This window comes from Enterobacter sp. PGRG2 (assembly GCF_030291195.1).
Lineage (GTDB): Bacteria > Pseudomonadota > Gammaproteobacteria > Enterobacterales > Enterobacteriaceae > Enterobacter_D.
Map to the genome: position 1 here is coordinate 762,480 of NZ_CP127837.1, position 57,671 is coordinate 820,150.

At 57.0% G+C, this 57,671-nt stretch carries 50 protein-coding genes (1 of these 50 only partly in view); 22 read left to right on the plus strand and 28 right to left on the minus strand.

Going from position 1 to position 57,671, the window contains the following annotated elements:
- Positions 1-16: 16 nt before the first annotated feature.
- The 3 genes from QRD42_RS03375 to ppiA all read right to left on the minus strand — a co-directional run bounded on the left by QRD42_RS03375 (position 17) and on the right by ppiA (position 1,457).
- On the minus strand, positions 17-619 hold the full coding sequence (locus tag QRD42_RS03375; RefSeq protein ID WP_321988179.1) for a putative adenosine monophosphate-protein transferase Fic: 603 nt from the start codon (positions 617-619) through the stop codon (positions 17-19).
- The gene (locus tag QRD42_RS03380; RefSeq protein WP_088220945.1) at positions 609-779 is read right to left on the minus strand and encodes a YhfG family protein; all 171 of its coding nucleotides are present in this window, start codon (positions 777-779) and stop codon (positions 609-611) included. The genes QRD42_RS03375 and QRD42_RS03380 overlap by 11 nt, the downstream gene beginning before the upstream one ends.
- Positions 780-884: 105 nt before the next feature.
- The gene (gene ppiA, locus QRD42_RS03385; RefSeq protein ID WP_072571257.1) at positions 885-1,457 is read right to left on the minus strand and encodes a peptidylprolyl isomerase A; all 573 of its coding nucleotides are present in this window, start codon (positions 1,455-1,457) and stop codon (positions 885-887) included.
- 279 nt (positions 1,458-1,736) lie between these two features.
- Between ppiA and tsgA the strand changes: the two genes are divergently transcribed.
- The 6 genes from tsgA to QRD42_RS03415 all read left to right on the plus strand — a co-directional run bounded on the left by tsgA (position 1,737) and on the right by QRD42_RS03415 (position 8,776).
- Positions 1,737-2,921, plus strand: coding sequence for an MFS transporter TsgA (tsgA, locus tag QRD42_RS03390; RefSeq protein ID WP_318376868.1), 1,185 nt, complete (start codon positions 1,737-1,739; stop codon positions 2,919-2,921).
- A 304-nt stretch (positions 2,922-3,225) separates the two neighbouring features.
- Positions 3,226-5,769 carry a nitrite reductase large subunit NirB gene (nirB, locus tag QRD42_RS03395; protein ID WP_318362685.1) on the plus strand — a complete coding sequence of 848 codons (2,544 nt, stop codon included), beginning with the start codon at positions 3,226-3,228 and terminating at the stop codon, positions 5,767-5,769.
- Entirely contained in the window at positions 5,766-6,092 is a 327-nt protein-coding gene (gene nirD, locus QRD42_RS03400; protein WP_072571254.1) for a nitrite reductase small subunit NirD, read from the plus strand. The genes nirB and nirD overlap by 4 nt, the downstream gene beginning before the upstream one ends.
- Before the next feature lie 115 nt (positions 6,093-6,207).
- Positions 6,208-7,014 (plus strand): nitrite transporter NirC, encoded by an 807-nt coding sequence (gene nirC, locus QRD42_RS03405; protein ID WP_072571253.1) that lies wholly within the window; start codon positions 6,208-6,210, stop codon positions 7,012-7,014.
- 18 nt (positions 7,015-7,032) lie between these two features.
- Positions 7,033-8,406 (plus strand): siroheme synthase CysG, encoded by a 1,374-nt coding sequence (gene cysG, locus QRD42_RS03410; protein ID WP_072571252.1) that lies wholly within the window; start codon positions 7,033-7,035, stop codon positions 8,404-8,406.
- A 199-nt stretch (positions 8,407-8,605) separates the two neighbouring features.
- The gene (locus QRD42_RS03415) at positions 8,606-8,776 is read left to right on the plus strand and encodes a YhfL family protein (protein ID WP_321988180.1); all 171 of its coding nucleotides are present in this window, start codon (positions 8,606-8,608) and stop codon (positions 8,774-8,776) included.
- A gap of 69 nt (positions 8,777-8,845) precedes the next feature.
- Here the strand turns inward: QRD42_RS03415 and trpS are convergent, their stop codons facing one another.
- The 12 genes from trpS to QRD42_RS03475 all read right to left on the minus strand — a co-directional run bounded on the left by trpS (position 8,846) and on the right by QRD42_RS03475 (position 18,955).
- Positions 8,846-9,850, minus strand: coding sequence for a tryptophan--tRNA ligase (trpS, locus tag QRD42_RS03420; RefSeq protein WP_072571251.1), 1,005 nt, complete (start codon positions 9,848-9,850; stop codon positions 8,846-8,848).
- A complete protein-coding gene (gph, locus tag QRD42_RS03425) occupies positions 9,843-10,604 on the minus strand; it encodes a phosphoglycolate phosphatase (protein WP_072571250.1) in 762 nt (253 codons plus the stop codon). The genes trpS and gph overlap by 8 nt, the downstream gene beginning before the upstream one ends.
- A complete protein-coding gene (gene rpe / locus QRD42_RS03430; RefSeq protein ID WP_318362681.1) occupies positions 10,597-11,274 on the minus strand; it encodes a ribulose-phosphate 3-epimerase in 678 nt (225 codons plus the stop codon). Before rpe ends, gph begins: the two co-directional genes overlap by 8 nt.
- Before the next feature lie 39 nt (positions 11,275-11,313).
- The gene (dam, locus tag QRD42_RS03435; protein ID WP_321988181.1) at positions 11,314-12,126 is read right to left on the minus strand and encodes an adenine-specific DNA-methyltransferase; all 813 of its coding nucleotides are present in this window, start codon (positions 12,124-12,126) and stop codon (positions 11,314-11,316) included.
- 67 nt (positions 12,127-12,193) lie between these two features.
- Entirely contained in the window at positions 12,194-13,531 is a 1,338-nt protein-coding gene (damX, locus tag QRD42_RS03440) for a cell division protein DamX (RefSeq protein ID WP_321988182.1), read from the minus strand.
- A gap of 90 nt (positions 13,532-13,621) precedes the next feature.
- Entirely contained in the window at positions 13,622-14,710 is a 1,089-nt protein-coding gene (gene aroB / locus QRD42_RS03445) for a 3-dehydroquinate synthase (protein ID WP_072571246.1), read from the minus strand.
- A gap of 54 nt (positions 14,711-14,764) precedes the next feature.
- Complete coding sequence (gene aroK / locus QRD42_RS03450; RefSeq protein ID WP_072571245.1) at positions 14,765-15,286, minus strand: shikimate kinase AroK; 522 nt, start codon at positions 15,284-15,286, stop codon at positions 14,765-14,767.
- Positions 15,287-15,638: 352 nt separating this feature from the next.
- Positions 15,639-16,859 carry a DNA uptake porin HofQ gene (gene hofQ, locus QRD42_RS03455; protein WP_321988183.1) on the minus strand — a complete coding sequence of 407 codons (1,221 nt, stop codon included), beginning with the start codon at positions 16,857-16,859 and terminating at the stop codon, positions 15,639-15,641.
- Positions 16,744-17,199, minus strand: a complete 456-nt coding sequence (locus tag QRD42_RS03460) for a HofP DNA utilization family protein (RefSeq protein ID WP_321988184.1) — start codon at positions 17,197-17,199, stop codon at positions 16,744-16,746. Before QRD42_RS03460 ends, hofQ begins: the two co-directional genes overlap by 116 nt.
- Entirely contained in the window at positions 17,189-17,650 is a 462-nt protein-coding gene (locus QRD42_RS03465) for a hypothetical protein (protein ID WP_321988185.1), read from the minus strand. The genes QRD42_RS03460 and QRD42_RS03465 overlap by 11 nt, the downstream gene beginning before the upstream one ends.
- Positions 17,634-18,170, minus strand: a complete 537-nt coding sequence (locus QRD42_RS03470) for a PilN domain-containing protein (protein WP_321988186.1) — start codon at positions 18,168-18,170, stop codon at positions 17,634-17,636. Before QRD42_RS03470 ends, QRD42_RS03465 begins: the two co-directional genes overlap by 17 nt.
- Before the next feature lie 2 nt (positions 18,171-18,172).
- On the minus strand, positions 18,173-18,955 hold the full coding sequence (locus QRD42_RS03475) for a DNA utilization protein HofM (RefSeq protein ID WP_321988730.1): 783 nt from the start codon (positions 18,953-18,955) through the stop codon (positions 18,173-18,175).
- A 120-nt stretch (positions 18,956-19,075) separates the two neighbouring features.
- On the opposite strand from QRD42_RS03475, the gene mrcA reads away from it, so the two are divergent.
- On the plus strand, positions 19,076-21,628 hold the full coding sequence (gene mrcA / locus QRD42_RS03480; protein WP_321988187.1) for a peptidoglycan glycosyltransferase/peptidoglycan DD-transpeptidase MrcA: 2,553 nt from the start codon (positions 19,076-19,078) through the stop codon (positions 21,626-21,628).
- Positions 21,629-21,665: 37 nt separating this feature from the next.
- On the opposite strand, the gene nudE is transcribed toward mrcA, so the two are convergent.
- Positions 21,666-22,226 (minus strand): ADP compounds hydrolase NudE, encoded by a 561-nt coding sequence (gene nudE, locus QRD42_RS03485; protein WP_072571239.1) that lies wholly within the window; start codon positions 22,224-22,226, stop codon positions 21,666-21,668.
- 321 nt (positions 22,227-22,547) lie between these two features.
- Between nudE and QRD42_RS03490 the strand changes: the two genes are divergently transcribed.
- The 5 genes from QRD42_RS03490 to pckA all read left to right on the plus strand — a co-directional run bounded on the left by QRD42_RS03490 (position 22,548) and on the right by pckA (position 28,654).
- Entirely contained in the window at positions 22,548-24,683 is a 2,136-nt protein-coding gene (locus QRD42_RS03490; protein WP_321988188.1) for an intracellular growth attenuator family protein, read from the plus strand.
- Positions 24,684-24,746: 63 nt separating this feature from the next.
- Positions 24,747-25,430: a GMP/IMP nucleotidase gene (gene yrfG, locus QRD42_RS03495; RefSeq protein ID WP_321988189.1), complete on the plus strand. Its 684-nt coding sequence runs from the start codon at positions 24,747-24,749 to the stop codon at positions 25,428-25,430.
- Positions 25,427-25,828, plus strand: a complete 402-nt coding sequence (hslR, locus tag QRD42_RS03500) for a ribosome-associated heat shock protein Hsp15 (RefSeq protein WP_072571236.1) — start codon at positions 25,427-25,429, stop codon at positions 25,826-25,828. The genes yrfG and hslR overlap by 4 nt, the downstream gene beginning before the upstream one ends.
- A gap of 24 nt (positions 25,829-25,852) precedes the next feature.
- Positions 25,853-26,731: an Hsp33 family molecular chaperone HslO gene (hslO, locus tag QRD42_RS03505; RefSeq protein WP_072571235.1), complete on the plus strand. Its 879-nt coding sequence runs from the start codon at positions 25,853-25,855 to the stop codon at positions 26,729-26,731.
- A 303-nt stretch (positions 26,732-27,034) separates the two neighbouring features.
- Positions 27,035-28,654 carry a phosphoenolpyruvate carboxykinase (ATP) gene (pckA, locus tag QRD42_RS03510; RefSeq protein ID WP_072571234.1) on the plus strand — a complete coding sequence of 540 codons (1,620 nt, stop codon included), beginning with the start codon at positions 27,035-27,037 and terminating at the stop codon, positions 28,652-28,654.
- A 58-nt stretch (positions 28,655-28,712) separates the two neighbouring features.
- Here the strand turns inward: pckA and envZ are convergent, their stop codons facing one another.
- Both envZ and ompR read right to left on the minus strand, forming a co-directional pair.
- Entirely contained in the window at positions 28,713-30,065 is a 1,353-nt protein-coding gene (envZ, locus tag QRD42_RS03515) for a two-component system sensor histidine kinase EnvZ (RefSeq protein WP_321988190.1), read from the minus strand.
- Positions 30,062-30,781 carry a two-component system response regulator OmpR gene (gene ompR / locus QRD42_RS03520; RefSeq protein ID WP_006177890.1) on the minus strand — a complete coding sequence of 240 codons (720 nt, stop codon included), beginning with the start codon at positions 30,779-30,781 and terminating at the stop codon, positions 30,062-30,064. The genes envZ and ompR overlap by 4 nt, the downstream gene beginning before the upstream one ends.
- 160 nt (positions 30,782-30,941) lie before the next feature.
- Here ompR and greB point away from each other — a divergent pair, with 160 nt between their 5' ends.
- The 5 genes from greB (at position 30,942) to feoC (ending at position 37,019) form a co-directional block, all read left to right on the plus strand.
- A complete protein-coding gene (gene greB / locus QRD42_RS03525; protein WP_072571232.1) occupies positions 30,942-31,415 on the plus strand; it encodes a transcription elongation factor GreB in 474 nt (157 codons plus the stop codon).
- Between the two features lie 98 nt (positions 31,416-31,513).
- Positions 31,514-33,847: a Tex family protein gene (locus QRD42_RS03530; RefSeq protein ID WP_321988192.1), complete on the plus strand. Its 2,334-nt coding sequence runs from the start codon at positions 31,514-31,516 to the stop codon at positions 33,845-33,847.
- Between the two features lie 342 nt (positions 33,848-34,189).
- On the plus strand, positions 34,190-34,417 hold the full coding sequence (gene feoA, locus QRD42_RS03535) for a ferrous iron transporter A (RefSeq protein ID WP_088220980.1): 228 nt from the start codon (positions 34,190-34,192) through the stop codon (positions 34,415-34,417).
- A 32-nt stretch (positions 34,418-34,449) separates the two neighbouring features.
- Complete coding sequence (feoB, locus tag QRD42_RS03540; RefSeq protein ID WP_321988193.1) at positions 34,450-36,771, plus strand: Fe(2+) transporter permease subunit FeoB; 2,322 nt, start codon at positions 34,450-34,452, stop codon at positions 36,769-36,771.
- 11 nt (positions 36,772-36,782) lie between these two features.
- Complete coding sequence (gene feoC, locus QRD42_RS03545; protein ID WP_321988194.1) at positions 36,783-37,019, plus strand: [Fe-S]-dependent transcriptional repressor FeoC; 237 nt, start codon at positions 36,783-36,785, stop codon at positions 37,017-37,019.
- A gap of 33 nt (positions 37,020-37,052) precedes the next feature.
- Here the strand turns inward: feoC and QRD42_RS03550 are convergent, their stop codons facing one another.
- On the minus strand, positions 37,053-37,322 hold the full coding sequence (locus tag QRD42_RS03550) for a YdgH/BhsA/McbA-like domain containing protein (RefSeq protein WP_321988195.1): 270 nt from the start codon (positions 37,320-37,322) through the stop codon (positions 37,053-37,055).
- A gap of 118 nt (positions 37,323-37,440) precedes the next feature.
- Positions 37,441-38,214: a pimeloyl-ACP methyl ester esterase BioH gene (gene bioH, locus QRD42_RS03555; protein WP_321988196.1), complete on the minus strand. Its 774-nt coding sequence runs from the start codon at positions 38,212-38,214 to the stop codon at positions 37,441-37,443.
- 37 nt (positions 38,215-38,251) lie between these two features.
- Here bioH and gntX point away from each other — a divergent pair, with 37 nt between their 5' ends.
- The 3 genes from gntX to gntT all read left to right on the plus strand — a co-directional run bounded on the left by gntX (position 38,252) and on the right by gntT (position 41,277).
- The gene (gene gntX / locus QRD42_RS03560) at positions 38,252-38,935 is read left to right on the plus strand and encodes a DNA utilization protein GntX (protein ID WP_072571225.1); all 684 of its coding nucleotides are present in this window, start codon (positions 38,252-38,254) and stop codon (positions 38,933-38,935) included.
- A 58-nt stretch (positions 38,936-38,993) separates the two neighbouring features.
- Positions 38,994-39,569: a Fe-S biogenesis protein NfuA gene (nfuA, locus tag QRD42_RS03565; protein ID WP_072571224.1), complete on the plus strand. Its 576-nt coding sequence runs from the start codon at positions 38,994-38,996 to the stop codon at positions 39,567-39,569.
- Positions 39,570-39,960: 391 nt separating this feature from the next.
- Positions 39,961-41,277, plus strand: a complete 1,317-nt coding sequence (gene gntT, locus QRD42_RS03570) for a gluconate transporter (protein WP_072571223.1) — start codon at positions 39,961-39,963, stop codon at positions 41,275-41,277.
- A gap of 46 nt (positions 41,278-41,323) precedes the next feature.
- Here the strand turns inward: gntT and malQ are convergent, their stop codons facing one another.
- The gene (gene malQ / locus QRD42_RS03575) at positions 41,324-43,411 is read right to left on the minus strand and encodes a 4-alpha-glucanotransferase (protein ID WP_321988197.1); all 2,088 of its coding nucleotides are present in this window, start codon (positions 43,409-43,411) and stop codon (positions 41,324-41,326) included.
- Between the two features lie 8 nt (positions 43,412-43,419).
- Positions 43,420-45,810: a maltodextrin phosphorylase gene (gene malP, locus QRD42_RS03580; protein ID WP_321988198.1), complete on the minus strand. Its 2,391-nt coding sequence runs from the start codon at positions 45,808-45,810 to the stop codon at positions 43,420-43,422.
- 588 nt (positions 45,811-46,398) lie between these two features.
- Between malP and malT the strand changes: the two genes are divergently transcribed.
- On the plus strand, positions 46,399-49,104 hold the full coding sequence (gene malT, locus QRD42_RS03585; RefSeq protein WP_072571300.1) for an HTH-type transcriptional regulator MalT: 2,706 nt from the start codon (positions 46,399-46,401) through the stop codon (positions 49,102-49,104).
- An 11-nt stretch (positions 49,105-49,115) separates the two neighbouring features.
- On the opposite strand, the gene QRD42_RS03590 is transcribed toward malT, so the two are convergent.
- From QRD42_RS03590 to glpE, 3 genes are read right to left on the minus strand one after another with little or no spacing between them, the layout of a single operon-like run.
- Complete coding sequence (locus QRD42_RS03590; RefSeq protein WP_072571220.1) at positions 49,116-49,874, minus strand: DeoR/GlpR family transcriptional regulator; 759 nt, start codon at positions 49,872-49,874, stop codon at positions 49,116-49,118.
- A 17-nt stretch (positions 49,875-49,891) separates the two neighbouring features.
- Positions 49,892-50,722, minus strand: a complete 831-nt coding sequence (gene glpG / locus QRD42_RS03595) for a rhomboid family intramembrane serine protease GlpG (protein WP_072571219.1) — start codon at positions 50,720-50,722, stop codon at positions 49,892-49,894.
- Between the two features lie 44 nt (positions 50,723-50,766).
- Entirely contained in the window at positions 50,767-51,096 is a 330-nt protein-coding gene (glpE, locus tag QRD42_RS03600; RefSeq protein ID WP_072571218.1) for a thiosulfate sulfurtransferase GlpE, read from the minus strand.
- A gap of 205 nt (positions 51,097-51,301) precedes the next feature.
- Here glpE and glpD point away from each other — a divergent pair, with 205 nt between their 5' ends.
- Positions 51,302-52,807 (plus strand): glycerol-3-phosphate dehydrogenase, encoded by a 1,506-nt coding sequence (glpD, locus tag QRD42_RS03605; protein WP_321988199.1) that lies wholly within the window; start codon positions 51,302-51,304, stop codon positions 52,805-52,807.
- Positions 52,808-52,846: 39 nt separating this feature from the next.
- Here the strand turns inward: glpD and glgP are convergent, their stop codons facing one another.
- From glgP to glgC, 3 genes are all read right to left on the minus strand, one after another.
- A complete protein-coding gene (glgP, locus tag QRD42_RS03610; RefSeq protein ID WP_072571216.1) occupies positions 52,847-55,294 on the minus strand; it encodes a glycogen phosphorylase in 2,448 nt (815 codons plus the stop codon).
- An 18-nt stretch (positions 55,295-55,312) separates the two neighbouring features.
- Complete coding sequence (gene glgA, locus QRD42_RS03615; RefSeq protein ID WP_072571215.1) at positions 55,313-56,746, minus strand: glycogen synthase GlgA; 1,434 nt, start codon at positions 56,744-56,746, stop codon at positions 55,313-55,315.
- Between the two features lie 88 nt (positions 56,747-56,834).
- A protein-coding gene (gene glgC / locus QRD42_RS03620; protein ID WP_072571214.1) for a glucose-1-phosphate adenylyltransferase crosses the window boundary here: on the minus strand, positions 56,835-57,671 show its 3' portion. Its footprint extends 447 nt past the window's final position; 837 of the gene's 1,284 nt are visible here — the last part of the coding sequence; its start codon lies beyond the right edge, outside the window — the gene reads right to left on this strand; it ends in the stop codon at positions 56,835-56,837.

Below are 57,671 nucleotides of genomic sequence, written 5' to 3' on the forward strand. Positions count from 1 at the left end.
TCCGCCGGGCGTTGGCTTACTCTGCCTCTTTCGCTTCACTGACCACCTTGCTGAAGATTTTGGTCAGCGCAGAGAGATCGCCCATCGCGCCGCTCTGATTCGCCTGGCTCCAGGCATCCGGCTTGATGCCGCGCCAGTCCAGCATGTAACCCGCGTGGATCGCCAGCTGCTCGAAGAAAATACGCTGGGCAATACCGTTGCCGATGCGGAACGGGTGCAGCACGTTGATTTCGCAATAATAGTGCGCCAGGCGTTCGGTGAAAGTGTCTTTCTCAAGACCCTGCAACCAGTTTTCCACCTCCAGCTCCTGCATCAGGGCATTACCCTCTTTTTCGATGTAATCGAAATGGCAGAAACGCGTGTCGCCCTGATAGATGTCCACTTCGCGAATGTCGCCCGCCCAGTCAAAAATATCCTGATACAGATGGCGGTGAATGGCGCACAGGTGCGGCAGGCCGGGGGTATCGGTGCCTAACGGCAGGGTGGCGGCGCGCAGCGCGGTAAATTCATATGCAGCGTCTCCCAGACGCTGTGCCTGACGGATTCCGAGCTTATTACGCATCACATTGAGGCCGGGGTAAAGATAGGGATCGCGCCCGTCGCCAAACTTATCGCTCATGGTTCCCCCTTAACGCTTCAATGCGCGCGTTTGCTTCGTCGGCGCTTAGTTTGATCTCTTCACACTCGACGCCTTCAAGCCGTCTGCTGGCCTGGAAATTGACGTTACGCTGCTGTTCCCAGAGACGGGATTTTTGCCGGTCGGTGAGTTTTTTAGCCATGACGCCTCCCTGTTGTTGTCGCCCATGAGCCACAAGTATAAGCGGCAATCCGGCGTTGCGCAGGGAAGCGAAGAGGAGCACGGGCCGCAAAACCCGTGCAAAATGTTACGGCAGGACTTTCGCGGAAAGGATCACAACAGGTTTGGTTGGCACATTCTGGTAAGGGCCGACATCGTGCGTCTGCACCTGAGAAATCTTGTCCGCCACATCCATACCTTTCACAACTTTACCGAATACCGCATAGCCGAAATCGCGCTGACCGTGATCGAGGAAGGCGTTATCCGCTACGTTTAAGAAAAACTGGCTGGTCGCGCTGTCTTTATCCGCGGTGCGCGCCATTGAGATAGTGCCGCGGGTATTACGCAGGCCGTTATCCGCTTCGTTTTTGATCGGCGGATTGGGCTGTTTCTGCTGCATCTGCTCGTTGAAACCGCCGCCCTGCACCATAAAGCCCGGGATCACGCGGTGGAAGGTGGTGTTGTTATAAAAACCACTGTTCACATAGTCGAGGAAGTTTTGCACGGACACCGGGGCTTTCTGGCTGTTCAGCTCCAGTTCGATGTTACCGGCAGACGTGGTCAACAGAACATGGGGATCACCTTTTGCTGCCAGCGCAGCGGGGGAAATTGCAGAAAGAGCAAATACAGCTGCGACAGCCGCCAGAGTCATTTTAACCATGAGAATTCCTAAACATAGAGCGGTAAAAGAGCGAGTGGATAGATTCTAAAGAGGCGATAGCTCACAGGCCAGCCTTTTACCTAATTTTACGAAATTGAAACAGTTGTAACCTCACAAATTTATGATAAATAGCGGCCTAAAGTGTGAGCGATCTCATAATAAATACTGCAATAAGTTTCATATTCATTATTAAAGATTTAAATGTATCACTTTATTGCATAAAATCTGCCCGTTCACAGCGCTGTCAACGCGCTTTACACTTATATGCACAGGCCAGACATGACTAACAGCAACCGTATTAAGCTCACATGGATCAGCTTCTTCTCCTACGCCCTTACCGGCGCGTTGGTGATCGTCACCGGGATGGTGATGGGAAATATCGCAGAATATTTTAATCTGCCGGTATCCAGTATGAGTAACACCTTCACCTTCCTGAACGCCGGGATATTAATCTCTATCTTCCTTAACGCCTGGCTGATGGAAATCGTGCCGCTGAAAACCCAGCTGCGCTTCGGTTTTGTGCTGATGATCCTGGCCGTTGCCGGACTGATGCTGACCCACAGCCTGGCGCTGTTCTCCGCCGCCATGTTCGTGCTCGGTCTGGTCAGCGGCATCACCATGTCGATTGGTACTTTCCTGGTCACGCAGATGTATGAAGGCCGCCAGCGTGGTTCGCGCCTGCTGTTCACCGACTCCTTCTTCAGCATGGCCGGGATGATATTCCCGATGGTCGCCGCTTACCTGCTGGCGCGCAGCATCGAATGGTACTGGGTTTACGCCTGTATCGGTCTGGTGTACGTCGCTATCTTTATTCTGACCATTGGTTGTGAATTCCCGGCGCTGGGCAAACATGCAGCACCGGGCGACAAGCCGGTAGTGAAAGAAAAATGGGGCATCGGCGTGCTGTTCCTGTCCATCGCGGCCATGTGCTACATCCTGGGTCAGCTGGGCTTTATCGCCTGGGTTCCGGAATACGTGAAAGGCATGGGCATGGACGTCAGCGCTCAGGGCAAACTGGTCAGTGATTTCTGGATGTCGTACATGGTCGGCATGTGGGCGTTCAGCTTCATCCTGCGCTTCTTCGATCTGCAGCGCATTCTGACCATTCTGGCAGGCCTGGCGGCGGTACTGATGTACCTGTTCATCACCAGCGCGGCCGACCATATGGCGTGGTTTATCATGGCACTGGGCTTCTTCTCCAGCGCGATCTACACCACTATCATCACGCTCGGCTCGCAACAGACGAAAGTGGCGTCGCCGAAGCTGGTTAACTTTATTCTCACCTGCGGCACCATCGGCACCATGCTGACCTTTATCGTCACCGGCCCGATTGTTGCCAGTAGCGGCCCGCAGGCGGCGCTGTTCACTGCCAACGGGCTGTACGCGGTAGTCTTCGTGATGTGCTTTGCGCTGGGCTTCGTTACCCGTCATCGCCAGCATGGCGCAACGGCAACTGCACACTAATCTCTGCGCCCCTTTCCTGCCGGGAAGGGGCATTTTTTGCTGTACTCCCCCGCATAAAAACACTACTCCATCCCTGTCAATGACCTCCTGATCTTAAGGAGTAGGTCGTTTTCTTAAAAACCCTGTTTTTTGCTCAGATTTTCCTCAACTCTGAAAAGCCTGACATTTCCTCAACTTAGAAAAATCCCCTGAAATCAGTCATCTACTCATTAAGGAGTAGTTAAAGGTGTAATTGATTTGCATCAATAAACGCCATTGCTGAATCGTTAAGGTAGGCAGTAATAGAAAAGAAATCGAGGCAAAAATGAGCAAAGTCAAACTCGCTATAATCGGTAACGGCATGGTCGGCCACCGCTTTGTTGAGGATCTTCTCGATAAAGCGGACGCCAGCCAGTTCGACATTACCATTTTTTGTGAAGAACCCCGTAAAGCCTACGATCGCGTTCACCTGTCTTCCTACTTCTCTCACCATACCGCTGAAGAGCTGTCGCTGGTGCGGGAAGGATTTTACGAGAAGCACGGCGTTAACGTGCTGGTCGGCGAGCGCGCTATCACCATTAACCGCCAGGAAAAGGTGATCCACTCCAGCGCAGGCCGCACGGTCTATTACGATAAACTGATCATGGCGACCGGTTCCTACCCGTGGATCCCGCCCATCAAAGGTTCTGACACGCAGGACTGTTTTGTCTACCGCACCATCGAAGATCTGAACGCCATCGAAGCCTGCGCCCGCCGCAGCCGTCGCGGCGCGGTAGTCGGTGGCGGTCTGCTCGGTCTGGAAGCCGCAGGCGCGCTGAAAAACCTCGGCGTTGAAACGCATGTTATCGAGTTCGCGCCAATGCTGATGGCGGAACAGCTTGATCAGATGGGCGGCGAACAGCTGCGCCGTAAAATTGAAAGCATGGGCGTGCGCGTGCACACCAGCAAAAACACCCAGGAGATCGTGCAGGAAGGCGTTGAAGGCCGCAAAACCATGCGCTTCGCCGACGGCAGCGATCTGGAAATCGACTTTATCGTCTTCTCCACCGGTATTCGCCCGCGCGACAAACTGGCTACCCAGTGCGGCCTGGCAGTCGCGGCACGCGGCGGTATCGTGATTAACGACACCTGCCAGACTTCCGACCCGGATATCTACGCCATCGGCGAATGCGCCAGTTGGAATAACCGCGTATACGGTCTGGTCGCGCCGGGCTACAAAATGGCGCAGGTTGCCGTTGACCATATCCTCGGCAACACCAACGCCTTTGAAGGCGCCGACCTCAGCGCCAAGCTGAAACTGCTCGGCGTGGACGTAGGCGGTATCGGCGATGCGCATGGCCGTACGCCGGGCGCGCGCAGCTACGTGTACCTCGACGAAAGCAAAGAAGTCTATAAACGCCTGATCGTCAGCCCGGACAATAAAACCCTGCTCGGCGCGGTGCTGGTGGGCGACACCAGCGACTTCGGCAACCTGCAACAACTGGTGCTGAACGCCATTGAACTGCCGGAAAACCCGGACGCGCTGATCCTGCCCGCCCACGCAGGCAGCGGCAAACCGTCAATCGGCGTGGATAAACTGCCGGACAGCGCGCAAATCTGCTCCTGCTTCGACGTCACCAAAGGCATGCTGATCTCCGCCATCAATAAAGGCTGCCACACGGTGGCGGCGCTGAAAGCGGAAACCAAAGCCGGTACCGGCTGCGGCGGTTGTATCCCGCTGGTCACCCAGGTGCTGAACGCTGAGCTGGCGAAACAGGGTATTGAAGTTAACCATAACCTGTGCGAACACTTTGCGTTTTCCCGTCAGGAGCTGTACCACTTGATCCGCGTGGAAGGCATCAAAACCTTCGACGAACTGCTGCACAAATACGGTAAAGGCTACGGCTGCGAAGTCTGTAAACCGACCGTCGGCTCGCTGCTGGCCTCCTGCTGGAATGAGTACGTACTGAAACCGCAGCACACGCCTTTGCAGGATACCAACGACAACTTCCTGGCGAATATCCAGAAAGACGGCACCTACTCGGTGATCCCGCGCTCTGCTGGCGGCGAAATCACCCCGGAAGGGCTGATGGAAGTCGGCCGTATCGCCCGCGAATTTAACCTGTACACCAAAATCACCGGCTCTCAGCGTATCGGCCTGTTCGGGGCGCAGAAAGATGACCTGCCGGAAATCTGGCGTCAGCTTATCGAGGCGGGCTTCGAAACCGGTCATGCCTATGCCAAAGCGCTGCGTATGGCGAAAACCTGCGTCGGCTCCACCTGGTGCCGTTACGGCGTGGGCGACAGCGTGGGCTTCGGCGTCGAGCTGGAAAACCGCTACAAAGGCATCCGCACCCCGCACAAAATGAAGTTTGGCGTGTCCGGTTGTACCCGTGAATGTGCGGAAGCGCAGGGTAAAGACGTGGGCATTATCGCCACCGATAAAGGCTGGAACCTGTACGTCTGCGGTAACGGCGGTATGAAACCACGCCACGCCGACCTGCTGGCGGCGGATCTTGATCGCGATACGCTGGTGAAATACCTCGACCGCTTCATGATGTTCTACATCCGCACCGCCGACAAGCTGACCCGTACCGCGCCATGGCTGGAAAATATGGAAGGCGGCATTGATTACCTGAAGAGCGTGATCATTGACGACAAGCTGGGCCTGAACGCGCAGCTGGAAGCAGAAATGACCCGTCTGCGTGAGGCGGTGGTCTGCGAGTGGACCGAAACCGTGAAGGATCCGCAGGCGCAGGTGCGCTTCAGACACTTCATTAACAGCCCGCAGCGCGATCCGAATGTGCAGATCGTCCCGGAACGTCAACAGCATCGCCCGGCCACGCCTTATGAGCGTATCCCGGTGACCATGGTGGAGGAAACCGTATGAGCCAGTGGAACACTATCTGCAATATCGCTGACATCATTCCGCAGACCGGCGTTTGCGCGCTGGTGAACGATCAGCAGGTGGCGATTTTTCGCCCGCGTCAGGACGAGGAAGTTTTTGCCATCAGCAATATCGACCCGTTTTTTGAAGCGAGCGTGCTGTCGCGCGGCCTGATTGCCGAGCACAACGGCGAGCTGTGGGTCGCCAGCCCGCTGAAAAAACAGCGTTTCCGTCTGCGGGACGGGCTGTGCATGGAGGATGAAAGCCACTCGGTCGCGCATTTTGACGCGCGGGTGAAGGATGGCGAAGTGCAGGTACGCTGTTAAGCATTTAGGGAGGCGCAACGCCTCCCCTTTTTTAAATTTTTATTTTCTTTTTAATTTTTCACACAACATCATTTGTGCGGCATCCCAAAGGATGACGTGTTAGAGGATAATCAACATGTTTACCGACACTATCAATAAATGTGCCGCGAACGCGGCGCGAATTGCCCGGCTCTCGGCGCAAAATCCGCTCGGCTTCTGGATCAGCTCCGCCATGGCGGGCGCTTACGTGGGGCTGGGTATTATCCTCATCTTTACCCTCGGTAATCTGCTCGATCCCAGCGTTCGTCCGCTGGTGATGGGCGCGACCTTCGGGATTGCGTTAACGCTGGTGATTATTGCCGGTTCTGAATTATTCACCGGTCACACCATGTTTCTGACCTTCGGCGTCAAAGCAGGCACCATCAGCCACGGTCAGATGTGGACTATTCTGCCGCAAACCTGGCTCGGCAACCTGATTGGCTCGGTGTTCGTCGCGCTGCTCTATAACTGGGGCGGCGGCAGCCTGTTACCGCTGGATACCAGTCTGGTCCATACCGCGGCGCTGGCGAAAACCACCGCGCCCGCAGGCGTACTGTTCTTTAAAGGCGCGCTGTGTAACTGGCTGGTTTGTCTGGCGATCTGGATGGCAGTGCGCACGGAAGGCGCGGCGAAATTCCTCGCTATCTGGTGGTGCCTGCTGGCGTTTATCGCCTCCGGTTACGAGCACTCCGTTGCCAACATGACGCTGTTCGCCCTCTCCTGGTTTGGGCATCACAGCGAAGCCTATACCCTCTCCGGAATTGGTCATAACCTCTTGTGGGTAACCCTGGGCAATACTTTATCTGGTGCCGTATTTATGGGACTGGGTTATTGGTATGCTACTCCTCGTGCTGAACGCCCGGTACCGGCGAAAGCGACGCTCACGGAAACCCTGGGCCAATAAAAATAATGAGGTAATGTCGTGCACCATCTTCCCATCTTTTGTCAATTACGCGGTCGTGACTGCCTGCTGGTCGGCGGTGGCGATGTCGCAGAACGTAAAGCCCGACTGTTGATGGAAGCCGGTGCGCGGCTCACCGTTAATGCGCTGGCCTTTTCGCCGCAGTTTACCGTCTGGGCAAACGAAGGCATGTTAACGCTGGCGCAGGGCGATTTTAATGAAGCGCTGCTCGACACCACCTGGCTGGTGATTGCCGCCACCGACGATAACGACGTCAATCAGCGCGTCAGCGATGCCGCCGAAGCGCGGCGTATTTTCTGCAACGTGGTGGATGCGCCGAAAGAAGCCAGTTTTATCATGCCGTCCATTATTGACCGTTCGCCGCTGATGGTGGCGGTCTCCTCGGGCGGCACCTCCCCCGTGCTGGCCCGTCTGCTGCGTGAAAAACTCGAAGCCGTGCTGCCGCAGCATCTCGGGCAGCTTGCGGGCTACGCGGGTAAACTGCGCGATCGCGTGAAAACCCACTTTGATAACGTGGGCGAGCGCCGCCGTTTCTGGGAAAAATTCTTTGTCAACGATCGCCTCGCCCAGTCGCTCGCCAACGACGATACTCAGGCCATCAGCGACGTCACCGAACAGCTGCTGAACGAGCCGCTGGATAAACGCGGCGAAGTGGTGCTGGTGGGCGCAGGTCCGGGGGATGCCGGATTGCTGACCTTAAAAGGCCTGCAGCAGATCCAGCAGGCGGATGTAGTGGTGTACGACCGTCTGGTCTCCGACGACATTATGAATCTGGTGCGCCGCGACGCCGACCGCATTTTCGTCGGTAAACGCGCCGGTTACCACTGCGTGCCGCAGGAAGAGATTAACCAGATCCTGCTGCGCGCCGCGCAGTCCGGTAAGCGCGTGGTGCGCCTGAAAGGCGGCGATCCCTTTATCTTCGGACGTGGCGGCGAGGAGCTGGAAACCCTGTGTCATGCGGGCATTCCTTTCTCTGTGGTGCCGGGCATTACGGCAGCTTCCGGATGTTCAGCCTATTCCGGCATTCCGCTGACCCACCGTGACTACGCCCAGAGCGTGCGGCTGATCACCGGCCATCTCAAAACCGGCGGGGAACTGGACTGGGCCAACCTTGCCGCCGAAAAACAGACGCTGGTGTTTTACATGGGGCTGAATCAGGCCGCGACTATCCAGGCGCAGCTGATCGCCCACGGCATGGAAAGCGATATGCCGGTGGCGCTGGTGGAAAACGGCACCTCGGTCAAACAGCGAGTGGTTAGCGGTTCTCTCAACGAGCTGGGAGAACTGGCGACACAGGTAGCAAGCCCGGCGCTGATTATTGTCGGTCGCGTGGTCGCCCTGCGCGATAAGCTTAACTGGTTCTCAAACCATTGATATCTTCAGATAAAGCCAGCGTCGCCTGGCTTTATTCATTTTTCTGTCCACGTTACCAGTCCGACTCCGGACTAAGAGATCCCCTTAAAATTCAATATAATCATGCAGTTATAATTGACCATGGAAATATTGCGCTCTGCAATTATCCACGTCAATTATGAAAAACATGCTGATGACTATGAATAACAAGGAAGATCGAATGAAGAAGATTATTAAAATCACTGCGCTGATTGCAGCTGTTGCAACCCTCTCCGCCTGCACAGGTCACGTGCAGAACAAAGCCAACAACTGCAGCTATGACTACCTGCTGCATCCGGCCATTTCTATTTCTAAAATCGTCGGCGGCTGCGGCCCGGCGGCAGCGCAGTAAGGCTCTGAATCACTCTTGCGCCGATACAAAAAAACCGGGAATTTCCCGGTTTTTTTCTGAACGAATGCGTTACGGCTTCGCGACAAAACCGATCGCTTCGTACACTTTTTTCAGCGTCACGGCGGCATGGGCGCTGGCTTTCTCTGCCCCTTCGCGCATGATTTTTTGCAGGAAGGCTTCGTCATTGCGGTAGCGGTGATAGCGTTCCTGTAGCTCAGTCAGCATAGCGGATACCGCGTCCGCCACTTCGCCCTTCAGGTGGCCATACATTTTGCCTTCGAAATGCTGCTCCAGTTCCGGGATGCTTTTACCGGTCACGGCAGAGAGAATGTCCAGCAGGTTAGAAACGCCCGCTTTGTTCTGCACGTCATAACGCACTACCGCCGGTTCGTCGGAGTCGGTTACCGCACGTTTGATTTTCTTCACGACCGACTTCGGATCTTCCAGCAGGCCGATAACGTTGTTGCGGTTATCGTCGGACTTGGACATTTTTTTCGTCGGCTCAAGCAGGGACATCACGCGCGCGCCGGATTTCGGAATAAAAGGTTCCGGCACTTTAAAGACGTCGCCGTAGATGGCGTTGAAGCGCTGCGCAATATCGCGGCTCAGCTCAAGGTGCTGCTTCTGATCTTCACCCACCGGCACCTGGTTGGTCTGATAGAGCAGAATATCGGCGGCCATCAGCACCGGGTAATCAAACAGACCGGCGTTGATGTTTTCGGAATAGCGCGCTGATTTGTCTTTGAACTGGGTCATGCGGCTCAGCTCGCCGAAATAGGTGTAGCAGTTCAGCGCCCAGCCCAGCTGCGCGTGCTCCGGCACGTGGGACTGTACGAAGATGGTGCTTTTTTCCGGATCGATGCCGCACGCCAGATAGAGCGCCAGAGTATCGAGCGTAGCTTTACGCAGCTTTTCAGGATCCTGGCGGGCGGTGATGGCATGCAGGTCAACGATGCAGTAAATGCAGTGGTAATCATCCTGCATACCTACCCACTGACGCAGCGCACCCATATAGTTACCGATGGTCAGTTCACCTGAAGGCTGTGCGCCACTAAATACGATGGGCTTAGTCATGATTTTCTTCCTGATCCTCGCTGTGCGGGAGCCCGAGCACGGGCAGTAAATCGTTAAAGCGGTCGAACACGTGATCCGGCTCGCTAAGCGTAATGGCTTCACCGTAGTTGTAGCCGTAAGTCAGGCCAACAGAGCAACAGCCTGCGGCACGTGCCGCCAGAATATCATTGCGGGAATCGCCGACAAAGAGCAACGCCTGCGGTTCGATGCCCAGCTTTTCCGCCACCAGCAGCAGCGGCTCCGGGTGCGGCTTTTTGTTTTTCACGTCATCGCCGCCGATCACCACGCTGAAGAAACGGGCAATATTAAGCGCCTCCAGCAGCGGCGCGACAAAAGGCGTCGGTTTATTGGTGACCAGCGCCAGCGGCAGGCCCTGCGCCTGTAGGGCGGCCAGCGTCTGTTCAACGCCGGGGAACAGGAAACTGCCCTCTTCCACCACGTCGGCATAATAACGATCGAACAGTTTACGCAGCATGCGCACCTGCTCTTCTTCCGGAATATCGGCCTGGTCAACGGCAGGTTTACCCATTGAAGAGCGTAAAGCCGCGCGCTCCTGTCGGGCCCAGTTCAGCGCCCGCTGCATCAGCACGTCAGCGCCGTTGCCAATCCAGGTGATCACCCGCTCTTCCCCCGCCTGCGGCAGTTCCAGCGCGTAGAGCGCCATGTCCACCGCATGGGTTAAGCCCGGTGCGCTGTCAACCAGCGTGCCGTCGAGATCGAATGCCACGCCACGAATATCCTGCATCTTATTCATGACCGACCTTTGCGAGTTCGCTGCGCATTTCATCAATCACCTGCTTATAGTCTGGCTTGTCAAAAATGGCTGAGCCTGCCACAAACATGTCAGCACCGGCAGCGGCGATATCGCGGATATTGCTCGCCTTCACGCCGCCGTCCACTTCCAGACGAATATCCCGGCCGGAAGCGTCGATGCGGCGACGCACTTCGCGCAGCTTATCCAGTGTGTGCGGAATAAACGACTGACCGCCAAATCCGGGGTTAACGGACATCAGCAGGATCACGTCCAGCTTGTCCATCACATAATCGAGGTAGCTCAGGGAGGTGGCCGGATTCAACACCAGCCCGGCTTTACAGCCGTGTTCTTTGATCAGTTGCAGCGTGCGGTCCACGTGCTCGGACGCTTCAGGATGAAAGGTGATAATGCTGGCGCCCGCCGCGGCAAAATCCGGCACCAGTCTGTCGACCGGTTTTACCATCAGATGCACGTCAATCGGGGCGGTGATGCCGTAATTGCGCAGGGATTTCAGCACCATCGGGCCCATGGTCAGGTTCGGCACATAATGGTTATCCATCACGTCAAAATGCACCACATCACCACCGGCAGCCAGCGCTTTCGCGGTATCTTCACCCAGGCGGGCAAAATCAGCCGACAGAATCGAAGGGGCTATTAAATACTGTTTCATCCGCATCTCCTTAGAGGTTTTAGCGGCGGGCGAAACGGCTCATGGGCGATACAGAGCCAGCAGTTCGTCCACCTTTTTACGTGTGCCGCCATTACTGCTTATGCTGCGCCGCACTTTTAACAAATGCATCTCCGCCTGACTGTACCATTCACGGGTTAACGACGTATCGTGATTGGAGATCAGCACCGTGATCTGCTCTTTCTTCAGACTTTCCGCCAACTGCGCCAGATGCGCCTGCTGTTCCAGGCTGAAGCTGTTTGTGTGATAAGCGGTAAAGTTCGCGGTGGAGGTCAGCGGCGCGTAAGGCGGATCGCAGTACACCACCGAATCTTTGGTGGCGCGCGCCATGCTGTCGGCATAGGTTTCACAGTAGAAAAACGCGTTCTGCGCTTTCTCGGCGAAATGGTACAGCTCTGCTTCCGGGAAGTAGGGCTTCTTGTAGCGACCAAAAGGCACATTGAACTCGCCGCGTAAATTGTAGCGGCACAGACCATTGTAGCCATGACGATTCAGATACAGGAACAGGACTGCGCGACGAAGCGTATCGTGGCACTGGTTAAACTCAGCGCGCAGCTGGTAATACACCTCAGCCTGATTGGTTTGCGGAACAAAGAGTTCACGCGCGCTCTGCACATACTCATCGGTACGGGTTTTCACGATGTCGTAGAGGTTAATCAGATCGCTGTTAATGTCGGCAAGGATATAACGAGAAAAGTCGGTATTAAGAAATACCGACCCGGCACCTACAAACGGCTCAATCAGGCACTCGCCTTCCGGCAAGTGCTTTTTGATATCGTCGAGCAGGGGGTACTTGCCCCCTGCCCATTTCAGAAAAGCGCGATTCTTTTTCATGCTGACTGACTAATTACACCTTCTCCGGCTGTGGAGAAAGCTCCGACAGCAACCTGCGCTTTAATCATTATTTGAGATCGGCCTGCACCTGGTGCACTGGCTTCGCCCATGGGTTTTTCGCCTGCACATCGGCTGGCAGCGTTGCCACGGCGCGTTTGGCTTCTTCTTTAGAGGCATACACACCGCTCACCAGCACATACCACGGCTGACCGTTGCGGGAGGTCTGATAAACCACGTAGTTTTTCAGATTCTCTTTTTTCGCCCAGGCGTTCAGGTTGTTGGAGTTGGAAGAACTGCTCAACTGCAACGTGTAGTGTCCTGACGGCGCGGATTTTAACGCGCCCACATTACCCGTGGTACCACCCGCGGTGGCGGCTGGCGCTGCGGATTTCGCTGGCGTGGTCGCTGCCGGGGCCGTGGTGGTGGCCGTCGCCGCAGGCGCGGCAGGTTTAGCCGGTACGCTGGCGGTCGCTTTCGGTGTCGTGTTGTTTGCCGGCGTTTTCGCCGGTGCGGCAATCACCGTTTCCGTACGCTTCGGCTGAACCGGCACGGCTTTCGGCGCGGTCTGCGTAGCCTGCGGTTTACTCTGTGGTTTGCTTTGCGATTTCGGTTCGATCACCGCCTGCTTGCGCTCGGTGGTGCGCGGGGCCGTCTGACGTTCCGCCGTGTCGGTGGTCTGACGCGGTGCGGCAGCGCCGTTACGCAGCGGAGCCACGGTCGCCGGTTCCGTCGGCAGCGTGGAGTTAACCGCCACGTTATTGAGCTGATCCTGATTTTGCGGCTGGGTCAGCGCGTTGTTCAGGTCGCCCTGCACTTCCACACGCTGCTGGCCTTCCGGCGTAGCGGCAGTTTGCGCCTGCGTCGGGGTCGAAGAAATCGGCGGCAGGGAAACGTCCTGCTGGTTACCAGCCGTCTGCTCCGCAGAGGTGGCGCCAGGGGCAGGTTGCGTGGCGTTAGCCTGGTCGGCGGCATTGTTGGTAGTACTGCTGCCAGCCAGATCGATATTTTTCTCGGTGGATGCCGTTTGCTCGCCGTTGTTTTTGCTCACCGGCGATTTCAGCGCGGAGCCGATACCAACGATTAACAGCAACAGCACCAGGATCCCCAGGCCAATCATCATGTACTGACGAGAAGCGGGTTTCGCGGCGGCGGCTTTTTTGCGATTGCGCGGACGGCGCACTTCGCGCGGCTCATCCACAGACGCGTCTTCTTCCGGATACTCCTCGTACTCCTCGTCTTCACGGGGTTTACGGGATCGCGAAGGCCGACGGTCGTCTGCTTCCAGATCGACGTCATCAAAATTGATTTGCGGTTCACTGTCACGATCAGAAGATTGACGGGAACGACCAGTACGACGATCGCTGGGATCGGGTTTCAGCTCGTCTTCTGGTTTGTATTCATCCATTTAACACCCCACTCATAGGCTTATGCTTACCACGTGCATATCGCCCGAAGTTAAAACGCCACGGCTGGCGCGGCCAGACCTTTCTAATTGTTACGCTTGCTGGCAATCCGCAATGGCGTCAAGTACAACATCATGCGGAACGCCGCCGCGAACTTCACTTTTACCTATGGCAAGCGGGAGCACTAAACGCATCTCGCCCGCCAGCACTTTCTTGTCACGCATCATATGAGGCAGATAAGCCTCGCGGGACATCTCTTGCGGGCCGTTGACCGGAAGGCCGGCACGCTTGAGCAGCGTAATAATACGTTGTGTATCCTGCTGGTCGAACTGCCCGAGGCGTTCAGCCACGCGCGCTGCCATCACCATACCCGCAGCAACCGCCTCACCATGCAGCCAGTTACCGTAGCCCATTTCAGCTTCGATAGCATGACCAAAGGTGTGCCCCAGGTTCAGTAAAGCACGTAAGCCGGTTTCGCGCTCGTCAGCCGCCACAACTTCGGCTTTTAACTCGCAGCAGCGGCGAATACAGTACGCCATTGCCGGCCCGTCCAGACGCAGCAATGCATCCAGATTGTCTTCCAGCCAGATAAAGAATTCGCGGTCGAGAATGATGCCATATTTAATGACTTCAGCCAGACCAGAGGAGAGTTCACGCGCAGGCAAAGTAGATAAGCAGTCGAGATCCACCACCACCGAAGCGGGCTGGTAGAACGCGCCAATCATGTTTTTGCCAAGAGGATGGTTTACCGCCGTTTTGCCGCCAACGGAGGAATCGACCTGCGAAAGCAGCGTGGTCGGCACCTGAATGAAGCGGACGCCGCGCTGATAGCTGGCTGCCGCAAACCCGGTGAGATCGCCCACTACACCGCCGCCCAGGGCGACCAGCGTCGTGTCGCGGCCATGAGGTTTTTGCAACAAGGCGGTGAAGACCGTGTCGAGCACTGCCAGGCTTTTATATTGCTCGCCGTCAGGCAGAACAACGCTATCTACCTTGACGCCCGCCTGTTCAAGAACACGGCGGATCTTATCGAGATACAGCGGAGCCAGTGTCTCGTTAGTGACCAGCATTACCTGATCACCGGACTTCAGAGGCAAGAAGGAAGCTGGATCGTTGAACAAGCCAGCCGCGATGGTGATAGGGTAACTACGTTCCCCGAGAGTGACGTTTATCCTCTCCATGACGCGACATCCACCTTAGTTGCTAAAACCCGAGGGCTTACGTTTAGCCAGAAATCAGTTGCTTTCCAGCATATTAATAATCTGGTTTGCGACCACTTTAGCGCTCTGGTCGTCGGTGCGAATGGTGACGTCGGCAATCTCTTCGTACAGCGGATTGCGTTCGTTCGCCAGCGCTTCCAGTACTTCACGCGGTGGTGTATCCACTTGTAACAGTGGGCGTTTTTTGTCACGTTGAGTACGAGCTAATTGCTTTTCGATAGTGGTTTCCAGATAAACCACTACGCCACGGGCGGAGAGACGATTACGGGTTTCGCGTGATTTCACAGAGCCGCCGCCAGTTGCCAGCACAATACCCTGTTTTTCAGTCAGCTCATTGATGACTTTTTCTTCGCGATCGCGGAAACCATCTTCACCTTCTACATCGAAGACCCAGCCCACATCAGCTCCGGTTCGTTTCTCAATCTCTTGATCAGAATCGTAAAATTCCATATTGAGTTGTTGAGCTAACTGACGCCCAATAGTGCTTTTGCCGGCACCCATAGGCCCAACCAGAAAGATATTGCGTTTCTCTGCCATTTTTTCGGTACTACTAAGACTATTCGTTAATGATAAACCCGCTTCGCAGACACACAACGCCGCAGGACATGAACTGAAACCTCATATGGTGAGTTCGAGAATCAGACTGAAAATTATCTCAATACTCCGGCTTGTTTGGCAACTGAATAAATCACCAATCCTTCACAGAGGTCAATTGAGGTGTGTCAGGACTATCTGACGCTCAAATCGGTACTCCTTGTAAGCTAATTCATCTCCCACGTCAAACACCTGAGTTCAGTTCAGTGCAAAAACCATCAACTTTCTTGCATATCATACGCACCATTGTTGCCGCCCGCAGGCAACGTTTTCGCGGCATGGCGGCCACCTGTCGCTAACGCAGCGGCACCAGCCGGGGGGTGATAAACACCACCAGTTCCCGCCTTTCATTATCTTTTCCGTCATGACGAAACAGCTGTCCCAGCCAGGGGACGCTGGCAAGTAAGGGGACCTTATCGCTGGCGGTTTTCTTTTTATGCTGAAAAATGCCGCCCAGCGCCAGCGTGTCGCCGCTTTTGACTTCGACCTGCGTTTCGATTTCCTGTTTATCGATAGCCAGGGTTTCGCCATCCGCCTGCTGCAGGACCTGTCCGGGCATGTTCTGGCTAATATGCAGCTTCAGACGCACCCGCCCGTCCGGCAGCACCGTGGGAGTCACCTCCATGCCGAGCACCGCTTCTTTAAATTCAACCGAGGTGGCGCCGCTGTCGCCGCTGGACACCTGGTAGGGGATCTCGCTGCCCTGTTTGATGCTGGCGGGTTGCAAATGGGACGCCAGCAGACGCGGGCTGGCGATGATATCGAGCTTCTGCTCCTGCTCCAGCGCCGACAGCTCAATGCCCAGCATCCGCCCGTCGATGCGCCCGATATTAAAACCGACCCGCGTGGTGGCGTTGGCCACCGACAGATCGCCGCTTAAGGCCGTCATATGCCCGACTTTTGCCACCGCATCGGCGGGCGCTTCAGCCAGATCCCATTTCACGCCCAGTTCGCGCAGGCTTTTTTCATTAATAGTCACGATGTGCGCTTCAAGCTCTACCTGCGCCACCGGCAGATCCATTTGCTCAACCCAGCGGGTAAAGGTACGGAGCGTGTCGGCATTATCACGCAGAAGAAGGCGATTGGTACGTTTGTCTACCGTCACCGTGCCTCTGGCGCTGAGCAGCTTCTCACCCGCGGCGGCCAGCTCGCCCGCATCGGCATAGCGCAGTACGATGCTCTGGTCCTGTAGCGGCAGGTTCAGCCGCTGCTTTTCCCGCCCGGCGTCCAGACTGGCCTGTTTTTGCTGCTGCCAGGCCTGTGAATGCACATGCAGAATAGAGCCCTGCCGCTGCATGGTCAGCCCCGCGCTGGCGATAACCGTTTCCAGCGCCTGTTTCCAGGGCACATTAATAAGATGCAGCGAGAGCGTACCGCTGACATCGGGCGAGACCACCAGATTATGCTTCTCCTGCTGCGCCAGGCTTTGCAGCACCTGCACCACCGGCACGTCGTCCACCATCAGCGTGACCGGCTTCGGCGCTTCCGCCCTTGCGGTCAGGATGCCGCACATCATGATTATTCCTGTCCATTGTTTCATGCTGATCTCCCTGTCGTGTCCAGCGCCACTGCTGCGGCTCGCAGTCTGCCGCGGTAAAAATTTGTATTTCAAGATCTGTGATCTTTCCCACCCGCCATCCGGTCGGTAAGCGATCGCCCGTGCTCACCCGCAGCCATTTCCCGCTGCCATCGCGCAGGATGGCCATGGCGCGCCCCCGCATCGCGACATAGCCCTGATAGCGCCATTGGGTCAGCTGCGCCGTCTGACAAAGGTCCGGCGGCGGCAAAAAGGGATCCCGCATCCCGGTAAGCGAGATCAAAGCGGTCGCCGCCAGCATCCAGCGTTTAAGGATCATTAGCCGCCTCCAGTTGCAGAGTGAAGCGTAACTGCCCGCCTTCCGGCTCCAGCGTAAAACCCCGGACGACCATGTCGTACTCCGCCAGACGTGCAAAAGTCGCAACCGCCTGCGCCCACTGCGCCGCCAGTTCCAGCTCACCGCCATGCAGGGCGGGCTGCCAGCGCGTCAGGCTGGCGTGCGGGGGCGCAAAATCAAGGGGCGAGAAAGCCCGCGCAGACTCGCTTTCCGTCAGCCCCTCCGGCGGGCGCAGCGCGTGCGTTTTCAGATAATGCTGGCGTAACGTCAGTTGCCGGGCGGCGCGATCGCTCTTCAGTTGCGTCAGCCTTTTTTCCGGCGGGCGAATGGCTATCCACCACAGGCAGACGGCAAGGCAACACGTCAGCATCAGCCACAGCGCCACCCGGCCCCGCCCGGTTAAGCCGTACCAGAAATCAAGGCACCGCTGCATGGGCTGCGTCCTCAATTAATTGATGCTGAAACTGCCAGCGACCCTGCGCATCGCGGGTGGTCGCCCCGGCAGTACCGGGATGAAAGCCGGGGATCTGGCTGAGCGCATCGTCGAGCCGGGATAAGGCCGCAAGCGAGGCGGCGACGCCTGCCAGTGCAAGTTTTCCCTGCTGATAGCGCAACTGCGTCAGCCAGGCCTTATCCGGCATCTGTTCTGCCAGCTGCGTCAGGCTGCGTTGCCATTCCCGCGTTGCTGCACGCTGCTGTAAGCGTTTCGCCTGCTGCTGCCAGCGCTGCTGCGCCTGTGTCCGCTCTGCGTGGCGTTGGCTCAGCGCCGCTAACAGCGTGGCGTCGGCGTCTTCTATAAGAATGTTAATCCGCTGCTCCGCCTGGATACCCTGTCGTCCGGCCAGCGTCACCAGCAGCAGGATCAGCACGGTAGCGGTATAGACCGCGCACCAGAAGCGATTGCGTCGCCGCTGACGCTGTAAACGCCAGGGCAGAAGATTGACCATGTACATGCTCAGCGCGCCTCACCCAGCGCCAGGCCAATGGCGATCGCCCAGGCGTCGCCGTTTACCGGTAAAGGCGGCTGGCGATGGGCCACAGCGCACCAGGCATCAAATCCCGCCGCCGCTTCGCACACCTGCCCCAGCGCTGGATCCAGGCCCAGCTTAAGCGCCAGCGCTTGCGGCGAATCAATGCCCTGCGCCGGATATCGTCCCCAGCGCTCCCGCGTGGCCCACAGCCACTGGCCGGGATCGCGCCAAATCAGCCAGCGGGCAGGGGGCGCGAGCAGCGGGATCAGCCGTTGCAGGGCGCAGGCATCGGGCGTGATGGCGGCAACGTGCAGACGCAGCGACCGCGCCAGCTCAAGCACGTCGGCAATCTCTTTATGTTGCGCCGCCGTCACGCGATAAGCGTCCTGCAGCGAGTCTTCACTGTAGTCGAAGCGTAAATCTTCCCCCGCCATGTCCAGTTCCCGCGCGAGGCTTCCCGCCATCCACGACAGCCGTTCGCGTTCGCCAAGGCGCATCGCCGGACGGGGAAAGGTCTTTTGCAGGGTACGTCCCGCCGGAAAAGCGAGCCGGATATGGTGGCGGCGCGGCAGCGTTTTGCTCCAGGGCAACAGCGTCTGTGAAAGCACATCGAACTGCCGGATTTGCCCGTCGACGACGACATCGTCGGCCAGCGGCACCTGCCACCAGCGGCGCAGCGCCCACTGCGTCTTTTCGCGGATCAGCGCAACGCCATACACGCCACTCTTTTGAATATGCAGTCCTATTTGCCAGTGCCCGAATGCCATCATCAGCGATCTCCTTATCGGTCGCCAAAGTGACGACCCTATCAATGCATCAGGCTTGCCTTTATACTACCGCGCGGTTGTTTATAAACTGCCCAGATAAAACTAAATGGGAAATCTCCGGTGAAGTTCGTAAAGTATTTATTGATCCTTGCAGTCTGTTGCATTCTGCTGGGAGCAGGCTCGATCTATGGCTTATACAAATATGTTGAGCCGCAACTCCCTGATGTCGCCACGCTCAGAGATGTGCGTTTGCAGATCCCGATGCAGGTTTACAGCGCCGACGGCGAGCTTATCGCTCAGTACGGTGAAAAACGGCGCATCCCGCTGACCTTAAACCAGATCCCGCCGGTGATGGTGAAAGCGTTTATTGCGACAGAAGACAGCCGTTTTTATGAGCATCATGGTGTCGATCCCGTGGGGATTTTCCGTGCGGCAAGCGTGGCGCTTTTCTCCGGTCATGCCTCGCAGGGCGCGAGCACCATCACGCAGCAGCTGGCGCGAAACTTCTACTTAAGCCCCGAACGCACCCTGATGCGTAAAATAAAGGAAGTGTTTCTCGCCATCCGCATCGAACAGCTGATGAATAAAGACGAGATCCTCGAACTTTATCTCAACAAAATTTACCTCGGTTACCGCGCCTACGGCGTGGGCTCTGCCGCGCAGGTTTATTTCGGTAAGTCAGTCGATCAGCTGACGCTGAGCGAAATCGCCGTGATCGCCGGTCTGCCAAAAGCGCCGTCGACCTTCAACCCGCTCTACTCGCTGGAACGTGCGACCAGCCGTCGAAATGTGGTGCTGTCGCGTATGCTCAGCGAAGGGTATATCTCGCAGACGGAGTACGATCAGGCGCGCGGCGAGGCGATTGACGCCAATTATCACGCGCCGGAAATCGCCTTCTCAGCGCCTTATCTGTCAGAGATGGTGCGCCAGGAGATGGTGTCCCGCTATGGCGAGAAAGCCTATGAAGACGGCTACCGTGTTTACACCACCATCACGCGTCAGATGCAGCAGGCCGCTCAGCAGGCGGTACGTAACAATGTGCTGGATTACGACATGCGCCACGGCTATCGCGGCCCGTCGAACGTGTTGTGGAAGCTGGGGGAAAGCGCATGGGATACCCAGAAAATCACCCGCACGTTAAAAGCGCTGCCGACCTACGGGCCGCTGTTGCCTGCCGTGGTCACGGGCACCAGCCTGCAGGAAGCGACGGCAATGCTGGCAGATGGCACCTCAGTGTCGCTGCGTATGGAAGGAATGCGCTGGGCGCGTCCTTACCGTTCGGATACCGCGCAGGGCGCTACGCCGCGCAAAGTCACCGATGTGGTGCAGGCCGGACAGCAAATCTGGGTGCGTCAGGTTGAGGATGCCTGGTGGCTGGCGCAGGTGCCGGACGTCAACTCGGCGTTGGTGTCCATCAACCCGCAAAACGGCGCGGTGATAGCGCTGGTCGGCGGCTTCGATTTCAATCAGAGCAAATTTAACCGCGCCACCCAGGCGCTGCGTCAGGTGGGCTCAAACATCAAGCCTTTCCTCTACACGGCGGCGATGGACAAAGGGCTGACGCTGGCGAGTATTCTCAACGACGTGCCGATTTCCCGCTGGGATGCGGGCGCGGGCTCTGACTGGCAGCCGAAGAACTCCCCTGCGGAATACGCCGGGCCTATCCGTTTGCGTCAGGGCCTGGGCCAGTCGAAAAACGTGGTGATGGTGCGTGCGATGCGCGCCATGGGCGTGGATTACGCGGCAGAGTATTTGCAGCGCTTCGGCTTCCCGGCGCAGAACATCGTGCATACTGAATCGCTGGCGCTGGGATCGGCATCCTTTACGCCGCTTCAGGTGGCGCGCGGTTATGCGGTGATGGCGAACGGCGGCTTCCTGGTGGATCCGTATTTCATCAGCAAGATCGAAAACGATCAGGGCGGCGTACTCTTTGAAGCCCGTCCAAAGATCGCCTGTGCGGAATGCGATATTCCGGTTATTTACGGCGAAACGCAGAAATCCGGCGTGCTGGAGAACAAAGACGTGGAAGACGTCGCCCGCTCGCAGGAGCAGCAGAACGCCGTCGTACCGATGCCGCAGCTGGGACAGGCTAATCAGGCGCTGGTGGCGCAAACCGGGGCGCAGGAGTACGCGCCGCACGTCATCAATACTCCGCTGGCGTTCTTAATCAAGAGCGCGCTGAACAGCAATATCTTTGGCGAACCGGGCTGGCAGGGCACCGGCTGGCGTGCGGGCCGCGATCTGAAACGTAATGATATCGGCGGCAAAACCGGTACCACCAACAGCTCGAAAGATGCGTGGTTCTCCGGCTACGGCCCTGGCGCGGTCACCTCGGTATGGATCGGCTTTGACGACCATCGCCGGGATCTGGGGCGCACCACCGCCTCGGGGGCGATTAAAGATCAGATCTCAGGCTATGAAGGCGGTGCGAAGAGCGCCCAGCCTGCCTGGGATGCCTTTATGAAACACGCGCTGGAAGGCGTACCGGAAGAACCGCTGACGCCGCCGCCGGGCATTGTAACCGTCAATATCGACCGCACCACCGGCCAGTTGGCCAACGGCGGCAACAGTCGTCAGGAGTATTTCATCGAAGGTACGCAGCCGACACAGCAGGCGGTACATGAGGTGGGAACGACGATTATTGATAACGGCGAGACGCACGAACTGTTCTGATCCTAAAGCCCTCTCCCGCCGGGAGAGGGCCATAAAACTACAGCCTGCCCTGCCCTTTCAGCCATTCCCGCACCAGGAAAAGCGCGCTGACATTGCGTGCTTCATTGAAATCGGGATCTTCAAGTAGATCCATCAGATGGGCCAGCGGCCAGCGCACCTGCGGCAGCGGTTCAGGCTCATCCCCTTGCAGCGACTCCGGATAGAGATCTTCTGCCACCACGATATTCATTTTGCTGGAGAAATAGGACGGGGCCATGCTCAGTTTCTTCAGAAACGTCAGGTTATGCGCGCCAAAACCCACTTCCTCTTTTAACTCGCGGTTCGCGGCTTCATACACGCTTTCGCCCGGATCGATAAGCCCTTTCGAAAAGCCCAGTTCATAGGCTTCGATCCCCACGGCATATTCACGGATCAAAATCAGATGGTCATCGACGATGGGCACAATCATTACGGCTTCGCGCGTTGACGGGCGCATGCGCTCATAAACACGACGCTCGCCGTTGCTGAATTCCAGATCCACGCTTTCAACGTTAAATAACCGTGATTTAGCGACGGTTTCGACGTTAAGAATGGTGGGTTTTTGCAATGATTTACTCATTATGATGGGGTCTTTACAGTGAAAACTCTGTTTATTGTGCGGTATAGCGAGCAGTTTGGGCAACGGCATTCGCGCTCAATTTACATATTTGTAACGTCAACTAGTACATTCATCATTTCATTAAAAAAGTCAAGAGCTTGAATTGAGATTAGGAATTTGCTGATATTGCATGCAGCGCGTGTTTTGTTACTATCCTGCGCGCTGGTATGCGCTTAAAAGAATTCAGTTTTATACTTGCCCGAAACCAGCCATGTGATGACGTTTTTTTTGGAAAGGGTGCTACTGACCACACCTCTGTAAAAAAAGTAAGATGGGGAAAGTATGAGCACCATTTTGATTTTTTTCGCTGCCTGCCTTGCCTGCGCACTTCTTGCATGGTGGTTTTTCAGGCGACGGACGAAGCGCCTCTACCGGCTACCAAATCTTCAGGTTTTTGCTGATGCCGCCACGCGTAAATTAACCGCCGATGAGCGCAGCGCGGTTGAAAGTTACCTCGATTCGCTATCCCGTATCCTGGATGTCCCCGGCCCGACCGGTGCGACCACGCCGCCGGTGGCGATGGCGTTAAATACGCAAAGCAACACGGTTTTTTCCGTGACGCACGCGATCACCCGATACGGCATCAACACTGACGATCTCAATAAATGGCGCTACTACCTTGATGCGGTAGAAGTCCATTTGCCGCCGTTCTGGGAACAGTACATCACCGATGAAAACGCGGTGGAGCTGATCCACACCGACACCCTCCCGCTTGTCATTTCCCTCAACGGCCATACCCTGAGCGAATACATCCAGGAGACGCGCGGCTACTCGCTGGAAGTGCAAACCTCCACTCAGGCTTCCATTCGTGGCGAAGAGAGCGAGCAGATTGAACTGCTGAATATTCGTCAGCAAACGCGGGAAGAGTACGCCCTGAGCCGCCCGGATGGGCTGCGGGAAGCCCTGCTGATCAGCGCCTCTTTCCTGTTATTTTTCTTCTGCCTGGTCACGCCTAACGTTTTTGTGCCGTGGATGGCAGGCGGGGCAATCATGCTGCTGGCCGCAGGCCTGTGGGGATTATTCGCGCCGCCGGCAAAAAATACATTACGTGAGATCCACTGCCTGCGCGGTACGCCAAAGCGCTGGGGGCTGTTTGGTGAGAACGATCAGGAGCAGATCAATAATATTTCCCTCGGCATTATCGATCTGATTTATCCGCCGCACTGGCAGCCCTACATCGCACAGGACTTAGGCCAGCAGACGGACATTGATATTTATCTCGACCGCCATGTGGTGCGCCAGGGGCGCTTTTTATCCCTGCATGACGAAGCCACGCATTTCCCGGTTCAGCACTGGCTGCGCAGCGCCATTATCGCGGCAGGCGCGCTGATCGTGCTGGTGATGCTGCTGGTCTGGGTGCCGCTGGATATGCCCATCAAATTTACCGTGTCATGGATGAAAGGCGCGCAGACTATTGAAGCGACCAGCGTGAACGAGCTGGAAAAGGCGGCGGTGCGCGTGGGGGATACCCTGAGCCTGCGCGGCACCGGTATGTGCAGCATCCATGCGTCAGGCAACTGGAACGCCCAGCAAAAGTCGCCGTTTACACCGTTCGACTGCTCGCAGATTATCTGGAACGATGCGCCGCCCCTGCCGCTGCCGGAATCTGATACCGTTAATAAAGCCAGCGCGCTGATTCAGGCGGTTAACCGCCAGCTGCATCCCCAGACGGAAGACGATTCCCGCGTCAGCGCCGCGCTGCGTTCGGCCATAGAAAAATCCGGCATGGTGTTGCTGGATGATTTTGCCGATATCGTGCTGAAAACCCAGGATCTGTGCGCCGCCGAAGATGAGTGTCTGCGTCTTAAAAACGCGCTGGTTAACCTCGGCAATACCAAAGACTGGGAGGCGCTGACCCGTCGCGCCAGCACCGGTAAACTCAGCGGCGTGAACGTGCTGCTGCGCCCGGTCAGCGCCGAATCGCTGGATAATCTGGTGGACACCTCCACCGCGCCCTTTATTACCCGTGAAACCGCCCGTGCAGCGCAGGCGCTGAACAGCCCGGCGCCTGGCGGCTTTGTGATTGCCAGCGATGAAGGCAGCGAGCTGGTGGATCAGCCGTGGCCGCCCGTCGCGCTGTATGACTATCCGGCGCAGGATCAGTGGGGAGAGTTTCAGCGGCTGGCGCAAATGCTGATGCAGACGCCGTTCAGCGCCGAAGGGATCATCACCAATATTTATACCGACGCCAACGGCACCCGCCACATCAGCCTGCACCGTATGCCCGACAGCGCCGGACTGTGGCGTTATGCCGCGACCACCCTGCTGCTGGCGGCGCTGATCCTTTGCAGCCTGTATAACGGCATTCAGGCCCTGCGCCGCTATCAGCGCCATCGCACCCGCCTGGCCGACATTCAGCAGTACTATGACAGCTGCTTCAACCCGACGCTGATCTCCGCCCCGGACAACATTATCTGATAATATTCGGCGCGGGCTTTGGTTGCAGCCCGCGCCGAATTTTCCTTCTGTCCGGAGTGTTCTATGCATATTGATATTGACTGGCAAAACGTGGATACCGTTTTGCTGGACATGGACGGCACCCTGCTCGATCTGGCGTTTGATAACTATTTCTGGCAAAAACTGGTGCCGGAAACCTATGCCGCACAGCAGGGCATCACGCCGCAGGAAGCGCAGGCGTATATCGGCCAGCAATATCATGCCGTGCAGCATACGCTAAACTGGTACTGTCTGGATTACTGGAGTGAACGCCTCGGGCTGGATATTTGCGCCATGACCACCGCGCAGGGCGCGCGGGCGGTATTGCGTGAAGACACCGTGCCGTTTCTGGATGCGCTGAAAGCCTGTGGTAAACGCCGTATTTTGCTGACCAATGCGCACCCGCATAACCTGGCGGTGAAGCTTGAGCATACGGGCCTGGGTTCACACCTTGATTTATTACTTTCCACCCACACATTTAGCTATCCGAAAGAGGATCAGCGATTATGGCAAGCCGTACAGCAGGAGACCGGGCTTGATCCGGAACGCACCCTGTTTGTGGATGACAGCGAACCCATCCTCGATGCGGCGGCACAATTCGGTATTCGCTACTGCCTCGGCATTACGAATCCGGATTCCGGGATCGCTGAAAAGCAATATCAGCGCCATCCGGGGCTGAATGACTACCGCCGTTTGATCCCCGCGCTCGGCGCGAAGGAGACGCGATGAAAGAGAAACCCGCACAGCAGGTCCGCCTTGATAAATGGCTCTGGGCGGCACGCTTTTACAAAACCCGCGCGCTGGCACGTGAGATGATCGAAGGCGGCAAAGTGCACTACAACGGACAGCGCACCAAACCGAGTAAGATTGTTGAGCTGAATGCCATGCTGACGCTGCGTCAGGGAAATGACGAACGCACGGTAGTGGTGAGTGCCATTACCGAACAGCGCCGTCCGGCGAGTGAGGCGGTGGCGTTGTATGAAGAAACGGCAGAAAGCGTTGAAAAACGCGAGAAAATGGCCGAGGCCCGTAAACTTAACGCGCTCACCATGCCGCACCCCGATCGCCGTCCGGATAAGAAAGAACGCCGCGACCTGATAAAATTTAAATTCGGTGAAAAAGAGTAATTTTCACCCTAAGACGAGATGACTATGGCCCAACACGACCAATTGCACCGCTACCTGTTTGAAAACTATGCCGTTCGCGGCGAACTGGTGACGGTATCCGGGAGCCTGCAACATATCCTTGAAAATCATGATTACCCGCAGCCGGTGAAAATGATCCTCGGTGAGTTGCTGGTCGCGACAAGTTTACTGACTGCCACCCTGAAATTCGCCGGTGATATCACCGTGCAGTTGCAGGGCGATGGCCCGATGAGCCTCGCCGTTATCAATGGTAACAACCGCCAGGAAATGCGCGGCGTCGCGCGCGTGCAGGGCGACGTGCCAGACAATGCCGATCTGAAAACCCTTATCGGCAACGGTTATCTGGTGATCACCATTGCGCCGGAAGAAGGCGAACGCTATCAGGGCGTTGTCGGTCTGGAAGGCGATACGCTGGCCGAATGCCTGGAAGATTACTTCATGCGTTCTGAGCAGCTGCCGACGCGTCTGTTCATTCGCACCGGCGTGGTCGACGGTAAAGCGGCGGCGGGCGGTATGCTGTTGCAGGTCCTGCCGGCGCAGGATACCCAGGCCAATGATTTCGAACATCTGGCGACGCTGACCGATACCATCAAGCTGGAAGAGCTGACCACGCTGCCCGCCAACGACGTGCTGTGGCGTCTGTATCACGAAGAGGAAGTGACCCTTTACGATCCGCAGGACGTGGTGTTTAAGTGCACCTGCTCCCGCGAGCGTTGCGCCGGAGCGCTGCGTACCCTGCCGGATGAAGAAATCGACAGCATCCTGGCGGAAGAAGGCGAAATCGACATGCACTGCGATTACTGCGGTAATCACTATCTGTTCAATTCGATGGATATTGCGGAAATCCGCAACAACGCCTCCCCTGCGGATCCGCAGGTGCATTAATGCTGACTCGCGCGTCGCCGCCCGGCGGCGCGCCTTAAATCTTCATGAAACAGTTACGTAATTTCCTTTCATGAATGCGATTACACTCACAAAGCCGCCGACTAATCCTCTAAAAAAGCCCGATCGCGTAACGTTTCCTCCCTGACTCAAAGCAAAACATCCATAATTCGTCTCGCCAGGTGACGGGTGTAACCCTATATAGTGAGATTTTCCTGATACGTAAATCTATGAGCCCCGTCGCGGTTAAAACCCCTATAACAACCCTACAATCTCAGGTAGTACATTTAGCTAAGGAGTAGTGACATGCGCGTTAACGATTTAACCCCGCAGGATCTCGAGGCTTATGGTATCCACGACGTTAAGAATATTGTACACAACCCTGATTACGACACGCTGTATCAGGAAGAGCTCAATCCAGATCTGGAAGGATACGAGCGCGGTGTGCTGACAAATTCTGGTGCTATCGCCGTCGACACCGGTATTTTCACCGGCCGTTCGCCGAAAGATAAATACATTGTTCGCGATGACACCACCCGCGATACCGTGTGGTGGTCCGATAAAGGCAAAGGCAAGAACGACAATAAACCGCTCTCCCCGGAAACCTGGCAGCATCTGAAAGGCCTGGTTACCCGTCAACTCTCCGGCAAGCGGCTGTTTATTGTTGATGCCTTTTGCGGCGCGAACGCTGACACCCGTCTGTCGGTGCGCTTTATTACCGAAGTCGCCTGGCAGGCCCATTTCGTCAAAAACATGTTTATCCGCCCGACGGAAGAAGAGCTGGCGGGCTTTACGCCGGACTTTATCGTCATGAACGGCGCGAAGTGCACTAACCCACAGTGGAAAGAGCAGGGTCTGAACTCCGAGAATTTCGTGGCCTTTAATCTGACCGAACGCATTCAGCTGATCGGCGGCACCTGGTACGGCGGCGAAATGAAAAAAGGGATGTTCTCGATCATGAACTACCTGCTGCCGCTGAAGGGTATCGCTTCCATGCACTGTTCGGCGAACGTCGGTGAAAAAGGCGATGTGGCGGTGTTCTTTGGTCTGTCCGGCACCGGTAAAACCACCCTCTCCACCGATCCGAAACGCCGTCTGATCGGCGATGACGAACACGGCTGGGATGATGACGGCGTGTTTAACTTCGAAGGCGGCTGCTACGCCAAGACGATCAAGCTGTCTGAAGAGGCCGAGCCGGATATTTTCCACGCCATTCGCCGTGATGCGCTGCTGGAAAACGTCACCGTGCGCGCAGATGGCTCTGTCGATTATGACGATGGTTCCAAAACCGAGAACACCCGCGTCTCTTACCCGATCTATCACATTGATAATATCGTCAAGCCGGTGTCCAAAGCCGGACATGCCACCAAGGTGATCTTCCTCACCGCCGATGCTTTCGGCGTGCTGCCGCCGGTGTCGCGGCTGTCGGCTAACCAGACGCAGTACCATTTCCTGTCGGGTTTCACCGCCAAGCTGGCGGGCACCGAGCGCGGCGTCACCGAGCCGACCCCGACCTTCTCCGCCTGCTTTGGCGCGGCCTTCCTGTCGCTGCACCCGACGCAGTACGCCGAAGTGCTGGTGAAACGGATGCAGGCGGCGGGTGCGCAGGCTTATCTGGTGAATACCGGCTGGAACGGTACCGGCAAGCGCATCTCCATTAAAGATACGCGCGCGATTATTGACGCCATTCTGAATGGTTCGCTGGATCAGGCGGAAACCTTTACGCTGCCGATGTTTAATCTGGCGATCCCGACGACGTTGCCGGGTGTGGACACTGCGATCCTCGATCCGCGCAATACCTATGCGTCACCGGAACAGTGGCAGGAGAAAGCCGAAGCGCTGGCGAAACTGTTTATCAGTAATTTCGAGAAGTATACCGATACCCCGGCGGGTGCGGCGCTGGTGAGCGCCGGGCCGAAGCTGTAATCCTGCCTGTCAGAAGCCCGGCGGCGCGTTGCCTGCCGGGCCTACAGTTTCATCGCGCTTAACTCTCTTTCACCTGACTTGCGACACGCGTCACCGGAACCGGCAGCCAGGCGCGAATGCATAACCCGCCCCGCTCGCTCGTGCCCAGCTCCAGCAGACCGTTATGGTTATCGACAATACGCTGCACAATCGCCAGGCCTAAGCCTGTACCACTGGTGCTGCGCGCGCTGTCGCCCCGCACAAAAGGCTGGAACAGGTGCTTACGCTGCTCCGGTTTGATCCCCGGACCGTCGTCCTCCACCTGGAACCAGGCGCGATGCGGCTCGGTACCGCTGCTGACTTTGATCCAGCCGTTGCCATAGCGGGCGGCGTTAACCACCATATTCGCCACGGCACGCTTAATGGAGAGCGGATGCATACGCACCAGGATCTCATCCGGATGCATCGCCGTTTCGATTTCACGCTCATAGCCGCTTTCAGCCGCCACCACTTCGCCCAGTACCGAATTGAGATCGGCGATCTCCATCGGCATTTCCTGGCCGGTACGCAGGTAATCAATAAACTGCTCGATAATGGCGTTGCACTCTTCGATGTCTTTATTGATGGATTCCGCGAGATAGCCGTCTTCTTCGGCCATCATTTCCGTGGCGAGGCGAATGCGGGTCAGCGGCGTACGCAGATCGTGGCTGACGCCCGCCATTAACAGCGTACGGTCATCGGCCAGCTGTTTTACGCCCGCCGCCATCTGGTTGAAGGCGCGGGTCACGGAGCGCACCTCAGACGCGCCATATTCGCGCAGCGGCTGCGGGATCTGCCCTTTCCCCACTTTAAGCGCGGCATGTTCCAGATCCACCAGCGGCCGGTTCTGGATACGGATAAACAGCCATGCGCCGCCGATGGCCATCAGCATAATAGCCAGCGTATAGCGGAACAGCGGGGAGAAATCGCCCTGATGAATTTCCGTGAGCGGTACGCGCACCCAGATATTGGGCGACAGCCAGGTTTTGAGCCACACGACGGGCGAGCTTTTGTTGACCTCGACGCGCACTTCCGTCGGGCCGCCCAACTGCTGCGCCATCTGATGGCTTAAGAATTCGTAGTGTTGCGCCCAACGCAGGCCCGCGTCTTCAGCGGCCTCGTTGGAGTAGAGCGAAATGCCCAGTTCGCGGTAGATCTCCCGGCGAAACGCAGGGGGAACCATCAGTTGCGTGCCGTCCTCCAGTTGCAGTTTATCGGTCATCAGCATACGGACTTCGTAAGCGAGGACCTTATTAAACTGCTGGAGGCTCGGCAGGATCGCGAAGTTCAGCACCACCAGATAGGTCGTCACCAGGCTGACGAACAGCAGGGTGACGATCAGTAACAGCGTGCGGGCAAACGAGCTTCGCGGCGAGAAGCGCATTCGCCTCATGCTTTAGCGCCGTCCGGCACAAAGACGTAGCCCAGACCCCAGACGGTCTGAATATAGCGCGGGTGCGCCGGATCCTCTTCCACCATGCGGCGCAGGCGGGAGATCTGTACGTCGATGGAACGCTCCATCGCGGAGTATTCGCGGCCACGGGCCAGGTTCATCAGCTTATCGCGGGACAGCGGCTCGCGCGGATGACTGACCAGCGCTTTCAGCACGGCAAATTCACCGCTGGTCAGCGGCATCGGCTCATCTTCGCGGAACATTTCGCGGGTGCCGAGGTTAAGCTTAAACTTACCAAAGGCGATAACCGCTTCTTCCTGAGAGGGCGCGCCCGGCAGCTCATTCGCCTGACGACGCAGCACGGCGCGGATACGGGCCAGCAGTTCGCGCGGGTTGAAGGGTTTCGGAATGTAGTCGTCAGCGCCAATTTCGAGGCCCACGATACGGTCAACTTCTTCACCTTTCGCCGTGACCATAATGATCGGCATCGGGTTGCTCTGGCTACGCAGACGGCGGCAGATGGACAAACCATCTTCACCAGGTAACATTAAGTCGAGCACCATCAGGTGGAAGGATTCACGGGTTAACAGGCGATCCATCTGTTCTGCGTTGGCGACGCTGCGAACCTGGAAGCCTTGCTCGGTGAGATAACGTTCAAGCAGCGCACGCAGGCGCATATCGTCATCGACGACCAGAATCTTATAATTCTCTTGCATTGTTTGTACTCCCAAAGGTTCGGACAATCTTGAAAGCGTATTCTAAAAAAGTGTGCGCCCACCACCAGTTAATTCTGGTATGAATTCTAGTCGAAATTGTTACAAAGCATATTTAACAGCAAGTTATCTGTACATTTGCTCACAGAATAAGGCATGGAAAATGAAAACGCCCCTGATTACCCGTGAGGGTTACGACAAACTCAAGCAGGAAATGGATTATCTCTGGCGTCAGGAGCGCCCCGAAGTCACCAAAAAAGTGACCTGGGCGGCAAGTCTGGGCGACCGCAGTGAAAACGCCGACTACCAGTATAATAAGAAACGGCTGCGCGAGATCGACCGCCGGGTGCGCTATCTCACTAAATGCCTCGAAAATCTGCGTATCGTAGATTACTCCCCGCAGCAGGAAGGCAAAGTCTTTTTTGGCGCCTGGGTGGAAATTGAGAACGACGAGGGCGATACCCGCCGTTTCCGCATTGTCGGCTACGATGAAATTTTTGGTCAAAAGGATTACATCTCCATCGACTCGCCGATGGCGCGCGCGCTGCTGAAGAAAGAGGTTGGCGACGTCGCCGTTGTGCAGACGCCGGGCGGTGAAGCCACCTGGTATGTGAATGAGATCACCTATGTAAAATAGCCCGCCAGAATAATCCCTAAGCCGCCCGTTACGGCTGGCATTTTGCTGCCTCAATCCGTATAACTATCGGCTGTTTTTGCTCAGAAGATGATATTGAAATGATGAATAATTCGCTCTGCCGCATTATTGCGGGTGAACTTCAGGCGAGAGCTGAACAGGTAGAATCTGCCGTTCGCCTGCTTGATGAAGGGAACACCGTGCCGTTCATTGCACGTTATCGTAAAGAAGTCACCGGCGGTCTGGACGACACGCAATTACGTCAGCTCGAAACCCGTCTTGGCTACCTGCGCGAACTGGAAGAGAGACGCCAGGCGATCCTCAAATCCATCGGCGAACAGGGCAAGCTGACCGACGAACTGGCCGGGGCCATCAACAGTACGCTGAGCAAAACCGAACTCGAAGATCTCTACCTGCCCTATAAGCCTAAGCGCCGCACACGCGGGCAAATCGCCATTGAAGCAGGACTCGAACCACTCGCCGATCTACTGTGGAAGGATCCGTCCCATCACCCGGAAACCGAAGCCGCGAAATTCGTCGATGCGGATAAAGGCGTGGCTGACACCAAAGCGGCGCTGGATGGCGCGCGTTATATTCTGATGGAGCGCTTTGCGGAAGACGCGGCGCTGCTGGCGAAAGTGCGTGACTACCTGTGGAAGAACGCACATCTGGTGGCGACGGTGATTAGCGGCAAAGAGGAAGAAGGCGCGAAATTCCGCGACTATTTCGACCATCACGAACCCATCAGCAGCGTGCCGTCACACCGCGCGCTGGCGATGTTCCGTGGCCGCAACGAAGGCATTCTGCAACTGGCGCTGAACGCCGATCCGCAGTTTGATGAGCCGCCAAAAGAGAGCCATTGCGAACAGATCATCATCGACCATCTCGGCCTGCGCCTGAACAACGCCCCTGCCGACAGCTGGCGTCGTGGCGTGGTGAGCTGGACATGGCGCATCAAGGTGCTGATGCACCTCGAAACCGAATTAATGGGCACCGTGCGCGAGCGCGCCGAAGACGAAGCCATTAACGTGTTCGCCCGTAACCTGCACGATCTGCTGATGGCGGCCCCCGCGGGTCTGCGCGCCACCATGGGCCTTGATCCCGGCCTGCGCACCGGCGTGAAAGTGGCGGTGGTTGACGGCACCGGCAAGCTGGTAGCGACCGACACCATCTATCCGCACACCGGCCAGGCGGCGAAAGCGGCGGTAGTGGTCGCCACGCTGTGCGAAAAACATAATGTTGAGCTGGTGGCCATCGGTAACGGTACCGCTTCCCGCGAAACCGAGCGCTTCTTCCTCGACGTGCAAAAGCAGTTCCCGAAAGTGACGGCGCAAAAGGTCATCGTCAGCGAAGCGGGCGCGTCTGTCTATTCCGCCTCTGAGCTGGCGGCGCTGGAGTTCCCGGATCTGGATGTCTCCATCCGTGGCGCGGTGTCTATCGCCCGTCGTTTACAGGATCCGCTGGCGGAGCTGGTGAAAATCGATCCGAAATCCATCGGCGTCGGCCAGTACCAGCACGACGTCAGCCAGTCACAGCTGGCGCGTAAGCTCGATGCGGTGGTGGAAGACTGCGTAAACGCCGTGGGCGTCGATCTGAATACCGCCTCCGTACCGCTGTTAACCCGCGTGGCGGGTTTAACCCGCATGATGGCGCAGAATATTGTGGCCTGGCGCGATGAGAACGGTCAGTTCCAGAATCGCCAGCAGTTGCTGAAGGTGAGCCGTCTGGGGCCGAAAGCCTTCGAGCAGTGCGCGGGCTTCCTGCGCATTAACCACGGCGATAACCCGCTGGATGCGTCAACGGTGCACCCGGAAGCCTATCCGGTGGTGGAGCGCATTCTGGCCGCCACCGAGCAGTCATTGCGCGATCTGATGGGTAACGGCAACGAGCTGCGTCAGCTGAAAGCCTCCGACTTCACCGATGAGCGTTTCGGCGTGCCGACGGTGACCGATATCATTAAAGAGCTGGAAAAACCAGGCCGCGATCCGCGTCCGGAATTCAAAACCGCGACTTTCGCCGAGGGCGTGGAAACCATGAACGACCTGCTGCCAGGCATGATCCTTGAAGGCGCGGTGACCAACGTCACCAACTTTGGCGCATTCGTGGACATCGGCGTGCATCAGGACGGCCTGGTGCATATCTCCTCGCTGTCCAATAAGTTTGTCGACGATCCGCACAGCGTGGTGAAAGCCGGTGATATCGTCAAAGTGAAGGTGATGGAAGTCGATCTGCCGCGAAAACGTATCGCCCTGACCATGCGTCTTGACGAACAGCCAGGCGAAACCAGTTCCCGTCGCGGCAGTGGCCCGCAGCGCGAACAGGCCAGCCGCCCGGCAGCGCGCGGGGCGGCAAAACCGCGTGGTCGTGAAACTCAGCCTTCCGGCAACAGCGCGATGATGGATGCGCTGGCGGCGGCCATGGGTAAAAAACGTTAATCTTTTTTTCGCCCTCTCCTGCGGGAGAGGGAATTAACTTTAAATAATTAATAAAACTTAACAGATCACTATTTTTCACATTATTAACACAATGCGTTAATTCTGGTTCCATTTAACTAAAATCATTTCCGCGTTTATTTTTGAGCTAAATCAAAAGTCACGCATATTAATCGCCAATATAACATTCACACACATTTTATCCGTTGATGATAAAAACCATTCTCATTACCATTCTTTCAGTTGATTATTTTGTCACCGTCGCCGGGGTCGCTTATTCCGCTTTTCCTGAATGTTGACGACGCCTGGCACACTACCCTGATTTGCAAAATTAAGTAGGTCCCTATGGCATTCTCACCTGACAGCGCGTGGAAAATTACCGGTTTCGCCCCTGAAATCAGCCCGGCTTACCGTCAGAAACTGCTTTCGCTTGGCATGCTGCCGGGCTCGTCATTTAACGTGGTGCGCGTCGCGCCCTTCGGTGACCCTGTACATATTGAAACCCGTCGGGTCAGCCTGGTATTACGAAAAAAAGATCTGGCGTTATTAGAAGTGGAAGCGGTATCCCGTTAATAAGCGACTGACTCACAGAGCGCAGCAATACTATGAAAAAATTAACCCTCGGTTTAATTGGCAATCCTAATTCCGGCAAGACAACTTTATTTAATCAGCTTACCGGCGCGCGTCAGCGTGTCGGTAACTGGGCGGGCGTCACGGTGGAGCGTAAAGAAGGGCTGTTCTCCACCACTGACCACGCGGTAACCCTGGTGGATCTGCCTGGCACCTATTCTCTGACCACCATTTCATCGCAAACCTCCCTCGATGAACAGATCGCCTGCCACTACATTCTGAGCGGCGAGGCGGACATGCTGATCAACGTGGTGGATGCGTCAAATCTGGAGCGTAATCTCTACCTGACGCTACAGCTGCTGGAGCTGGGCATTCCCTGCATCGTGGCGCTTAACATGCTCGACATTGCCGAGAAACAGCAGATCCGCATCGACATCGATGCCCTGTCCGCCCGCCTGGGTTGCCCGGTGGTGCCGCTGGTATCAACGCGCGGGCGCGGCATCGACGCCCTTAAGCTGGCGATTGACCGCCACCAGCAGAATCAGGCTATCAGCCTGGTGCATTATGCGCGTCCCCTGTTGCGGGAAGCCGCCATGCTGGCGGAAACCATGGATACACAGATGCCGGAACAACAGCGCCGCTGGCTGGCGTTGCAGATGCTGGAAGGCGATATCTACAGCCGCGGCTACGCGGGCGATGCGGCGCAGCATCTGCCGCAGGCGCTGGCGCGTCTGAAAGAGGAGATGGACGATCCTGCCCTGCACATCGCCGACGCCCGTTACCAGACCATCGCCGCCATTTGCGATGCGGTGAGCAACACGTTAACGGCGGAGCCGGGGCGCTTTACCGCCGCCATGGATAAGATCGTCCTTAACCGTCTGCTCGGGCTGCCGATCTTCCTGCTGGTGATGTACGTGATGTTTGTGCTGGCCATTAACATCGGCGGCGCGCTGGCACCGATCTTTGACGCCGGTTCCGTGGCCATTTTCATTCACGGTATTCAGTGGATTGGTTACACGCTGCATTTCCCGGACTGGCTGACCATTTTCCTTGCCCAGGGGCTGGGCGGCGGTATCAACACCGTGCTGCCGCTGGTGCCGCAGATCGGCATGATGTACCTGTTTCTGTCATTCCTTGAAGACTCCGGCTACATGGCGCGCGCGGCCTTTGTAATGGATCGCCTGATGCAGTCGCTGGGGCTACCGGGCAAATCCTTTGTGCCGCTGATTGTCGGCTTTGGCTGTAATGTGCCGTCGGTAATGGGCGCCCGCACGCTGGATGCGCCGCGTGAGCGCCTGATGACCATCATGATGGCACCCTTTATGTCCTGCGGCGCGCGGCTGGCGATCTTCGCGGTGTTCGCCTCGGCCTTCTTCGGGCAGCAGGGTGCGCTGGCGGTCTTCTCGCTCTATGTGCTGGGGATCGTGATGGCTATTCTCACCGGCCTGATGCTCAAGCACACCATTATGCGCGGCGAAGCCTCGCCTTTTGTGATGGAGCTGCCGGTGTATCACGTCCCGCACCTGAAAAGCCTGCTGCTGCAAACCTGGCAGCGTCTGAAAGGCTTTGTGCTGCGCGCGGGTAAGGTGATTGTGGTGGTCAGTATTTTCCTCAGCGCCCTGAACAGCTTTACGCTTGGCGGCCAGGCGGCTACGAGCATCAACGACTCGGCGCTGGCATCGGTCAGTCGGGTGTTCACGCCGCTGCTTGAGCCTGTCGGCGTGCAGGGCGATCACTGGCAGGCGACCGTCGGTCTGTTTACCGGCGCGATGGCAAAAGAAGTGGTGGTCGGGACATTGAACACCCTCTACACCGCCGAAAACATTCAGGACGCGCCCTTTGATGCCGCGCAGTTCAGCCTGACGGACGAACTGCTGGGCGCCGCGCAGGAAACCTGGCAAAGCCTGGTGGAAACCTTAAGCCTGAGCACGCTGGCTAACCCGATCGAAGCCAGTAAAGGCGACGGCGAAATGGCCACCGGCACCATGGGCGTGATGAGCGAGAAGTTTGGCAGCCCTGCCGCCGCCTACAGCTATCTGATCTTCGTGCTGCTCTACATCCCCTGTATTTCGGTGATGGGGGCCATCGCTCGCGAAGCGAGCCGCGGCTGGATGGGCTTCTCGATCCTCTGGGGGCTGAATATCGCTTATTCCCTCGCCACCCTGTTTTATCAGACGACCACCTTTAGCCAGCATCCGCGCTACAGCCTGGTCTGCATCCTCGCGGTGATCCTGTTTAACGTGCTGGTGATTGGCGGCTTGCGTCGCGCCAGAAGCCGGGTGAACGTCGATCTGCTGGCGACGCGTAAACAGCTTGCCCGCTGCTGCGAAGCCAGCACCGGCAGCGACTGTCACTAAGGAGACACGCCATGGCCTCACTGTTTGAGATCCGCGATATGCTGGCCCTGCATGGCAAAATGGAGGCCAGCGCCCTGAGCGCTGCGCTGCATACGCCGCTGTCGAGGGTGGAAGCGATGCTGAGCCGGATGGAGGCGCTGGGAAAAGTCCGTCGCGTTCAGGAAGAGCCCGGTGGCTGTCTGAGCGGGCAGTGCCGTCAGTGTCCGGAAGGAAAAGCCTGTCTGCGGGAGTGGTGGATGCCAGGCTGACAGACAGGCGGATCGGGGATCCGCCTGCTGCTGTTATTTATACACGTCTGCGGTAGCGTGAATGTCTTTGCCCGTTTTATCACCGCTGGTCACAACATAATATTTCCCGCCCAGCTCATCGGCTTTCTTCACGATTTCCGCTTTCGCATCCATCGGTGCAGTGGTGTCAGAGGTGGTCACTGTGCCAATTTTGGTCAGGTTCATCTCTTTGACTTTATCTTTCTGCAACTCTTCTGCTGCAAGCACGCGAAATGACAGCGATCCAATAACCAGAGACGCGACAATACCGGTAGCAAGTTTCATAGGCTTAACTCCTTTAAGGTTGTGGTTCTTAGGTCATTACGCTTTTCACCAACAAAGCCGCAGTGACATCCTTAAGTATTAACGCCAGTTGACTATTTCGCCACACGCCGGAGAGGGATCACGCCAGCGAGGCCTTAAAATCGAGCAGCGCCTGACAAAAGTCTTCCGGGTGAGAAATAAAGGGCGCATGGGCGGCTTTCGGGAAGATCACCGACTGGCTGGCGGGCCACGCCTCGTCCAGCCTCGCCACGATTTTGCGTGGCACCAGGCCATCAAGCCGACCGTACAGGCGCAGGAAAGGCTGCTTCAGTGAAGCCAGCGGCGCGCGCAGATCGGCGGTTTTGAGGATCTCCAGCCCGCCGTTAAGCACGGTTTCGCCTGGCATCGGCAGCGCCAGCACGGCGCTTTTCAGTTTGCGGGCATCTGCACGGGCCGTTTCGGTGCCCAGGGTTTGCAGCGCCAGGAAACGTTCCACGGTGCGTTGAAAATCCTCGCTCAGCTGACGCTGAAAGCCGGACAGCACCTCAGGCTTGATACCCGGCCAGTCATCTTCGGCGCAGAAGCAAGGGGAAGAAGCGACCGTTACCAGCGCCTGAACACGCTGCGGGGCGCTGAGCGCCGCCTGGCTTGCCACCAGCCCGCCCAGACTCCAGCCCAGCCAGATGGCGCTTTCCGGCGCACGGGCAAGCACCGCGTCTGTCATCCGCTGAAGGGACAGCGCGCCAAAGCCGCTGCTGCGGCCATAGCCCGGCAGATCCACCAGATGCAGCGTAAAATGCGGCGCGAGTTCCGCCGTTATGCAATCCCATACCTGCGCATTCAGTCCCCATCCGTGCAGCAGCACAAGATGACACTTTCCTTCGCCTTTGGTTTCCCACCACAGGTCATTCATCAGTTAGGCTTCTCTTTCATCAACAGGGAGGGGATCTATGCTATCAGTGCCTGGCTTATGCTGGCTATGCCGAATGCCGCTGGCGCTCGCGTCCTGGGGCATCTGTTCGGTGTGCTGCCGTGCGCTGTTTATCACGCAGACCGTCTGCCCGCAGTGCGGTTTACCGGCGGCGCTTTCCGGCCTGCCGTGCGGGCGTTGCCTGCAAAAACCGCCGCCCTGGCAGCAACTGGTGATGGTAAACGACTATGTGCCGCCGCTCAGTTCGTTGATCCACCGGCTGAAGTTCTCCCGCCAGCCGGAAGTGGCCCGGGCGCTGGCGCGTCTGTTGCTGTTGGCCGTTGCCCGCGCCCATCGTGAGCGGGGATCGCCCTGGCCCGACAGACTGATCAGCGTGCCCCTTCACCGCCGCCGCCGGTGGCGCAGAGGATTTAACCAGAGCGATCTGCTCTGCCGCCCGCTCGCCCGCTGGCTGACCTGCGCCTGGGACAGCACGGCGCTGATACGCGTTCGCGCCACGCCCGTTCAGCATCAGCTCAGCGCCAGACGGCGGAAACATAATCTGCGTCATGCCTTTCGCCTTGAATTACCGGTGCGCGGACTCCATATCGCTATCGTGGATGATGTCGTCACTACCGGCAGCACCGTCGCAGAGATTGCTCAGCTGCTTTTACGGGGCGGCGCGGCGACTGTTCAGGTATGGTGCCTGTGTCGAACCTTGTAGAGCCTCGATGATGGGCGTATTATAACCAAGTAAAATAGTCAACTATTAGGCCATTGCTATGATCCATATTTCCGACGCTGCACAAGCGCACTTTGCCAAACTGCTGGCAAATCAGGAAGAAGGAACACAAATCCGCGTATTTGTGATCAATCCGGGTACCCCAAACGCTGAATGTGGCGTCTCTTACTGCCCGCCGGACGCAGTGGAAGCTTCTGACACCGCCCTGAAATTTGACCTGCTGACGGCGTATGTCGATGAGTTGAGCGCGCCGTATCTGGATGATGCGGAGATCGATTTCGTTACCGATCAGCTGGGTTCACAGCTGACGCTGAAAGCCCCGAACGCCAAAATGCGTAAAGTGTCTGATGATGCGCCGCTGATGGAGCGCGTCGATTACATGATCCAGTCGCAGGTTAACCCGCAGCTGGCCGGTCACGGTGGCCGCGTTACGCTGATGGAAATTACTGAAGAAGGCTATGCCATTCTGCAGTTCGGCGGCGGTTGTAACGGCTGTTCGATGGTCGATGTGACCCTGAAAGAAGGGATCGAGAAGCAGCTGCTGAACGAGTTCCCGGAACTGAAAGGCGTGCGCGATCTGACCGAACACCAGCGCGGCGAACACTCCTACTACTGATGCACTCCCCCGCCCGGTGGCGCTTCGCTTACCGGGCCTACGTGTTAATACGTTCCCCGCCCGGTGGCGCTCCGCTTACCGGGCCTACAGGCTTCATAAGCGCAGCGCCACCCGGCAACCCGCCACCAAAAATTTAACATTCTCTTCCCCAGAATATGACCCACCTCGCAATTCTCACATTTAAACCGCCAGGGTCATTCTCATTCCTTATATGTTACCCGTATCATTCGCGCCAGTACTGCATTAACCCCAAACGGCCAGCTAAACTTTTGTTCAAATCTAAAAGCAAGCCGGGGCAGTGCGATGCGTTCTCTGTTCCCCCTGCGGGATAATTGGTAACGCCAGTAAGGTGTTTAACGTTACCCATAACAAATTAAAGGCCAGGTAAATCATGCCATTAGTCATCGTTGCTATCGGTGTTGTCTTGTTACTGTTGTTAATGATCCGTTTTAAACTGAACGGATTTATTGCCCTGATCCTGGTGGCGCTCGCCGTCGGACTGATGCAGGGCATGCCAGTAGACAAAGTGATCGCCTCCATTAAAGCGGGTGTCGGCGGTACGCTCGGCAGCCTTGCGCTGATCATGGGCTTCGGCGCTATGCTCGGCAAACTGCTCGCAGACTGCGGTGGGGCGCAGCGCATTGCCACCACGCTTATCGACAAATTTGGTCAGAAATACATTCAGTGGGCAGTGGTATTAACCGGTTTTACCGTCGGTTTCGCCCTGTTCTATGAAGTGGGCTTCGTGCTGTTGCTGCCGCTGGTGTTCACCATCGCCGCAAAAGCGCGCGTGCCGCTGCTTTACGTCGGCGTGCCGATGGCGGCAGCGCTTTCCGTAACGCACGGCTTCCTGCCGCCGCACCCGGGCCCGACCGCTATCGCCACTATCTTCCACGCCGATATGGGTAAAACCCTGCTCTACGGTACGCTGCTGGCGATCCCGACGGTGATCCTGGCAGGCCCGGTGTATGCCCGTTTCCTGAAAAATATTGATAAACCGATCCCGGAAGGCCTGTACAACGCGAAAACCTTCAGCGAAGCCGAAATGCCGAGCTTTGGCGTCAGCGTCTGGACCTCTCTGGTACCGGTGATCCTGATGGCGGGCCGTGCGATTGCAGAAATGGTGCTGCCGAAAGGCCATGCGCTGCTGCCTTACGCTGAATTCTTCGGCGACCCGGTTATGGCCACGCTGATTGCCGTGCTGATCGCCATCTTCACCTTCGGCCTGAACCGTGGCCGTTCGATGGATGACGTGACCGATACCATCACTTCCTCGATCAAAATCATCGCCATGATGCTGCTGATCATCGGCGGCGGCGGCGCGTTCAAACAGGTGCTGGTCGACAGCGGCGTGGATAAATACATTGCCGCGATGATGCATTCCACTAACTTATCGCCGATCTTTATGGCCTGGTCGATTGCCGCAGTACTGCGTATTGCGCTGGGTTCTGCAACGGTTGCGGCGATCACGGCTGGCGGCATCGCTGCACCGCTGATCGCCACCACCGGTGTCAGCCCTGAGCTGATGGTTATCGCCGTGGGTTCCGGTAGCGTGATTTTCTCCCACGTGAACGATCCGGGTTTCTGGCTGTTCAAGGAGTACTTCAACCTGACTATCGGTGAAACCATGAAGTCATGGTCGGCGCTGGAGACCATTATTTCGGTCTGTGGTCTGGTGGGTTGTCTGCTGCTGGCTACGGTGATTTAACGGCTGTCTATTGCCCCTCTCCGGACGGAGAGGGGCAATGTAATACTTACTTCTTCCCTGCCGTTTTACGCCTTCTGTCCAGATCCTTAATCAGCCTGTTCACGCCGTCATCGGCAAACATCTTCTCAAGAGTGGTATTCAGCTTGCGCCGCCAGTTTTTGTACTGAGAACTGGTACCCGGAATATTTACCGGCGCGGCCATACCCAGCCAGTCTTCCGGCTGCAAGCCGAGCAGCGCGCTGTTGGAATCGGCGATATAACGCTGCATTCCGCGGTTCAGCGTACTGGTCATCGCCATACGTGAGGCCTTGTGCCCGGCACGTTTCGGCAGACAACCCTGCTTGTGCAGCGCCTCCAGCAGACCCTGTTTCGCCCGCTCGCGATCCTGGTACAGACCGCGCAGCACCTCTTCGTCCGGATACAGTCCCAGGGTTTTGCCCAGGGTTAAATCACCGGCTTCCCAGTAGCCGCGCAGCGTTGGCAGATCGTGAGTGGTCGCCACGGCCATCGACTGTTCCGGCCATTTTTGCGGTGGCAGGAAGACGTTTTCGCTGTTCTCGAAATAGAGCACCTTGTAGGAGTAGATGCCGCCGTCGCGCAGCTTGCTGACAATCTCCACCGGCACCGTCCCCAGGTCTTCGCCAATCACCATGCACTGGTGGCGCTTGCTTTCCAGGGCGAGGATCGACAGCAAATCGTCCACCGGATACTGCACGTACGCCCCCTGATCGGCGGTTTCGCCGTAGGGGATCCACCACAGGCGCAGCATCGACATCACATGATCAATACGCAGCGCGCCGCAGCTTTTCATGTTCGCGCGCAAGAGCTGGATAAAAGGCTCGTAGCCGCGCGCCGTCATGACGTGCGGATCCATCGGCGGCAGTCCCCAGTTCTGGCCGAGCGGACCAAGAATGTCAGGCGGTGCGCCGACGGACGCTTTCAGGCAGTAGAGTTCACGATCGCACCAGGTTTCCGCGCCGCCTTCCGCCACGCCCACTGCCAGATCGCGGTACAGGCCAATCGGCATGGCGAAGCCCTGGCTGGTTTCCCAGCACTGCGCAAACTGCTCGCAGGCCAGCCACTGTAGCCACAGGTAAAACTGTACTTCGTCGGCGTACTCTTCGCAGAACTGCTTCACTTCCGGACTGTCGGTACGCTGATAGCCTTCCGGCCATGCCGGCCAGCCCCAGCGCATCTCATCTTCTTTCACCTGCTGCGCGTGCAGCGCGTCAAACGCCGCCTGCCAGTACAGGCTCTCGCCTTCCTGCGTAACAAAGTCGTTGAACGCCACTTTCTGCGCATCGCTGTCTTTACGGGCGGCAAAGCCTTTCCACGCCAGACGCAGCGCGGCAATTTTCAGCGCGGTAACGGTCGCGTAATCCACGTATTCGGCGTTGCGCGCAGCGCGCAGCGCATCCTGCGTAGAGGCCATTTTCCACCACTTCTGCGCTTCTTTGCTGCGCTGGAAATCCTCCACGGCGTTCACGTCGATATAGACGATATTCAGCCAGCGGCGGGATGACGGGCTGTACGGACTGGCGCTTTCCGGGTTAGCCGGGTAGAGCACGTGGATCGGGTTCAGACCGATAAAAGAACCGCCCCGCTTCGCCACGTCCACCAGCATGGCCTTCAGATCGCCAAAATCGCCGATCCCCCAGTTTTTTTCCGAACGCAGGGTGTAGAGCTGCACGCAGGCGCCCCACAGTTTTTTCCCATCGTGTAACGCCTGCGGTTCATAGCAGCGCTTCGGCGCGACTATCACCCGACACTGCCATTGCTGTTTCGCCTTACCGATCTCAAGCGTGTGATAGCCCTCCGGCAGCTTCGCCGGCAGATTGAGCGCTTTGCCACCGGTGGCCAGGCCGGTGTACTCCCGGCCCTCTTCGGTGATCAGCCGCCAGCTGAATTCCCCGCTGCCTTCAACAGGCAGCGGCATTTTTTTGCCGTGGGTAAAGATCTTCACCGGCGGCACAGGCGGAACCGCCCCCTTTTTCGGGGCGGCCGGGCGATGCATGGCGTCCAGCAAACGCTGTTTGGTTTCCGCGCCAATAGACTGCGGTTTACCGTGAGCATTGATGTAATGAGGGCTGATCCCCGCCGCCAGCGCGGCGGCATCAAGTCGTTTGCTTTCCATGGCTTTCCTTAACGTTTGGCCTGCCAGATACGGGTCTGATAATCACGGATGGAGCGATCCGAACTGAACATGCCGCAGCGGGCAGTATTCAGAATAGCGGCTCGCGTCCAGGCGTCCTGATCGCGGTACAGGACGTCCACTTGTTTTTGCGCGTCGACATAGGCGGTGAAGTCGGCCATCACCAGATACGGGTCGCCGCCCTGCTTGCCCATGCTGTGCAGCATCTGATCGAAGGCGTGTTTATCGCCATCGCTGTAGACGCCGTTTTCCAGCTCTTTGAGCACCGCATCCAGCACTTTGTCTTTTTTGCGCCACTTCAGCGGATCGTAGCCTTTGGCCTTCAGCGCCTTCACCTGTTCAACAGTATGGCCGAAGATAAAGATGTTATCGTCGCCAACCTGCTCGGCAATTTCGACATTTGCGCCATCAAGCGTACCGACAGTGAGCGCGCCGTTGAGCGCCAGCTTCATATTGCCGGTGCCGGAGGCCTCTTTGCCCGCGGTGGAAATCTGCTCGGAAACATCCGCCGCCGGGATGAGCATTTCCGCTGCCGACACGCAGTAATCCGGCAGGAACACCACTTTCAGTTTGTCGCCGACACGGGGATCGTTGTTGACCGCTTCCGCCACTTTGTTGATGGCGAAGATGATGTTTTTCGCCAGGTAGTAGCCCGGCGCGGCTTTCGCGCCAAACAGGAAGACGCGCGGCACGCGGTCGGCGGTCGGGTTTTCGCGGATCTCTTTGTACAGCGCCAGAATATGCAGCAGATTGAGGTGCTGACGTTTGTACTCGTGCAGGCGTTTGATCTGAATATCAAAAATGGCCTCCGGATTGATCTCAATGCCGGTGCGCGCTTTCACATAGCTCGCCAGACGCACTTTGTTGGCCCGTTTGATATCGCGGTACTGCGCGCGGAACGCCACGTCGTCGGCATATTTTTCCAGGCCCTGAAGCTGGTCGAGATCGTTGGCCCATTCGGTTTTCAGCGTCGTGTCGAGCAGCGCGGCCAGCGCCGGGTTGCACTGTTTGATCCAGCGGCGCGGTGTGATGCCGTTGGTCACATTGTGGAATTTATTCGGCCACAGCTGGTGATATTCCGGGAACAGATCTTTGACCACCAGATCCGAGTGCAGCGCCGCCACGCCGTTGACGGCAAAGCCGCTCACCACGCACAGATTCGCCATGCGCACCTGTTTGTTATGCACCACCGCCAGCTTCGCCCAGACGTCTTTGTCCCCCGGCCAGGTTTGCTCCACCTGCGATTTAAAGCGGTTGTTGATAGTGCTGATGATCTGCATATGGCGCGGCAGCAGCGCTTTCACCAGCTTCTCATCCCAGCACTCCAGCGCTTCCGGCATCAGGGTATGGTTGGTGTAGGCGAAGGTTTTGCCGGCGATCGCCCAGGCGTCGTCCCAGCTGAGCTGGTGTTCGTCGATCAACACGCGCAGCAGCTCCGGAATGGCGATGGTCGGGTGCGTGTCGTTAAGCTGGATCACTTCGAAGTCCGGCAACTGCGCAATGGTACGTCCGGCGAGGTGATGACGGCGCAGAATATCTGCCACCGAACAGGCGCACTGGAAATACTGCTGCATCAGACGCAGCTTTTTGCCCGCCAGATGGTTGTCGTTCGGGTAGAGCACTTTGGTCAGTTTTTCGGCGTCGATACCCTGCTGTTCGGCACGCAGGAAATCGCCGTTGTTAAAACGGGTGAGGTCGAACGGATGGGCATGTTTTGCCTGCCACAGGCGCAGCGGCTGCGCGACGCTGTTGCGGTAGCCGAGCACCGGCAGATCCCAGGCTTCGCCGATAAGATTGAAGGCTGGCGTCCAGTGGCCGTCTTTGCTGATTTTGCCGCCGATGCCCACCTGCACATCCAGCGCGGCATTGTGACGGAACCACGGATAGCTGCCGCGATGCCAGTCGTCCGGCGCTTCCTGCTGCTGCCCGTCAGCAAAAGACTGGCGGAACAGGCCGTACTGGTAGTTCAGGCCATAGCCGGTCGCCGCCTGGCCCACCGTCGCCATGGAGTCCAGGAAGCAGGCAGCGAGACGCCCCAGCCCACCGTTGCCCAGCGCCGGATCGATCTCTTCTTCCAGCAAATCCGTCAGGTTGACGTTATGGGTTTGAAGCACATCGCTCACCTCCTGATACCAGCCGAGGTTGAGCAGGTTGTTGCCGGTCAGACGACCAATCAGAAATTCCATTGAGATGTAGTTCACGTGGCGCTGGTTTTTGGCCGGGGCTTCTGCCTGTACCGGCAGTAATTCCGCCAGCGCGCCGCTGACCGCGTGCCACCACTGCTGCCGGGTCATCTGGTCTGCGGCATTAAGACCAAAACGCTGCCACTGACGCGTCAGGGCCGCTTCGAATTGTGCTGTGTTAAATGTGGGCTGTGACATAGGGAACTCGGATCCTGTAAGTAAAAAACAACATTAGTGCTAGTGTGCCTGGCTCCCGTTTCGGCTACCTCATCCTGCCAGGGATTAGAAAGGGAGGAGTAGCGGGGAGGAGCGAAAAGTGTGATCGCGGCCACTTAGCATCCTTGTATGCGGGCATTCTGCCGTGGTCATTCGCCGATAACCCGGAACATGCTCAAAAAATTGAAATGTCGTTTCATGGGAATTATCTGCTGCGGATAAAGACAATGCGAAAAATTTATTATTTTGCTGAAAATTTAAACCGCGTCACGGCTATTTCTGGCAGACATAAGCTGACATCGATTTTCATAATATTTAAATTCGCTGTGGGTCAAAAAAGCGCATTTTTTCGTTTGCGCGCTTTATCGCCGATTCAGTGTTCATGCGCCATGGCTGGCTGTCGGAGGTAATATTCATAAAGGTTATGGAATTGTGACACAGTGCAAATTAAGCGCGGTCAAATTCGGACATAACTTGCAATACATGTCATTCTGGCCGAACGTATTCTTTATTAATTACGAAGCGCAAAAAAAATCGCCTTTCCCGTTACCTCACAGTGAAGTGATGACTATGTTGATTCCGTCTAAATTAAGTCGCCCGGTTCGCCTTGACCACACAGTGGTGCGCGACCGATTGCTGGCTAAACTTGCGGGCGCCAACAATTTTCGCCTGGCGCTGGTGACAAGTCCTGCCGGTTATGGAAAAACGACCCTGATTTCGCAGTGGGCCGCAGGGAAAAGCGATCTCGGATGGTTTTCTCTTGATGAGGGGGACAATCAGCAGGAGCGCTTTGCCAGCTATTTGATGGCGGCGGTGCAGCAGGCCACCCACGGTCACTGTGTCACCAGCGAAGCCATTGCTCAGAAAGGCCAGTACGCCAGCCTGTCGTCGCTGTTTGCCCAGCTGTTTATCGAGCTGGCGGACTGGGATCGCCCGCTCTATCTGGTGATTGATGATTATCACCTGGTCACCAATCCGGTGATCCACGACGCCATGCGCTTTTTCCTGCGCCATCAGCCAGAATGCCTGACGCTGGTAGTGCTGTCGCGTAATTTGCCGCAACTGGGTATCGCCAACCTGCGCGTGCGCGATCAATTGCTGGAAATCGGCAGTCAGCATCTGGCCTTTACCCATCAGGAAGCGAAGCAGTTTTTCGACTGTCGCCTGGAATCCCCCATTGAACCGGCAGAGAGCAGCCGCCTGTGCGACGATGTGGCCGGCTGGGCCACCGCGCTACAGCTCATCGCCCTTTCCGCCCGTCAGAATAACCATGCCGCGCACCAATCCGCGCGCCGTCTCGCGGGGATCAACGCCAGCCATCTGTCCGATTATCTGGTAGATGAAGTGCTGGATAATATCGATCTCAGTACCCGTCATTTGTTGCTGAAAAGTTCCCTGCTGCGCTCGATGAACGACGCGCTGATTGTGCGTGTTACGGGCGAAGAAAACGGGCAGATGCGCCTGGAAGAGATCGAACGTCAGGGCCTTTTTCTGCAACGGATGGATGATTCTGGTGAATGGTTCAGCTATCACCCGCTGTTCGGTAACTTCCTGCGTCAGCGCTGTCAGTGGGAGCTGGCGACCGAGCTGCCGGAGATCCACCGCGCGGCGGCGGAAAGCTGGATGGCGCAGGGCTTCCCCAGCGAAGCCATTCATCACGCGCTGGCCGCGGGCGATGGCAACATGCTGCGCGACATCCTGCTGCATCACGCCTGGGGGCTGTTTAACCACAGCGAACTGGCGCTGCTGGAAGAATCCCTGAAAGCGCTGCCCTGGGAAAGCCTGCTGGAGAATCCGCGCCTGGTGCTGCTTCAGGCGTGGCTGATGCAGAGCCAGTACCGCTACAGCGAAGTGAACACTCTGCTGGCCCGCGCAGAGCAGGAGATGGACATGGAAATGGATCGCTCCCTGCACGGTGATTTCAACGCCCTGCGCGCGCAGGTGGCGATTAACGCCGGCGATCCCGCCGAAGCCGAGCGCCTGTCGACCGTGGCGCTGGAAGAGCTGCCGCTGGCGAATTACTACAGCCGTATCGTCGCCACCTCGGTACACGGTGAAGTGCTGCACTGCAAAGGACAGCTGACCAACTCGCTGGCGGTGATGCAGCAGACCGAGCAGATGGCGCGTCGCCACGACGTCTGGCATTACGCGCTGTGGAGCCTGATCCAGCAGAGCGAAATTCTGTTCGCCCAGGGCTTTTTACAGGCCGCCTGGGAAACGCAGGAAAAAGCCTTTGCGCTGATCCGTGAGCAGCATCTTGAGCAGTTGCCGCTGCACGAGTTTTTACTGCGCATCCGCGCACAACTGCTGTGGGCGTGGGCGCGTCTGGATGAATCGGAAGCCGCTGCTCGCGAAGGCCTGAACGTGCTCGCTGCCTACCAGCCGCAGCAGCAGATGCAGTGTCTGGCGCTGCTGGTGCAGAACTCTCTGGCGCGCGGCGATCTGGACAACGCCCGCAGCCATCTTAACCGTCTGGAAAACCTGCTCGGCAACGGCCAGTATCACAGCGACTGGGTGTCCAACGCCGATAAAGTACGGGTGATCTACTGGCAGATGATTGGCGACAAAAATGCCGCTGCCCAGTGGCTGCGCCAGACGCCGAAGCCGGAATTCGCCGATAACCATTTCCTGCAAAGCCAGTGGCGCAACATCGCCCGCGCGCAGATCTTACTTGGCGATTTCGATCCGGCGGAGATGGTGCTGGAGGAGTTAAACGAAAACGCGCGCAGTCTGCGGCTGATGAGCGATCTGAACCGTAACCTGCTGCTGCTGAACCAGCTCTACTGGCAGGCGGGACGTAAAAGCGATGCGCAGCGGGTGCTGATGGAAGCGCTGACGCTGGCTAACCGCACCGGCTTTATCAGCCACTTTGTGATTGAAGGGGAAGCGATGGCGCAGCAACTGCGCCAGCTGATCCAGCTTAACGCCCTGCCGGAACTGGAAGGGCATCGCGCCCAGCGTATACTTCGCGACATTAACCAGCATCATCGCCACAAATTCGCGCATTTTGATGAAGGCTTTGTCGAGCGCCTGCTCAATCACCCGGAAGTGCCGGAGCTGATCCGCACCAGTCCGCTGACCCAGCGGGAATGGCAGGTTTTAGGGCTCATCTATTCCGGCTACAGTAATGAACAGATTGCTGGTGAGCTGGCGGTGGCGGCCACCACCATCAAAACGCATATTCGTAATCTGTATCAGAAGCTCGGCGTGGCGCACCGTCAGGATGCGGTGCAGCACGCGCAGCAGCTATTGAAGATGATGGGATACGGGGTATAAGCCCCGTTTCGCTAGCACAGCTCAAGCTGAATATTGTGATCCTTGATGACCTGCAGGACACCGGCGGGCGGCATCACGTCGGTGTACACGGCATTCACCATGCTGATGCTGCCCATATTCACCATCGCGTTACGACCAAACTTGGAATGATCGACCACCAGCATGACGTGGCGAGAGTTTTCAATGATCGCCCGCTTGGTGCGCACTTCGTGGTAATCAAACTCCAGCAGCGAACCGTCGGTATCAATACCGCTGATCCCCAGGATGCCGAAATCGAGACGGAACTGGGAGATAAAATCCAGCGTGGCTTCGCCAATAATCCCGCCGTCCCGGCTGCGCAATTCGCCTCCGGCCAGAATAATGCGGAAGTCTTCTTTCGTTTTCAGCGTGTTGGCCACGTTCAGATTATTGGTTACCACCCGCAGATTGCTGTGCTCCAGTAACGCATGGGCCACCGCTTCCGGCGTCGTGCCGATATCAATAAATAATGTTGCGCCGTTAGGGATCTGGCTTGCCACTTTGCGGGCAATACGCTCTTTTTCGGCGGTTTGCGTGGCTTTACGATCGTGCCACGGGGTGTTCACCGAGCTGGACGGCAACGCCGCGCCGCCGTGATGGCGCAGGATCATATTCTGATCGGCAAGGTCATTCAGATCGCGACGGATCGTCTGCGGGCTGACGGAGAATTGCTCCACCAGCTCCTCGGTACTGACGTATCCCTGCTTTTTCACCAGTTCGATAATGGCATCGTGGCGTTGTGTCTGCTTCATGAAATATCCTGGAAAATTTATGTTCGTTTTCGCACATTTTGCGTATCGACAAACGCCATGGCGAGACCGACAACCAGACCGGTGACATGGGCGCCATTGGCGATGGACATGCCGAACAGATCAAACCAACCGGCAATTAACCACACTAAGGCGAAGGCTATCAAGCCGCGCGGCAAATTAATCCCGCTTTGCGGATCGCGCTCGCCCCGCAGCCAGACGTAGCCCATCAGCGCATAGACCACGCCGGACAGACCGCCGAACCACGGGCCGCTGAATTTATGCTGTATGAAACCGCTCAGCAGGGCGCTGATGATGGTGATGACAATCAGCTTGCCGCTGCCGAGTCGCTTTTCCACCGCGCCGCCGAGATACCACCACCACAACAGGTTAAACAGAATGTGCAGCACGGAAAAATGCATCACCGCGTGGCTGAAATAACGCCAGACATCAAAGCGCAGGGAGGGATCGTAAGGCCAGGCAAGCCAGGCCATAACCGGCTCATCGCCCACGACGTTCATGATGATAAATACCAGAACACAGATCGCCGCCAGCGCCAGGGTAAACGGCCCGGCCCGCTGGCGCAGCGTGGCCAGAAATGGGTAACGCTGATAATGCAGGCCGCTGTTGGTCTGGCCTGACGTCCAGCTTGCCGCCAGATAACGCGGATCGCCGGGGTTTTCTAAAAAGCGCGCCAGTTCCGCGTGAACGCGTTCAGCCTGGCTTTCATCCGCCAGCCAGACGTCGGTGGTAGCGTGATGCTGGATCGTCAGGGTGATGCCCTGCGTTTGCATGTAATCAACAAACGCCTGGGCGATACGCGGGTTGGTAAAAGAGGTGATCATCAACATCGCTGGCTGCACTTATTCCACATAAAAGAGGACAGTATAAAGGTTTAAAGCGATCCGTGCGCCACCTCGCCAGGAAAATGGCGGTGCCAGGCGTCAAACCCGCCATCGACGCTGTAGACCTGATCAAAGCCCTGTTGCAGCAGATACTGGGCCGCGCCCTTGCTGCTGTTGCCGTGATAGCACATCACCATCACCGGCGTGTCGTAGTCGTGTTCCTGCATGAAGGCGCTTAGCGTATCGTTCGTCAGATGGAACGCGCCAGGCGTGTGGCCCATGGCGAAACTTTGCGGATCGCGAATATCCACCAGCACCGCCTGCTTTTGCTGCAGCTTCTGATGGGTTTCTTCAACGTTAATACATTCAAATTGATCCATGGTGCTCTCTTTCGTTGTGCAAATTCTGGCGGGTACGCTGGCCCCACATCTTAGCGACAAGTTTACGTCTTCACGGCAGGTAAACGCCATTATGTTATGCATATCACTCTAAATTGTTTTTTTGATGTTACCAATGCGCCATTCCTTTGCTATCATGAGCGATAACGAACATTTTTGAGCTTTTACGAAAGTGCATGAGGCGAACATGGAAACCAAAGATCTGATTGTGATAGGCGGGGGCATCAATGGTGCCGGTATCGCGGCAGACGCCGCAGGGCGGGGTTTATCTGTGCTCATGCTGGAAGCGCAGGACCTTGCCTGCGCCACCTCGTCAGCGAGTTCTAAATTGATCCACGGCGGCCTGCGCTACCTTGAACACTACGAGTTCCGCCTGGTGAGCGAAGCCCTGGCAGAACGTGAAGTGCTGCTGAAAATGGCGCCGCACATTGCCTTCCCGATGCGTTTTCGTCTGCCACACCGCCCGCATCTGCGTCCGGCGTGGATGATCCGCATTGGTCTGTTTATGTACGATCATCTGGGTAAACGCACCAGCCTGCCCGCATCTGCCGGTTTGCGTTTTGGCGCAGAATCCGTAATGAAACCCGAAATCGTGCGCGGTTTCGAATATTCTGACTGCTGGGTGGACGATGCGCGCCTGGTACTGGCGAATGCGCAAATGGTCGTGCGCAAAGGCGGCGAAGTGATGACCCGCACCCGCGCCACCTCCGCAAAACGCGTTAATGGCCTGTGGGTGGTGGAAGCGGAAGACGTTGATACCGGCGAGAAATACACCTGGCAGGCGCGCGGTCTGGTGAACGCCACCGGCCCGTGGGTGAAACAGTTCTTCGACGAAGGGATGGAGCTGCCGTCACCATACGGTATCCGCCTGATCAAAGGCAGCCACATTGTCGTGCCGCGCGTGCATACCCAGAAACAGGCTTACATCCTGCAAAACGAAGATAAACGCATTGTGTTTGTCATTCCGTGGATGGATGAGTTTTCCATCATTGGCACCACCGATGTGGAATACCAGGGCGATCCGAAAAAGGTTGAGATCGACGAAAGCGAAATCAACTACCTGCTGAAGGTCTATAACGCGCACTTTAAAAAGCAGCTGGCGCGCGACGATATCGTCTGGACTTACTCTGGCGTGCGTCCGCTGTGCGATGACGAATCCGATTCGCCGCAGGCGATCACCCGCGATTACACGCTGGATATTCACGACGAAAACGGCAAAGCGCCGTTGCTGTCTGTATTCGGCGGCAAGCTGACGACCTACCGTAAGCTGGCGGAACACGCGATGGAAAAACTGTCGACTTACTATAAAGACATTGGCCCGGCGTGGACGAAAGACTGCGTGCTGCCGGGCGGCGATCTGCAGGGCGATCGCGATGACTATGCGGCTAAACTGCGTCGTCGCTATCCGTTTATCAGCGAGCAGATGGCGCGTCATTATGCCCGCACTTACGGCAGCAACAGCGAACTGATCCTCGGCAGCGCGAGTTCATTGGCCGATCTGGGCGAAGATTTCGGGCATGAGTTTTACGAAGCGGAACTGCGTTACCTGGTCGAGCACGAATGGGTGCGACGCCTGGACGATGCCATCTGGCGTCGTACCAAACAGGGGATGTGGCTCAATGCTGAGCAGCAGTCGCGCATTGCGCAGTGGCTGACGCGCCATGGCAAACGCGAACTGTCATTAGCATCATAATAAAAAACGGGGCCACCAGGCCCCGTTTATCGTACTGATTTACAACCGTACCGGATCGATATGCCAGATCTTGTCGGCGTACTCCTGGATGGTGCGGTCCGAGGAGAAATAGCCCATCGCCGCGATATTATGCATCGCTTTAATGGTCCACTCTTCCGGATGACGATACAGCTCGTCCACACGCTCCTGACAATCCACATAGCTGCGGAAATCCGCCAGCACCTGATAGTGATCGCCGAAGTTAATCAGTGAATCCACCAGATCGCGGTAACGGCCCGGCTCTTCCGGGCTGAATACGCCGGTGGCGATCTGCGTCAGCACGTCGCGCAGCTCTTCATCCTGCTCGTAGTAATCACGCGGTTTGTAACCCTGACGGCGCAGTTCTTCAACTTCATCCGCCGTGTTACCGAAGATAAAGATATTCTCTTCGCCAACGTGTTCCCGCATCTCAACGTTCGCGCCATCCAGCGTGCCGATGGTCAGCGCGCCGTTCAGGGCGAATTTCATGTTACTGGTGCCGGATGCCTCCGTCCCGGCCAGCGAAATCTGCTCAGAGAGATCGGCGGCCGGAATGATCATCTGCGCCAGACTGACGCTGTAGTTGGGGATGAACACCACTTTCAGTTTGTCGCCGATCTGCGGATCGTTATTCACCACTTTGGCAACGTCATTGATGAGATGAATAATGTGCTTCGCCATGTAATAGGCTGACGCCGCTTTACCGGCGAAGATGTTGACGCGCGGCACCCAGTTCGCCTCAGGATCGGCCTTGATGCGGTTGTAGCGCGCAATCACATGCAGCACGTTCATCAACTGACGTTTGTATTCATGGATACGCTTGATCTGCACGTCGAACAGGGCTTTTGGATTGACCACCACGTTCAGCTGCTGGGCAATCATGATCGCCAGACGCTTTTTGTTCTCCAGCTTCGCCTGACGCACTGCCTGGTTGACCGCCGGGAAATCAATGTGCTGCTCAAGCTCCTGCAACTGACTCAAATCGGTACGCCAGGTGCGGCCAATATTTTCGTCCAGCACCTCAGACAGCGGCGGGTTCGCCAGCGCCAGCCAGCGTCGCGGCGTAACGCCATTAGTGACGTTGGTAAAGCGGGTCGGGAAGATCTTCGCGAAATCAGCAAACAGCGACTGCACCATCAGGTTGGAGTGCAGTTCGGACACGCCATTCACTTTATGGCTTGCCACCACCGCCAGCCACGCCATGCGGACACGGCGACCATTGGATTCGTCGATGATGGACACGCGGCTCAGCAGGCCGGTGTCATTCGGATACTGATCCTGCACGGTCTTCAGGAAGTAGTCGTTGATTTCAAAGATGATTTGCAGATGACGCGGCAGGATCTTGCCGAGCATATCCACCGGCCAGGTTTCCAGCGCTTCGCTCATCAGCGTGTGGTTGGTGTAGGAGAACACCTGGCAGGTCACTTCGAAAGCATCATCCCAGGAAAACTTATGCTCATCCATCAGCAGACGCATCAGCTCAGGAATGCCCAGCACCGGGTGCGTATCGTTGAGGTGAATGGCGATTTTGTCCGCCAGATTGGCGTAGGTTTTGTGCAGCATGTAGTGACGATTGAGGATGTCCTGCACCGTCGCCGACACCAGGAAATACTCCTGTCGTAAGCGCAGTTCGCGCCCGGAATAGGTGGAGTCGTCCGGATAGAGCACGCGTGAGACGTTTTCCGAGTGGTTTTTATCTTCCACCGCGGCAAAATAGTCACCCTGGTTGAATTTACCGAGGTTAATCGCGCTACTCGCCTGGGCGTTCCACAGACGCAGCGTGTTGGTCGCGTCAGTGTCGTAGCCAGGGATGATCTGATCGTAAGCCACCGCCAGAATTTCTTCCGTTTCCAGCCAGCGGGATTTTTTCCCTTCCAGCTGAACACGCCCGCCAAAACGCACTTTATAGCGCGTGTTGTGGCGCTTGAATTCCCACGGGTTGCCGTATTCCAGCCAGTAGTCCGGCGACTCTTTCTGGCGTCCGTCGACGATGTTCTGTTTGAACATGCCGTAGTCGTAGCGGATACCGTAGCCACGCCCCGGCAGGGCGAGGGTCGCCAGCGAATCCAGGAAGCAGGCCGCCAGGCGTCCCAGACCGCCATTACCTAAACCGGGGTCGTTTTCTTCGTCGATCAGCTCTTCCAGATCCAGCCCCATCTCTTCAAGGGCGTTTTTTACGTCGTCGTAAATACCTAATGACAACATGGCGTTGGAGAGCGTGCGGCCAATCAGAAACTCCATCGACAGGTAGTAAACCTGCCGGGTTTCCTGGGACAGCTGCGCACGGTTGGAGCGCAGCCAGCGTTCCACCAGACGATCACGCACGGCGAACAGCGTGGCGTTCAGCCATTCGTGTTTATTGGCGATCACCGGATCCTTGCCGATGGTGAACATCAGCTTATAGGCGATCGAGTGCTTGAGCGCCTCGACGCTCAGCGTGGGTGATGCATACGTAAAAGGTGCATTCATATGAGCGATTCCTGGAAATTATTTCACCCGGTTGTACAGATCCCGGTAGGACTGCGCCGCTACCTGCCAGCTGAAATCCATACCCATTGCCTGACGCTGCACGAAGCGCCACAGCGACGGACGAGACCACAACACGAAAGCACGCCTTATCGCACGTAACAGCGACCAGGCATTACTGTCTTCAAAGACAAATCCGCTGGCGATGCCGTCCGCCAGGTTTTCCAGTGAGCTGTCTGAAACGGTATCCGCCAGACCGCCGGTACGACGTACCAGCGGCAGGGTGCCGTATTTCAGGCCGTAGAGCTGGGTCAGCCCGCACGGCTCAAATCGGCTTGGCACCAGAATCACATCGGCTCCCCCCATGATGCGATGCGAGAAGGCTTCGTGATAGCCGATCTGCACCCCAACCTGGCCCGGATGTTCCGCCGCCGCCGCAAGGAAGCCTTCCTGCAATACTGGATCGCCTGCCCCCAGTAATGCCAGTTGCCCGCCCTGCTCCAGCAGGCCCGGCAGCGCTTCCAGCACCAGATCCAGCCCTTTCTGGCTGGTGAGGCGACTGACCACCGCAAACAGCGGCACTTTGTCATTCACCTTCAGACCCATCGCCACCTGCAGCTGGCGTTTGTTTTCGGCTTTCTCCTCCAGCGAATCGCGATCATATCGCGCCGCGAGAAGCAGATCGTTATCCGGGCTCCAGATTTTCTCATCTACCCCGTTCAGAATGCCGGAAAGACGCCCTTCCAGATGCCGCTGACGCAGCAGGCCTTCCATACCGCAGCCAAACTGCGGCTCGGTGATCTCGCGCGCGTAGGTCGGGCTGACCGCCGTAATATGATCGGCGTAGTACAGACCAGCCTTCAGGAACGAGATCTGACCGTTGAATTCGACACCATGAACATTAAAGAATGATGATGGTAATTCGATCTCATCCATATGATGTGCATAAAACATGCCCTGATAGGCCAGGTTGTGCACAGTAAACACCGATTTCGCCGGACGGCCGCGCGCCGCGAGGTACGCCGGTGCCAGACCTGCATGCCAGTCATGGGCATGCACGATGTCAGGATGCCAGAACGGATCGAGACCACAGGCCATTTCACTGCCTACCCAACCCAGCAGCGCAAAGCGCAACACGTTGTCGGTGTAAGCAAAAAGATTGGTATCGTGATACGGGCTCCCTGGGCGGTCATAAAGGTGCGGCGCATCAATCAGGTAAATCCCCACGCCGTTATAATGACCAAAAAGTAAAGTGAATGGACCGGCAAAAGTGTCGCGTCGACTCACCACTCGTGCATCGGTAATGCCCCGTCGAATATCTGGAAAAGCAGGCAAAAGGACGCGTGTATCTACTCCACCGGCGATTTGCGCCGCGGGTAACGCGCCAAGGACATCTGCCAGACCGCCCGTCTTAAGCAGCGGGAACATTTCAGAACATACATGTAAAACCTGCATTCTCGCTCCTGTTAATTACCGCCGCCTGTTTGCGGGTTCGGTAAAACAGCGCGCGGACCCCTTCCGCGCAAGGTTATTCTTGATGCTGTTAGCCTTTGAGTTTATTCAACATTTCCCGCGTGACTAACACAATGCCTTCTTCTGAACGGTAAAACCGACGCGCGTCTTCTTCCGCGTTTTCGCCGATTACCATGCCTTCCGGTATCTGACAGGCGCGATCGATGATGCACCGGCGCAGGCGACAGGAACGCCCTACCCATACGTCTGGTAACAGAACGGATGAGTCGATATTACAAAATGAGTTCACCCGCACGCGGGGGAAAAGAACCGATTGCACCACAACGGAGCCAGAGATGATGCAGCCGCCCGATACCAGGGAGTTCAGCGTCATACCGTGGCTGCCGGAACGGTCCTGCACAAATTTCGCTGGCGGCAGCGGCTCCATATGGGTACGGATTGGCCAGTTCTGATCGTACATATCCAGTTCTGGCGTAACCGAGGCCAGATCCAGGTTCGCTTTCCAGTAGGCTTCCAGCGTCCCGACATCGCGCCAGTACGGCTCGGCATTCGGATCGGACTGCACGCTGGATAACGGGAACGGGTGCGCGTACGCCATGCCCGCTTTCGTCAGCTTCGGAATGATGTCTTTACCAAAGTCGTGACTGGAGGTGTCGTCCGCATCATCTTCTTCCAGCAGCTCAAACAGATAGTCAGCATCAAAAATATAGATGCCCATACTGGCGAGCGCCCGTGTCGGATCGTTTGGCATCGCGGGCGGGTTTTCCGGCTTCTCGACGAAAGCGACCACTTTTTCATTTTCATCGACCGCCATCACCCCAAAGGCGGTGGCTTCGGCAATCGGCACCGGCAGACAGGCCACGGTGCAACGTGCACCTTTCTCCACATGATCAATGAGCATGCGCGA

Bases quoted from the DNA above. Each gene is read 5' to 3' on its own strand.
- QRD42_RS03550 (WP_321988195.1), bottom strand. From the start codon at position 37,322: ATGAAACTTGCTACCGGTATTGTCGCGTCTCTGGTTATTGGATCGCTG.
- glpE (WP_072571218.1), bottom strand. From the start codon at position 51,096: ATGGATCAATTTGAATGTATTAACGTTGAAGAAACCCATCAGAAGCTG.
- trpS (WP_072571251.1), bottom strand. From the start codon at position 9,850: ATGACTAAGCCCATCGTATTTAGTGGCGCACAGCCTTCAGGTGAACTG.
- QRD42_RS03375 (WP_321988179.1), bottom strand. From the start codon at position 619: ATGAGCGATAAGTTTGGCGACGGGCGCGATCCCTATCTTTACCCCGGC.
- QRD42_RS03475 (WP_321988730.1), bottom strand. From the start codon at position 18,955: ATGGCATTCGGGCACTGGCAAATAGGACTGCATATTCAAAAGAGTGGC.
- QRD42_RS03465 (WP_321988185.1), bottom strand. From the start codon at position 17,650: ATGCAGCGGTGCCTTGATTTCTGGTACGGCTTAACCGGGCGGGGCCGG.
- QRD42_RS03530 (WP_321988192.1), top strand. From the start codon at position 31,514: ATGATGAATAATTCGCTCTGCCGCATTATTGCGGGTGAACTTCAGGCG.
- malT (WP_072571300.1), top strand. From the start codon at position 46,399: ATGTTGATTCCGTCTAAATTAAGTCGCCCGGTTCGCCTTGACCACACA.
- pckA (WP_072571234.1), top strand. From the start codon at position 27,035: ATGCGCGTTAACGATTTAACCCCGCAGGATCTCGAGGCTTATGGTATC.
- nfuA (WP_072571224.1), top strand. From the start codon at position 38,994: ATGATCCATATTTCCGACGCTGCACAAGCGCACTTTGCCAAACTGCTG.
- yrfG (WP_321988189.1), top strand. From the start codon at position 24,747: ATGCATATTGATATTGACTGGCAAAACGTGGATACCGTTTTGCTGGAC.
- aroK (WP_072571245.1), bottom strand. From the start codon at position 15,286: ATGGCAGAGAAACGCAATATCTTTCTGGTTGGGCCTATGGGTGCCGGC.
- damX (WP_321988182.1), bottom strand. From the start codon at position 13,531: ATGGATGAATACAAACCAGAAGACGAGCTGAAACCCGATCCCAGCGAT.
- nirC (WP_072571253.1), top strand. From the start codon at position 6,208: ATGTTTACCGACACTATCAATAAATGTGCCGCGAACGCGGCGCGAATT.
- gph (WP_072571250.1), bottom strand. From the start codon at position 10,604: ATGAATAAGATGCAGGATATTCGTGGCGTGGCATTCGATCTCGACGGC.
- gntT (WP_072571223.1), top strand. From the start codon at position 39,961: ATGCCATTAGTCATCGTTGCTATCGGTGTTGTCTTGTTACTGTTGTTA.
- glgP (WP_072571216.1), bottom strand. From the start codon at position 55,294: ATGAATGCACCTTTTACGTATGCATCACCCACGCTGAGCGTCGAGGCG.
- hslR (WP_072571236.1), top strand. From the start codon at position 25,427: ATGAAAGAGAAACCCGCACAGCAGGTCCGCCTTGATAAATGGCTCTGG.
- ppiA (WP_072571257.1), bottom strand. From the start codon at position 1,457: ATGGTTAAAATGACTCTGGCGGCTGTCGCAGCTGTATTTGCTCTTTCT.
- tsgA (WP_318376868.1), top strand. From the start codon at position 1,737: ATGACTAACAGCAACCGTATTAAGCTCACATGGATCAGCTTCTTCTCC.
- glpD (WP_321988199.1), top strand. From the start codon at position 51,302: ATGGAAACCAAAGATCTGATTGTGATAGGCGGGGGCATCAATGGTGCC.
- feoC (WP_321988194.1), top strand. From the start codon at position 36,783: ATGGCCTCACTGTTTGAGATCCGCGATATGCTGGCCCTGCATGGCAAA.
- QRD42_RS03490 (WP_321988188.1), top strand. From the start codon at position 22,548: ATGAGCACCATTTTGATTTTTTTCGCTGCCTGCCTTGCCTGCGCACTT.
- aroB (WP_072571246.1), bottom strand. From the start codon at position 14,710: ATGGAGAGGATAAACGTCACTCTCGGGGAACGTAGTTACCCTATCACC.
- feoA (WP_088220980.1), top strand. From the start codon at position 34,190: ATGGCATTCTCACCTGACAGCGCGTGGAAAATTACCGGTTTCGCCCCT.
- nirB (WP_318362685.1), top strand. From the start codon at position 3,226: ATGAGCAAAGTCAAACTCGCTATAATCGGTAACGGCATGGTCGGCCAC.
- malQ (WP_321988197.1), bottom strand. From the start codon at position 43,411: ATGGAAAGCAAACGACTTGATGCCGCCGCGCTGGCGGCGGGGATCAGC.
- QRD42_RS03590 (WP_072571220.1), bottom strand. From the start codon at position 49,874: ATGAAGCAGACACAACGCCACGATGCCATTATCGAACTGGTGAAAAAG.
- glgA (WP_072571215.1), bottom strand. From the start codon at position 56,746: ATGCAGGTTTTACATGTATGTTCTGAAATGTTCCCGCTGCTTAAGACG.
- feoB (WP_321988193.1), top strand. From the start codon at position 34,450: ATGAAAAAATTAACCCTCGGTTTAATTGGCAATCCTAATTCCGGCAAG.
- malP (WP_321988198.1), bottom strand. From the start codon at position 45,810: ATGTCACAGCCCACATTTAACACAGCACAATTCGAAGCGGCCCTGACG.
- greB (WP_072571232.1), top strand. From the start codon at position 30,942: ATGAAAACGCCCCTGATTACCCGTGAGGGTTACGACAAACTCAAGCAG.
- nirD (WP_072571254.1), top strand. From the start codon at position 5,766: ATGAGCCAGTGGAACACTATCTGCAATATCGCTGACATCATTCCGCAG.
- gntX (WP_072571225.1), top strand. From the start codon at position 38,252: ATGCTATCAGTGCCTGGCTTATGCTGGCTATGCCGAATGCCGCTGGCG.
- QRD42_RS03380 (WP_088220945.1), bottom strand. From the start codon at position 779: ATGGCTAAAAAACTCACCGACCGGCAAAAATCCCGTCTCTGGGAACAG.
- QRD42_RS03460 (WP_321988184.1), bottom strand. From the start codon at position 17,199: ATGATCCTTAAACGCTGGATGCTGGCGGCGACCGCTTTGATCTCGCTT.
- glpG (WP_072571219.1), bottom strand. From the start codon at position 50,722: ATGTTGATGATCACCTCTTTTACCAACCCGCGTATCGCCCAGGCGTTT.
- hslO (WP_072571235.1), top strand. From the start codon at position 25,853: ATGGCCCAACACGACCAATTGCACCGCTACCTGTTTGAAAACTATGCC.
- envZ (WP_321988190.1), bottom strand. From the start codon at position 30,065: ATGAGGCGAATGCGCTTCTCGCCGCGAAGCTCGTTTGCCCGCACGCTG.
- nudE (WP_072571239.1), bottom strand. From the start codon at position 22,226: ATGAGTAAATCATTGCAAAAACCCACCATTCTTAACGTCGAAACCGTC.
- bioH (WP_321988196.1), bottom strand. From the start codon at position 38,214: ATGAATGACCTGTGGTGGGAAACCAAAGGCGAAGGAAAGTGTCATCTT.
- QRD42_RS03415 (WP_321988180.1), top strand. From the start codon at position 8,606: ATGAAGAAGATTATTAAAATCACTGCGCTGATTGCAGCTGTTGCAACC.
- rpe (WP_318362681.1), bottom strand. From the start codon at position 11,274: ATGAAACAGTATTTAATAGCCCCTTCGATTCTGTCGGCTGATTTTGCC.
- ompR (WP_006177890.1), bottom strand. From the start codon at position 30,781: ATGCAAGAGAATTATAAGATTCTGGTCGTCGATGACGATATGCGCCTG.
- dam (WP_321988181.1), bottom strand. From the start codon at position 12,126: ATGAAAAAGAATCGCGCTTTTCTGAAATGGGCAGGGGGCAAGTACCCC.
- QRD42_RS03470 (WP_321988186.1), bottom strand. From the start codon at position 18,170: ATGTACATGGTCAATCTTCTGCCCTGGCGTTTACAGCGTCAGCGGCGA.
- hofQ (WP_321988183.1), bottom strand. From the start codon at position 16,859: ATGATGTGCGGCATCCTGACCGCAAGGGCGGAAGCGCCGAAGCCGGTC.